The organism is Cutibacterium avidum ATCC 25577, assembly GCF_000227295.1.
Classification (GTDB): domain Bacteria; phylum Actinomycetota; class Actinomycetes; order Propionibacteriales; family Propionibacteriaceae; genus Cutibacterium; species Cutibacterium avidum.
This window is the reverse complement of sequence record NZ_JH165054.1, coordinates 1-56,304: the sequence shown is the minus strand read 5'-3', so window position 1 is coordinate 56,304 and position 56,304 is coordinate 1. Positions and strand designations below refer to the sequence as shown.

General features: G+C 62.4%; 58 protein-coding genes, 1 tRNA gene and 1 pseudogene (1 of these 60 only partly in view). 46 read left to right on the top strand and 14 right to left on the bottom strand.

What is annotated here, in order from left to right; genetic code table 11:
* Positions 1 to 218, top strand: partial view of a 16S rRNA (guanine(966)-N(2))-methyltransferase RsmD gene (gene rsmD, locus HMPREF9153_RS00295; RefSeq protein WP_080564842.1) — the final stretch only. 376 nt of this gene lie to the left of the window's left edge; 218 of the gene's 594 nt are visible here — the last part of the coding sequence; its start codon lies beyond the left edge, outside the window; the stop codon is at positions 216 to 218.
* Positions 215 to 691 (top strand): pantetheine-phosphate adenylyltransferase, encoded by a 477-nt coding sequence (coaD, locus tag HMPREF9153_RS00290; RefSeq protein ID WP_004808624.1) that lies wholly within the window; start codon positions 215 to 217, stop codon positions 689 to 691. The genes rsmD and coaD overlap by 4 nt, the downstream gene beginning before the upstream one ends.
* Before the next feature lie 65 nt (positions 692 to 756).
* Here coaD and HMPREF9153_RS00285 read toward each other — a convergent pair whose 3' ends face one another.
* The 3 genes from HMPREF9153_RS00285 to HMPREF9153_RS00275 form a co-directional block, all read right to left on the bottom strand.
* On the bottom strand, positions 757 to 1,983 hold the full coding sequence (locus HMPREF9153_RS00285; protein ID WP_004808623.1) for a glycoside hydrolase 5 family protein: 1,227 nt from the start codon (positions 1,981 to 1,983) through the stop codon (positions 757 to 759).
* Positions 1,980 to 5,063, bottom strand: a complete 3,084-nt coding sequence (locus tag HMPREF9153_RS00280) for an alpha-mannosidase (protein ID WP_004808622.1) — start codon at positions 5,061 to 5,063, stop codon at positions 1,980 to 1,982. The genes HMPREF9153_RS00285 and HMPREF9153_RS00280 overlap by 4 nt, the downstream gene beginning before the upstream one ends.
* A 79-nt stretch (positions 5,064 to 5,142) precedes the next feature.
* Positions 5,143 to 7,470, bottom strand: a complete 2,328-nt coding sequence (locus tag HMPREF9153_RS00275; RefSeq protein WP_004808621.1) for a TIM-barrel domain-containing protein — start codon at positions 7,468 to 7,470, stop codon at positions 5,143 to 5,145.
* 209 nt (positions 7,471 to 7,679) lie between these two features.
* On the opposite strand from HMPREF9153_RS00275, the gene HMPREF9153_RS00270 reads away from it, so the two are divergent.
* Positions 7,680 to 8,687, top strand: coding sequence for a LacI family DNA-binding transcriptional regulator (locus tag HMPREF9153_RS00270; protein WP_036979866.1), 1,008 nt, complete (start codon positions 7,680 to 7,682; stop codon positions 8,685 to 8,687).
* A gap of 94 nt (positions 8,688 to 8,781) precedes the next feature.
* Here the strand turns inward: HMPREF9153_RS00270 and HMPREF9153_RS00265 are convergent, their stop codons facing one another.
* From HMPREF9153_RS00265 to HMPREF9153_RS00255, 3 genes are all read right to left on the bottom strand, one after another.
* Positions 8,782 to 9,678 carry a carbohydrate ABC transporter permease gene (locus HMPREF9153_RS00265; RefSeq protein ID WP_004808619.1) on the bottom strand — a complete coding sequence of 299 codons (897 nt, stop codon included), beginning with the start codon at positions 9,676 to 9,678 and terminating at the stop codon, positions 8,782 to 8,784.
* Complete coding sequence (locus HMPREF9153_RS00260) at positions 9,675 to 10,631, bottom strand: carbohydrate ABC transporter permease (RefSeq protein WP_004808618.1); 957 nt, start codon at positions 10,629 to 10,631, stop codon at positions 9,675 to 9,677. The genes HMPREF9153_RS00265 and HMPREF9153_RS00260 overlap by 4 nt, the downstream gene beginning before the upstream one ends.
* 82 nt (positions 10,632 to 10,713) lie before the next feature.
* Positions 10,714 to 12,024, bottom strand: coding sequence for an ABC transporter substrate-binding protein (locus tag HMPREF9153_RS00255; protein ID WP_004808617.1), 1,311 nt, complete (start codon positions 12,022 to 12,024; stop codon positions 10,714 to 10,716).
* A 214-nt stretch (positions 12,025 to 12,238) separates the two neighbouring features.
* Here HMPREF9153_RS00255 and HMPREF9153_RS00250 point away from each other — a divergent pair, with 214 nt between their 5' ends.
* The 4 genes from HMPREF9153_RS00250 to mutM all read left to right on the top strand — a co-directional run bounded on the left by HMPREF9153_RS00250 (position 12,239) and on the right by mutM (position 14,639).
* Complete coding sequence (locus HMPREF9153_RS00250) at positions 12,239 to 12,799, top strand: YceD family protein (protein ID WP_004808615.1); 561 nt, start codon at positions 12,239 to 12,241, stop codon at positions 12,797 to 12,799.
* Positions 12,800 to 12,864: 65 nt separating this feature from the next.
* The gene (gene rpmF / locus HMPREF9153_RS00245) at positions 12,865 to 13,056 is read left to right on the top strand and encodes a 50S ribosomal protein L32 (RefSeq protein WP_015582493.1); all 192 of its coding nucleotides are present in this window, start codon (positions 12,865 to 12,867) and stop codon (positions 13,054 to 13,056) included.
* A gap of 10 nt (positions 13,057 to 13,066) precedes the next feature.
* Positions 13,067 to 13,804 carry a ribonuclease III gene (gene rnc, locus HMPREF9153_RS00240; protein WP_015582494.1) on the top strand — a complete coding sequence of 246 codons (738 nt, stop codon included), beginning with the start codon at positions 13,067 to 13,069 and terminating at the stop codon, positions 13,802 to 13,804.
* A complete protein-coding gene (gene mutM / locus HMPREF9153_RS00235) occupies positions 13,797 to 14,639 on the top strand; it encodes a bifunctional DNA-formamidopyrimidine glycosylase/DNA-(apurinic or apyrimidinic site) lyase (protein ID WP_004808612.1) in 843 nt (280 codons plus the stop codon). The genes rnc and mutM overlap by 8 nt, the downstream gene beginning before the upstream one ends.
* 27 nt (positions 14,640 to 14,666) lie before the next feature.
* On the opposite strand, the gene HMPREF9153_RS00230 is transcribed toward mutM, so the two are convergent.
* On the bottom strand, positions 14,667 to 15,554 hold the full coding sequence (locus tag HMPREF9153_RS00230; protein WP_138237450.1) for a phosphotransferase: 888 nt from the start codon (positions 15,552 to 15,554) through the stop codon (positions 14,667 to 14,669).
* Positions 15,555 to 15,655: 101 nt separating this feature from the next.
* Between HMPREF9153_RS00230 and HMPREF9153_RS12975 the strand changes: the two are divergent.
* The 21 genes and pseudogenes from HMPREF9153_RS12975 to dprA form a co-directional block, all read left to right on the top strand.
* Positions 15,656 to 15,799: pseudogene (locus tag HMPREF9153_RS12975) on the top strand (bifunctional DNA-formamidopyrimidine glycosylase/DNA-(apurinic or apyrimidinic site) lyase); the annotation flags it as partial.
* A 301-nt stretch (positions 15,800 to 16,100) separates the two neighbouring features.
* On the top strand, positions 16,101 to 16,775 hold the full coding sequence (locus HMPREF9153_RS00225) for a GtrA family protein (protein WP_004808605.1): 675 nt from the start codon (positions 16,101 to 16,103) through the stop codon (positions 16,773 to 16,775).
* Positions 16,776 to 16,836: 61 nt separating this feature from the next.
* Entirely contained in the window at positions 16,837 to 17,004 is a 168-nt protein-coding gene (locus tag HMPREF9153_RS12280; RefSeq protein WP_004808604.1) for a hypothetical protein, read from the top strand.
* Positions 17,005 to 17,054: 50 nt separating this feature from the next.
* On the top strand, positions 17,055 to 18,242 hold the full coding sequence (gene ftsY, locus HMPREF9153_RS00220) for a signal recognition particle-docking protein FtsY (RefSeq protein WP_004808599.1): 1,188 nt from the start codon (positions 17,055 to 17,057) through the stop codon (positions 18,240 to 18,242).
* A 50-nt stretch (positions 18,243 to 18,292) separates the two neighbouring features.
* Positions 18,293 to 19,435 (top strand): alpha/beta hydrolase, encoded by a 1,143-nt coding sequence (locus HMPREF9153_RS00215; protein ID WP_171023445.1) that lies wholly within the window; start codon positions 18,293 to 18,295, stop codon positions 19,433 to 19,435.
* 75 nt (positions 19,436 to 19,510) lie between these two features.
* Entirely contained in the window at positions 19,511 to 21,097 is a 1,587-nt protein-coding gene (ffh, locus tag HMPREF9153_RS00210; protein ID WP_004808594.1) for a signal recognition particle protein, read from the top strand.
* A gap of 75 nt (positions 21,098 to 21,172) precedes the next feature.
* Positions 21,173 to 22,336, top strand: coding sequence for an amidohydrolase family protein (locus HMPREF9153_RS00205; protein WP_004808592.1), 1,164 nt, complete (start codon positions 21,173 to 21,175; stop codon positions 22,334 to 22,336).
* A gap of 191 nt (positions 22,337 to 22,527) precedes the next feature.
* Positions 22,528 to 22,971 (top strand): 30S ribosomal protein S16, encoded by a 444-nt coding sequence (rpsP, locus tag HMPREF9153_RS00200; protein ID WP_004808590.1) that lies wholly within the window; start codon positions 22,528 to 22,530, stop codon positions 22,969 to 22,971.
* A gap of 2 nt (positions 22,972 to 22,973) precedes the next feature.
* Positions 22,974 to 23,252: an RNA-binding protein gene (locus HMPREF9153_RS00195; RefSeq protein WP_004808588.1), complete on the top strand. Its 279-nt coding sequence runs from the start codon at positions 22,974 to 22,976 to the stop codon at positions 23,250 to 23,252.
* Positions 23,253 to 23,391: 139 nt separating this feature from the next.
* Positions 23,392 to 23,931, top strand: a complete 540-nt coding sequence (gene rimM, locus HMPREF9153_RS00190) for a ribosome maturation factor RimM (protein WP_004808581.1) — start codon at positions 23,392 to 23,394, stop codon at positions 23,929 to 23,931.
* 2 nt (positions 23,932 to 23,933) lie between these two features.
* Positions 23,934 to 24,632 (top strand): tRNA (guanosine(37)-N1)-methyltransferase TrmD, encoded by a 699-nt coding sequence (trmD, locus tag HMPREF9153_RS00185; RefSeq protein ID WP_016665666.1) that lies wholly within the window; start codon positions 23,934 to 23,936, stop codon positions 24,630 to 24,632.
* A 202-nt stretch (positions 24,633 to 24,834) separates the two neighbouring features.
* On the top strand, positions 24,835 to 25,515 hold the full coding sequence (locus tag HMPREF9153_RS00180) for a succinate dehydrogenase cytochrome b subunit (protein WP_015582503.1): 681 nt from the start codon (positions 24,835 to 24,837) through the stop codon (positions 25,513 to 25,515).
* Positions 25,515 to 27,542 (top strand): fumarate reductase/succinate dehydrogenase flavoprotein subunit, encoded by a 2,028-nt coding sequence (locus HMPREF9153_RS00175; protein ID WP_004808575.1) that lies wholly within the window; start codon positions 25,515 to 25,517, stop codon positions 27,540 to 27,542. Before HMPREF9153_RS00180 ends, HMPREF9153_RS00175 begins: the two co-directional genes overlap by 1 nt.
* On the top strand, positions 27,539 to 28,312 hold the full coding sequence (locus HMPREF9153_RS00170; RefSeq protein WP_004808573.1) for a succinate dehydrogenase/fumarate reductase iron-sulfur subunit: 774 nt from the start codon (positions 27,539 to 27,541) through the stop codon (positions 28,310 to 28,312). Before HMPREF9153_RS00175 ends, HMPREF9153_RS00170 begins: the two co-directional genes overlap by 4 nt.
* A 243-nt stretch (positions 28,313 to 28,555) precedes the next feature.
* A complete protein-coding gene (gene rplS / locus HMPREF9153_RS00165) occupies positions 28,556 to 28,909 on the top strand; it encodes a 50S ribosomal protein L19 (RefSeq protein ID WP_004808571.1) in 354 nt (117 codons plus the stop codon).
* A gap of 175 nt (positions 28,910 to 29,084) precedes the next feature.
* Positions 29,085 to 29,915 carry a signal peptidase I gene (gene lepB, locus HMPREF9153_RS00160; RefSeq protein WP_023031629.1) on the top strand — a complete coding sequence of 277 codons (831 nt, stop codon included), beginning with the start codon at positions 29,085 to 29,087 and terminating at the stop codon, positions 29,913 to 29,915.
* Positions 29,916 to 29,922: 7 nt separating this feature from the next.
* Positions 29,923 to 30,570 carry a ribonuclease HII gene (locus tag HMPREF9153_RS00155; RefSeq protein WP_004808567.1) on the top strand — a complete coding sequence of 216 codons (648 nt, stop codon included), beginning with the start codon at positions 29,923 to 29,925 and terminating at the stop codon, positions 30,568 to 30,570.
* Entirely contained in the window at positions 30,567 to 30,878 is a 312-nt protein-coding gene (locus HMPREF9153_RS00150) for a DUF2469 domain-containing protein (protein WP_004808565.1), read from the top strand. Before HMPREF9153_RS00155 ends, HMPREF9153_RS00150 begins: the two co-directional genes overlap by 4 nt.
* A gap of 111 nt (positions 30,879 to 30,989) precedes the next feature.
* Complete coding sequence (locus HMPREF9153_RS00145; RefSeq protein WP_004808563.1) at positions 30,990 to 31,412, top strand: YraN family protein; 423 nt, start codon at positions 30,990 to 30,992, stop codon at positions 31,410 to 31,412.
* A complete protein-coding gene (locus tag HMPREF9153_RS00140; protein WP_015582508.1) occupies positions 31,409 to 32,932 on the top strand; it encodes a YifB family Mg chelatase-like AAA ATPase in 1,524 nt (507 codons plus the stop codon). The genes HMPREF9153_RS00145 and HMPREF9153_RS00140 overlap by 4 nt, the downstream gene beginning before the upstream one ends.
* Positions 32,929 to 34,068 carry a DNA-processing protein DprA gene (gene dprA / locus HMPREF9153_RS00135; protein ID WP_004808559.1) on the top strand — a complete coding sequence of 380 codons (1,140 nt, stop codon included), beginning with the start codon at positions 32,929 to 32,931 and terminating at the stop codon, positions 34,066 to 34,068. Before HMPREF9153_RS00140 ends, dprA begins: the two co-directional genes overlap by 4 nt.
* On the opposite strand, the gene HMPREF9153_RS00130 is transcribed toward dprA, so the two are convergent.
* The 4 genes from HMPREF9153_RS00130 to HMPREF9153_RS00115 form a co-directional block, all read right to left on the bottom strand.
* Positions 34,043 to 34,564, bottom strand: coding sequence for a methylated-DNA--[protein]-cysteine S-methyltransferase (locus tag HMPREF9153_RS00130; RefSeq protein ID WP_021107566.1), 522 nt, complete (start codon positions 34,562 to 34,564; stop codon positions 34,043 to 34,045). The two genes, dprA and HMPREF9153_RS00130, sit on opposite strands and share 26 nt — an antisense overlap.
* Before the next feature lie 49 nt (positions 34,565 to 34,613).
* On the bottom strand, positions 34,614 to 34,829 hold the full coding sequence (locus HMPREF9153_RS00125) for a CsbD family protein (RefSeq protein ID WP_004808547.1): 216 nt from the start codon (positions 34,827 to 34,829) through the stop codon (positions 34,614 to 34,616).
* A gap of 274 nt (positions 34,830 to 35,103) precedes the next feature.
* Positions 35,104 to 36,234, bottom strand: coding sequence for an alpha/beta fold hydrolase (locus HMPREF9153_RS00120; protein WP_004808545.1), 1,131 nt, complete (start codon positions 36,232 to 36,234; stop codon positions 35,104 to 35,106).
* Between the two features lie 320 nt (positions 36,235 to 36,554).
* Positions 36,555 to 36,640, bottom strand: a tRNA-Leu gene (locus HMPREF9153_RS00115).
* 139 nt (positions 36,641 to 36,779) lie between these two features.
* Here HMPREF9153_RS00115 and HMPREF9153_RS00110 point away from each other — a divergent pair.
* Together HMPREF9153_RS00110 and HMPREF9153_RS00105 are read left to right on the top strand one after the other, a co-directional pair.
* On the top strand, positions 36,780 to 38,144 hold the full coding sequence (locus HMPREF9153_RS00110) for a M20/M25/M40 family metallo-hydrolase (RefSeq protein ID WP_004808543.1): 1,365 nt from the start codon (positions 36,780 to 36,782) through the stop codon (positions 38,142 to 38,144).
* 2 nt (positions 38,145 to 38,146) lie between these two features.
* Positions 38,147 to 39,445 (top strand): citrate synthase, encoded by a 1,299-nt coding sequence (locus HMPREF9153_RS00105; RefSeq protein WP_004808542.1) that lies wholly within the window; start codon positions 38,147 to 38,149, stop codon positions 39,443 to 39,445.
* 24 nt (positions 39,446 to 39,469) lie between these two features.
* On the opposite strand, the gene HMPREF9153_RS00100 is transcribed toward HMPREF9153_RS00105, so the two are convergent.
* Complete coding sequence (locus HMPREF9153_RS00100; RefSeq protein ID WP_004808539.1) at positions 39,470 to 40,441, bottom strand: aldo/keto reductase; 972 nt, start codon at positions 40,439 to 40,441, stop codon at positions 39,470 to 39,472.
* 94 nt (positions 40,442 to 40,535) lie between these two features.
* Between HMPREF9153_RS00100 and HMPREF9153_RS00095 the strand changes: the two genes are divergently transcribed.
* From HMPREF9153_RS00095 to hisG, 6 genes are all read left to right on the top strand, one after another.
* Positions 40,536 to 41,189 carry a histidine phosphatase family protein gene (locus HMPREF9153_RS00095; protein ID WP_004808537.1) on the top strand — a complete coding sequence of 218 codons (654 nt, stop codon included), beginning with the start codon at positions 40,536 to 40,538 and terminating at the stop codon, positions 41,187 to 41,189.
* Positions 41,190 to 41,242: 53 nt separating this feature from the next.
* Positions 41,243 to 41,824 carry a DUF3090 family protein gene (locus HMPREF9153_RS00090; RefSeq protein ID WP_004808535.1) on the top strand — a complete coding sequence of 194 codons (582 nt, stop codon included), beginning with the start codon at positions 41,243 to 41,245 and terminating at the stop codon, positions 41,822 to 41,824.
* Positions 41,782 to 42,621: an SCO1664 family protein gene (locus HMPREF9153_RS00085; protein WP_004808534.1), complete on the top strand. Its 840-nt coding sequence runs from the start codon at positions 41,782 to 41,784 to the stop codon at positions 42,619 to 42,621. Before HMPREF9153_RS00090 ends, HMPREF9153_RS00085 begins: the two co-directional genes overlap by 43 nt.
* Before the next feature lie 72 nt (positions 42,622 to 42,693).
* On the top strand, positions 42,694 to 43,359 hold the full coding sequence (gene pnuC, locus HMPREF9153_RS00080) for a nicotinamide riboside transporter PnuC (protein ID WP_004808533.1): 666 nt from the start codon (positions 42,694 to 42,696) through the stop codon (positions 43,357 to 43,359).
* An 84-nt stretch (positions 43,360 to 43,443) separates the two neighbouring features.
* Positions 43,444 to 43,710 carry a phosphoribosyl-ATP diphosphatase gene (locus HMPREF9153_RS00075; RefSeq protein ID WP_004808531.1) on the top strand — a complete coding sequence of 89 codons (267 nt, stop codon included), beginning with the start codon at positions 43,444 to 43,446 and terminating at the stop codon, positions 43,708 to 43,710.
* A 71-nt stretch (positions 43,711 to 43,781) separates the two neighbouring features.
* Positions 43,782 to 44,636: an ATP phosphoribosyltransferase gene (gene hisG, locus HMPREF9153_RS00070; protein ID WP_021107564.1), complete on the top strand. Its 855-nt coding sequence runs from the start codon at positions 43,782 to 43,784 to the stop codon at positions 44,634 to 44,636.
* An 88-nt stretch (positions 44,637 to 44,724) separates the two neighbouring features.
* Here hisG and HMPREF9153_RS00065 read toward each other — a convergent pair whose 3' ends face one another.
* Positions 44,725 to 45,324: a hypothetical protein gene (locus HMPREF9153_RS00065; RefSeq protein ID WP_004808528.1), complete on the bottom strand. Its 600-nt coding sequence runs from the start codon at positions 45,322 to 45,324 to the stop codon at positions 44,725 to 44,727.
* 103 nt (positions 45,325 to 45,427) lie between these two features.
* Here HMPREF9153_RS00065 and HMPREF9153_RS00060 point away from each other — a divergent pair, with 103 nt between their 5' ends.
* From HMPREF9153_RS00060 to pheT, 7 genes are all read left to right on the top strand, one after another.
* Positions 45,428 to 45,901, top strand: a complete 474-nt coding sequence (locus tag HMPREF9153_RS00060; RefSeq protein WP_050796881.1) for an SseB family protein — start codon at positions 45,428 to 45,430, stop codon at positions 45,899 to 45,901.
* Between the two features lie 371 nt (positions 45,902 to 46,272).
* Positions 46,273 to 46,914, top strand: coding sequence for a translation initiation factor IF-3 (gene infC, locus HMPREF9153_RS00055; RefSeq protein ID WP_004808524.1), 642 nt, complete (start codon positions 46,273 to 46,275; stop codon positions 46,912 to 46,914).
* Between the two features lie 100 nt (positions 46,915 to 47,014).
* Positions 47,015 to 47,221: a 50S ribosomal protein L35 gene (gene rpmI / locus HMPREF9153_RS00050; RefSeq protein ID WP_015582520.1), complete on the top strand. Its 207-nt coding sequence runs from the start codon at positions 47,015 to 47,017 to the stop codon at positions 47,219 to 47,221.
* Positions 47,222 to 47,321: 100 nt separating this feature from the next.
* Positions 47,322 to 47,693: a 50S ribosomal protein L20 gene (rplT, locus tag HMPREF9153_RS00045; protein WP_004808521.1), complete on the top strand. Its 372-nt coding sequence runs from the start codon at positions 47,322 to 47,324 to the stop codon at positions 47,691 to 47,693.
* 1 nt (position 47,694) lies between these two features.
* A complete protein-coding gene (locus HMPREF9153_RS00040; RefSeq protein WP_004808520.1) occupies positions 47,695 to 48,516 on the top strand; it encodes a TrmH family RNA methyltransferase in 822 nt (273 codons plus the stop codon).
* Between the two features lie 153 nt (positions 48,517 to 48,669).
* Positions 48,670 to 49,779 carry a phenylalanine--tRNA ligase subunit alpha gene (gene pheS, locus HMPREF9153_RS00035; protein ID WP_004808519.1) on the top strand — a complete coding sequence of 370 codons (1,110 nt, stop codon included), beginning with the start codon at positions 48,670 to 48,672 and terminating at the stop codon, positions 49,777 to 49,779.
* The gene (gene pheT, locus HMPREF9153_RS00030) at positions 49,776 to 52,295 is read left to right on the top strand and encodes a phenylalanine--tRNA ligase subunit beta (protein ID WP_004808516.1); all 2,520 of its coding nucleotides are present in this window, start codon (positions 49,776 to 49,778) and stop codon (positions 52,293 to 52,295) included. The genes pheS and pheT overlap by 4 nt, the downstream gene beginning before the upstream one ends.
* Before the next feature lie 88 nt (positions 52,296 to 52,383).
* Here pheT and bioB read toward each other — a convergent pair whose 3' ends face one another.
* Positions 52,384 to 53,550 (bottom strand): biotin synthase BioB, encoded by a 1,167-nt coding sequence (bioB, locus tag HMPREF9153_RS00025; protein WP_004808515.1) that lies wholly within the window; start codon positions 53,548 to 53,550, stop codon positions 52,384 to 52,386.
* Positions 53,551 to 53,611: 61 nt separating this feature from the next.
* Here bioB and HMPREF9153_RS00020 point away from each other — a divergent pair, with 61 nt between their 5' ends.
* The 3 genes from HMPREF9153_RS00020 (at position 53,612) to tyrS (ending at position 56,150) form a co-directional block, all read left to right on the top strand.
* A complete protein-coding gene (locus HMPREF9153_RS00020; RefSeq protein ID WP_004808513.1) occupies positions 53,612 to 54,178 on the top strand; it encodes a TetR family transcriptional regulator in 567 nt (188 codons plus the stop codon).
* Between the two features lie 96 nt (positions 54,179 to 54,274).
* On the top strand, positions 54,275 to 54,814 hold the full coding sequence (locus HMPREF9153_RS00015; RefSeq protein WP_004808505.1) for an arginine repressor: 540 nt from the start codon (positions 54,275 to 54,277) through the stop codon (positions 54,812 to 54,814).
* Positions 54,815 to 54,893: 79 nt separating this feature from the next.
* Positions 54,894 to 56,150, top strand: coding sequence for a tyrosine--tRNA ligase (tyrS, locus tag HMPREF9153_RS00010; protein ID WP_004808504.1), 1,257 nt, complete (start codon positions 54,894 to 54,896; stop codon positions 56,148 to 56,150).
* The last annotated feature ends 154 nt before the right edge of the window (positions 56,151 to 56,304 follow it).

Genomic DNA, 56,304 nt, shown 5'->3' with positions numbered 1-56,304 from the left:
TCGACCCACCCTACGACTTGGCCGACGACGTCATGGATGGCCTCATCGCCGCCACGATTCAGAACGCCCTGGCCCATGACGGACTGGTCGTGGTGGAGAGGTCGCGCCGCAGCCGAACCCCTCACTTTCCGGAAGGGTTTGAGTCGTGGAACTCTCGTTACGGTGAAACCGTCGTCTACTACGCCCAGCGCAACCGCGAGCCCATGGAGCAGCAGTGAAAGCAGTTTTTTCAGGATCCTTTGACCCCATCACCCTCGGCCACGTCGACATCGTGACGCGAGCCGCCGAGCTTGTTGACGAGGTCGTCGTCGGGGTGGCGGTCAACTCGGCCAAGAACGGCATTTTCTCCATGGAGGAGCGGGTGACCTTTGTCCGGGATGCCGTCGCTGACATCCCGGGTGTCGAGGTCGCCCTCGTCGATGGGTTGCTCGTCGACTTCTGCACCGAGCAAGGAGCTGACGCGATCATTCGTGGCCTGCGCTTTGGTGGGGATTTTGACTACGAGCTCCAGATGGCCCACCTCAACAAGGCCATGAGCGGGATTGAGACGATCCTGCTGCCGGCTGGGCGCGAATTCGGGACGATCAGCTCCTCCATGATTCGCTCGGCGGCATGCAACGGGGGCAACGTCTCAGAGTTCGTGCCAGCCATCGTCGATGCCGCGCTGCGAGAGAGGTTCCCGCACTCATGACTACCGGGTGTTCTTGGGCCATGGCCAGTCCTCTGGGAGTCGACCATGAGGTCGCAGTCAGCAGGTCAGCGGGCTAGAGCACTGGTGAGGGCCTCTCGGTCTGTGAGCCCATGGGTGGGATGAAGGACGAGCTTGGGCGCTCGTCCGGTCTGTATGGCTTCATCAACCCACCGGGCGAAGAGATCGCCCATGGGGAAGGACACCGACCGTCCCGCCCCGGTGTCCCAGTCCGCGCTGAATTCCAGCGGCTCATCGGTCTGTTCCTGAGGCTGGGCGTTGTGCAGATCGGGCAGCATGTCCGACATGGCCAAGGCTTCCGGCTTTGGCTTGCCGTCGTTGGTGAACAGGCCGAGCGAATACTCCAGCTTCGGGAAATCCAACAGCTGGTCTGACACGTCGTGGGAGCACCACCATGTCACCGCCTCAAGACTCGGGGTGGTGGCCACCGAGGCCAAGGACGACGTGACGAAGTCCGCTGCCCGGTCGTCGGGAACGTGGCTGCGAGGCGCACCAATTTCCTGCAGCCAGAGTGGACGGTGGGGATCAGGGCTCCAGGCCCGGGCCAGTTCGAGCAGATAGCGCGGGAACCACGTCAGGGCGGGATGTCCCTCCCCGAAGTGCGGTCCGACCTGAGCGAACACCCAGGAATGGATGGTCGTCGAGGAGCCCAGGGTGACGGCGTGACGCGGGGTGAAGGGATGATCGTCAACGAACCAGAGGTCGTCGTCGAACCCGAACCAGAATCGTCCGTCTGGCCACTGGTCCCGCATGGTCCCGAGCATCGTCTCCAACCACGTCTGGGCCTCATCGATGGTGCACCCGCTGCGCGTCGGATGATGATGCCCCGGGGCCAGAGCCGCATACTGCGGGAACTCATTGCCCACCGTCATGCCGGTGACGTTCGGCTCTTCCCGCAGGCGTGTTGCCAGTTGGCTGATGAGTTCGGTCTGGCCAGCCTTGACGAGCGGATCGGTGAAGAGATTTGACTCGTGCCATGTGACCACCCAGGAGGGCAGGAAATCATAACTCGACAGATGTCCGTTGAGGGCGTCGACGGTGACCTCAAGGTCGAATTCGCCAGCTGCGCGCACGACGGAGACGACGTCATCGAGGGCGCGGGGACGCACCAGACCGCGATTGGGCTGCAACAACGGCCACAGTGGGAAGATCCGTACGTGATCGAGGCCCAGTCGTGCAATTGCTTCGAAGTCGCGTCGTGTCGCATCGATATCGAGGTCAAGCCAGCTGTGGAACCATCCCTGCGACGGTGTGTGATTGACGCCAATCCTCATCGGTTGCGTCCCAACCTCAAGGTCGCAACCTGGAAGGGACGCATGGACAGACCGATCGTGTCGTCAGCAAGGTCAGCGGTGATGACTGACGGACCGGCCTGGGCGTGCGGGTTGCCCTCAAGGGGTTCCTCGAGCAGGTCGGACTCGACGGCGGACGTGGCGCCAAAGCCCACCGTCATAGTGGTGTGAACATGACGCCCGTAGGGCTCGTACAACCGGACGATGACGTCACCAGAGCCATCCTCAGCCAATTTGACGGCCTCGACCGCAATGCCTTCGACGCTGACCAGTGGATCGACCGGCGATCCCTGACGACGACGTACGCACAGGTTGGCGGCATACCCGTCACGCACGGCATCGGTGAGATCGGCTCCGACGTGCAGAGTGTGGAAGAAGTCATGCTCTCCCTCGTCAGCGCGCGGGTCGGGGTAGCGGGCTCCCTTGAGAAGGGAGGCGCGGGCCATCGACCACGTGCCACCGTTGTCCTTGGGATGGCGGGACACATTCCACCCATAGGTACCGGAGTTGGCGATGGCGACGCCGAATCCGGGCTCGGAGATGTACACCCAGCGATGGGCATGAACCTCGAAGCGGAAGGCATCCCACGAGGTGTTGGTGTGGGTGGGGCGGGTGATGTGACCCATCTCGATCTCGTAGTCGGCGTGATCGGTGTGGACGTCCACCGGCCAGGCCAGTTTGAGCAGACTGTCTCGTTCGTGCCAGTCGACATGGGTGCGTACCTTGACGCGCGGATCTCCCGGATTCACGGTCAGCGACTGGGTAGCGCGGGAATCCCCGAACGTCCTTGTGACGCTGATGGTCACCGAATCACCGTTGCGGGACATGGTGGCCTTGCCATCATCCAGGTCGGTGACGTTGTTGGCGTAGAAGGGATCGATGTCCCACGCGTCCCACATGTTCGGGAAGTCAGGGTGAATTTGGAGAAGATTGCCACGCTGACCAGCTGGGATGGCGTCGCGACCGGAAGCAGGGTCGACGAGGTGGGTGATGAGGCCGTGCTCGTCAACGGTAAGACGCAGCAGGCCATTGTCGACGACGAATCCGTCAGCCGCATCCTCAGCCTGAACCCCGTGGGCAATTGCCGGAGCAACTCCGGCACCCATGGCCACGGTGGAAGCCCACGGACGAGTCATAGGAGCAGAATCGAAGACGACCTGCTCGTCACCCTCTCCGGCTAGCAGCTCCTGGGCATGGTGAATGAGCTCGGTGAGTTCGTCAGAGATGCGCCGGTGATCGGCGACGACCTCGCGATACACCCACGCGATCGCCGATCCAGGCAGGATGTCGTGGAACTGGTAGAGACAGATGGTCCGCCAGATCTCGGCCAACCACTCACCGGGGTAGTCCATCAGGCCGCGTACCGCTGCGGTGGCGCACCACAGCTCGGCGTCGCGCAGCAGGTGCTCATTGCGACGGTTGCCCTTCTTGACCTCGTACTGGCTGGTGAACGTGCCGCGATGCAGCTCGAGGTAGAGCTCTCCAACCCAGGCGCCCGGATCCTCGTGCTCGGCCTCGGCGCGGCTGAAGAACGTGGCCGGAGGCTCGATGGTCAGCTTGGGGGATCCGTCAAGATCGGCGACACGACGGGCCTGGGCGAGCATTTCGCGGGTGGGACCACCGCCGCCATCTCCATAGCCGAAGGGCACCAAGGAGGAATTGGCGCGGCCCTTGTCCTGGAAGTTGGACCTGGCGTGTTCGAGGTCGCGGGCCGAGAGGTCAGAACCGTAGGTGTCAGCCGGCGGGAAATGGGTGAAGATGCGGGTGCCGTCGATTCCCTCCCACCAGAAGGAGTGGTGGGGAAACTTGTCGACCTGGTTCCACGAGATCTTCTGGGTCAGGAACCACTGGGCACCGGCCAGCTTGGCCAGCTGCGGTAGGGCTCCCGAGTAGCCGAAGGAATCAGGCAGCCACACCTCGGGGCAGTGGTGGCCGAACTTCTTCATGAAGTACCGCTGCCCGTACAGCAGCTGACGGCACATCGCTTCCCCACCAGGCAGGTTGGCGTCAGACTCCACCCACATGCCTCCAACCGGGATGATCCGGCCGTCGGCGACTGCCTTCTGCAATCTGGCGAAGAGGTCAGGATGGTCCTCCTCCAGCCAGGCCGAGTGCTGAGCAGCAGGGAAGGCGAAGAGATGGGTGGGGTCATTCTCGATGAGATTGAGCTGGTTGGAGATGGTTCGAGCGACCTTGCGTCGGGTCTCGCGCAGCGGCCACAACCAGGCGGAGTCAATGTGGGCATGGCCGATGGCCGTCATCGTCTGGGCAGAGTCGTGGGCAGGACGAGCGAGGACTGGGGCCAACTCGGCCCGAGCAGCTGATGCTGTGGAGGCAACGTCGAAGAGATCGATTCTGTCCATGGAACGATCCAGAGCACGACGGATCTCCCACCGGCGCTCGGAATCCTCCGGTAGCTGGGAAGCCAAACCGGACAGAGTTATGATGTCAGCGATGAGCTCGCGGACCTCGTCGTGGACGACGACGAGATCAGCTCGCTTGAGGGTGTAGTAGGCGTCAGTCGAGGCAGTGAGTTTGTCCCCGTCCTCGGTTGGCTGGAAGGGAGGCTGGGCCAACAGGATCGGGTTGGAGGCAGCCTCGACGTAGATGTCGATGTGACCTTCCGTGTCGATCTCGACGGGAATCCACGTGTTTCGCGGGTTGAGAGCCTTGATGACCGACCCGTCCGGACGCACCACGAGGCCCTCGGACTGGAACCCGGGGGAGTCCCAGATGCCCCCGAGGTCGACGATCATCTCGAGATGGTCGTCGCGATGCTCCGGCGGAACGGTGGCCATGAGATGGAGCCAGGTCGTTCCCCATGGCGGGCCCCACTTGTCTCCCACCCGGAACGGCTCATAGCTCAGCGACAGCCCCTCGCTGATCGAGATGGGCTCTCCCTGTCCGCGGACTCCGGGGCGACTGTTCGGTCCCTCGGTGGTGTCAGTGACGGGAGCCCACTCGACGTCGAGTGGGCACACCGTGGTGGTCTCGGCGGGGCGAATCTTCTCAGCGAGATGACGGCGCACCCGACCGTCAAGAATGGGGGCGTGATCATGCATGGGGAGTCCCTGGCGGTTGCGACATTGACAACGGATAATTTCAGAATTGAAGTGTAGTGACTAATACGGTTTAGTCAACTCACTCGGAAGAAAGTGCCCAGACGATCTCCAACAGAGCGTTGCGAAGAGAGTCGGGCGCATCCTCGTCCAGCAGCATTGCGGTGAGGTCGAGGGGAGGACGGCCGCTTCGCAACAGGTCTGCCAAGCGAGTTTTCGTGGTGAATTCGATCTGAGCAGCATCGATGAGCGTGATGGCTCTCGTCATGAGGTCATCGGCGCAGTCGGACGAGGCCGAGATGGTGGTTTCGACGACCTCGTCCAGACGATGCTGCCCGAGATCAATCGTGACGGGACGCCCTCCTGCGTGGACGCTCACGCGCCATCGCCGCATCACAGCTGTGTGTGGACCTTCGCATGGACCGATTCGCAGCCGTCCATCGGAGTCGAGGTCGAGAGGAGTCGTCCGCAGGCTGTCGTCGTCCTCAAGCAAGTCAAAGTGGCCGGCAGCGCCCGGGACGACGACCAGAGTGAGATCGGTCGTCACGTCTCCTCTGGCCAACGGGTCGGTGGCAGTCGGAATGATGGTTCCAGGTTTGGCAAGGACAGGAACCTCGTCGATGGTGCGAGACATGGTGACGAAACGCTGTGGCGAGTAGGTGAGCCCAGTGAGGAGGTCGACCCACCGAAGACCATCATCGAGAGGGGGTAACCAGGTACGCGTGGTCGCGAGTCCCGTGACGGGGTCGCGTTTGCTGGTGACCGGCCGCACCAAGAGCTGGCTGCCGAACCAGTACTCATTGCGATCGACATAGGACTCCTCCCACTCTGGGTGAGTCCAGTAGGTAGGTCGGAGGAGAGGGCACAGGTCGCGATGGCCTGACAGATTCTCGCTGTGCAGATACGGGATGAGACGGTGACGCATCCGCAGGCACTGAGTCATGACCATCTCGGTTTCAGTGCGGTAATGCCACGGCTCCTTGGACCCGAACTCGTTCTTGGTCGAGTGCAGTCGATTGATGGGAGAGAGCACCCCGAACTGCGCCCATCGAGCCATGAGCTCGTCATCGCGGGACCCGAAGATGTGCCCACCGATGTCGTGGCTCCACCATCCGTAACCGATATTGGAGGCGGTGGCCGTGAACTCGGGCTGGAAGTCCAGAGTTTCCCAGGAGATGACGGAATCGCCCGAGAAACCAATGGGGTAGCGGTGAGACCCGGGTCCCGCGTAACGCGAGAAGGTCAGCGGGCGGCGACGGCCATCCGGGCGGGGGCGTCCCGAGTCGATGTGGTGAACGTGGTTGAGCATCCACAGTGGGTCCAGTCCGGGTACCGAGCAGGTCTGTCCTTGCTGCCAGTCCACCCACCACAGATCGACTCCCTCGTCCTCCATGGGATGAAGGACGTCATCGACGTACACCGTGGCAAAGTGTGGATCGGCAATGTCAAAGGGGATGGGATCGCCTGAGTCTGGGTCGACTCCCATGTCAGTGGCGACCTGTCGGTAACACTCTTCATGACGACGGATGCCATCGGCCGGGTGCAGATTGAGGCAGGTCCGTAATCCCCGCTGGTGAAGGCTGGCAAGGAAGGCGCGAGGGTCGGGGAAGAGTTCTCGATTCCATGTGTATCCAGTCCAGCCATGTCCCAGAACTGGGTCGATGTCGGTGAGGTGCCAGTCCATGTCAATGACGGCCACCGACAGCGGGATTCCGTCCGCCTCGAATCGATCCATGAGGGTCTCGTACTCGTCGGCGCTGTAATTGTGGTAGCGAGACCACCAGTTGCCCAGGGCCCATCGCGGAATAACCGGTTGCGGTCCGGTGATGCGGTAGAAATCTGCGGCTGCGGCAGCATAGTCATGGCCGTGGAGGAAGAGATAGACATCCTTGCCACCGGAATCAGCTGGGTTGTACCGACGTACCGGTTGAGACCATCGGGTGGGTCCGTCATCCTCCAGTGCGAGTGAATGAGAATCATCGAGGACGGCCCATCCCTGCGCACTCGCCACACCTGCGCCCATGTCACAACGGCCGTCGACGCAGTCGAGAGTGCGAGCGGTCCCGCCCAGATTGGTGGGGATTCCGAATGGGTTTTGCGAGAGTGGGTCATCGCCCCAGTGCCACACGGCGTGGTAATTGCCGACGCTCGTTATCGATGCGTGCAGCCCTTCCGGGGAAAACTCCATGCCGTCGTAGCGAAGCTCGTAATACCGGTTTCGAATGATGATATGGCCATTCGCCTCATCAATGGTGTTGGTGACCTCGTGGGGCGTGCGGTCCGCGACCACCTGTGTCGGTCGGTCCTCGAAGGGCTCCGTAGGGTCATCGCGCCACTCACAGCGAATGAGTCGATCAGTGATGAGGGTTATGCGGTAGTGATCTGTGGCAAGACAGGTTGTCTGAGGCATGACGTCTCCCAGCGTTGGGGACTCTCACCCTAATAGCCAATGAACCGTTCTGGAGGGCATCGTGAAGACATCGCTGAAACGTTTTACCCATTCTCCGGTTTGGCCCTAGGATGATGCTGCGCGGGTGAAGGCCATGTGCTCCCGGGCGAGGATGCCTTGTGACCTGCGCCCATCAGGGCATTCATGCTTCCGGAAGGGACCGTGGCTTCATGGGCAGGACGACGATCAAGGACATCGCCAGAGTCGCCGGTGTGTCGCCGGGCGCGGTGTCCTTTGCCCTCAATGACAAGCCTGGAGTTTCTGAGGCTACCCGAGCTCGTATCAAGGCTGTGGCCAAGGACATGGGATGGCGTCCGAACGTCGCCGCGAAGGCGTTGTCGGTCAATCGAGCCGGTGCTGTCGGTCTCGTCATCGCCCGTGACGATCGCAGTTTCGCCGGGGAAGGGTTCTTCCTGCACCTCATCGCGGGGATGGAGGAGGTTCTCACTCCTGCTCGAATCGCCTTGGTGTTGCAGCTGGTGGGCTCTCCTGAGGAGGAGTGTGAGGTCCATCGACAGTGGTGGGCTCAGCATCGTGTCGACGGTGTCGTCCTGGTCGACCCGGCCCGCAATGACCCGCGGTGGTCCCTCATGTCGGAGATCAACATGCCGTGCACCGTCGTCGGAGCCACGGAGGACACCCCGTTGCCCGGCATTCATATCGATGACGCCACTGCTGCGCGGAGCATCGTCAACCACTTGGCCGACCAAGGGCATCGTCGCATTGCCCATATCGGCGGTGACCCGACCCTTGAGCACAGCATGGTCCGACGCCAGGTCTTCGCCCAGGAGGCGGAGAGTCGCGGAGTGGTCGTCATCGAGGCAGCGGCCAGCGACTACTCCGAGCAGTCCGGAATTCAGGAGACCAGCGCTCTTCTTTCCAGGCCTGACCGTCCCACCGCCATCGTCTATGACAATGAAGTATTGACTCTGGGGGGCATCACCTCCCTGACGCAACACCGGTTGCGGATTCCTGCTGACGTCTCGGTCGTGTCCTTCGAGGATTCCCCGACATGTCGAGTGATACCGCCCGGAATTACCGCTCTGCGTCGTGATCCGTCAATTCTGGGTAGGGACGCCGTCGCGATGTTGATGAGCATCATTGATGGCCAGGACGTGGAGGACATCACCGAGCAGCCGCCTGAACTCGTCGTCCGGGGTTCCACAGGGCAGCTCTGAACGTCTGCCTGCCCCGGGACATTGGAATTGGCCAACGACAAGACGGTCGGAACCCTTCTGGTTCCGACCGTCTCCTGATTTGGGTGTGGGTCGCTCAGCCTTTCACGCCGCCGCTCTCCACGCCACGGAAGAAGACCTTCTGCATCGAGGCGAAGACGACGATGATCGGTATGAGGGCGATGATCGTTCCGGCTGCGACCTCACGCGGGTCGGTCGACATCGTTGAACTGAGGTACTGCATGCCGACGGTCAGGGTGTACTTGTCAGGATCGTTGAGGACGACCAATGGCCACAGGAAGTCGTCCCAGGCCCCGATGAAGGAGAACACCGCAACCACCGAGGCCATCCCCTTGATGTTGGGCCAGACCACGTGCCGGATCTTGTCCCATGTGTTGGCTCCGTCAACGGTCGCCGCATCGAGGACCGACGGAGGGACCGCCCGACAGGCGGTGGCCATGAGGAGCACGTTGATGGCACCGACGACACCGGGGATGGCGACGCCGGCCAAGGTGTTCGCCAGGCCCATGCCCTTGATGACGAGGTACTGGCTGGTCAGCGTGACCTCACCGGGAAGTAGGAGGACCGACAGCAGGATGCCCATGACGACCTTCTTGCCGCGGAATTTCATGCAGGTCAGCGCATAACCTGCCAGGGAGGCCAGCACGACGTTGCCGATGACGCAGACCGCGGCGACGATGACCGAATGCCAGGCGTAACTGAAGATCGGGACGACATGGGCAACGCGACGGTAGGCGTCGACGCTGAAGTCTTGGGGGATGAGATGGGGCGGGAAGGAGTAAACGTCCTCGCTGACGCCTTTGAGGGAGGTGGACAGCTGCCACAGGAAGGGGCCGACCGAGATGATGACCACGAAGATCAGCAGGATGTAACGCCCGATGAGTCCGGCAAGGGTAGGGCGGGTTGGGTCGAATGCTCGCCGGCTACGCCACGGCTTCTGCTTGACAGGACGAGTTGGGCTGGAGGTGCTCATGCCATCGTCTCCTTCGTGGTGGCCTGGACGGCTGCTGCCCGGCGGGCACGACGGCCAGCCTGCTTGGGCTTGCGGCCAGACCGCAGGTCCTTGTTGTTCGCCCAACCGATGGTTGCTAGCGGAATGAGGGTGAGGAAGAACAGCACGACTGACAGGGCCGACGCATAGCCGAGCTGTCCGGACAGACCGGTACCGACCTGTTTGATGATCATGACGAGGCTGGAGTCCTCACCGCCTGGGCCACCAGTTCCATTCGTGAGGACGTAGAGCTCGGAGAAGATCCTCATCCCGGACACCGCAATGAGGGCGATGATGAGAACCATGGCCGGCCTGATCCCGGGGATGGTGACGTTGCGGAACCGCTGGAAGCTGCTTGCGCCATCGAGGGCGGCGGCTTCATGGAGGTCATGGTCGACGTTTCCGAGCGCCGCAAGGTAGACGATCATGTAGTACCCGAGGCCCTTCCACACCGTCAGCAGGATTGCGCAGCCCAACAGCTTCCACCGATCGACGAGGAAGGGGATGGAGCTGTTCGCGACACCCATCCACTGCAGGGACTGGTTGATGAGACCACGGGAGTCGAACATCCAGCTCCAGATGAGGGCCACGACGACGACCGAGGCAATCACCGGGAAGTACGCCACGGTACGGAAGAACGAGATCCCGGGGATCTTCTTCTCGACGAGCAAGGCCAACAGCAACGGCAGGATCGTCAACAGTGGGATGCACACGATGACGTAGATGAAGGTTGTCGCCATGGCATTCCAGAACATGTCGTCGTGCCACAGCTCGACGTAGTTGTCGAAGCCGATGAACTCCCCGCCGACGAGGGGCCGGGTGTTCGTGAAGGACAGAATGATCGTGTTGATGAAGGGGTAGAGGGCGAACACGACGGTCCACACGACTGCCGGAGCCACCAACAACCACGGGGTGTACCAGCGGTGGGAGTTCATGGGCGCAGATCCTTGGCGGGGTAGGGGCGTTGTCAGCGGGGAGGTGAGCCGGCCCCGCGCGGGGAGCGGGGCCGGCTGAGGATCACTTCGCGATGTGGTCGTTGCAGTACTTGACGGCGTTATCGAGGGCGTCCTTGGCCTTGATGTCACCACGCATGGCCGAGGAAATCTGCTGGCCGACGTAGGTCTTCATGGCGTCGGTGTAAGCCATCGGCTCGCCGATCTGCGCATCCTTCATCTCCTCCGCGAGGGCCTCGGCAGCCTTCTTCATCTGTGGATCATCGATGACCGAGGTGAAGGACTCCGGGTTCTCGTTGGCCTCCTTGGTGCCGGGCAGGAAGCCCTGGGCCAGCTTGACGAACTCGACTTGGTTCGCGTTGTTGGTGACGTACTTGGCGAAGGCCAGCGCCAGGTTCGGGTTCTTGGAATCGTTCGAGACGCAAATACCCTGGACGAAAAGCGGTGGAACGCCGATGCGCTTCGTCATCGCGACGTGAGGAGCGAGCTTCGGGGCGTCCTTCTTGAGATCGATCGGGAAGGAGGCCGAGCCGGTGGTCCAGGCAACCTTGCCCTGGATGAAGAGCTTGGAGTTGCCCAGGTAGTTGTTCTGCAACACCTCCGGCGGCATGGCCTTCTTGGCATAGAGCTCGACGTACTTCTCGATGATCTTGACAGCCTTGTCGGTGTTGAAGGTGAATTTGCCGTCCTTGAAGACTTCGACGTCCTGGGCTGCGAGATCGCCGAGGGTTGGAGCGGTGGAGATGAGGGGCATCTTGCCGCCGGACTTCTCAGCCATGGTGATGGCCTGCTCGTAGAGCTCGTCAAGGGTGGTCGGCAGCTTCTTGGGGTCGAGACCGTACTCCTCGAAGGCCTGGGTGTTCCACCAGTTGAGGTCGGTGCCGAGGTACCACGGGTAGCCGTAGACCCCGTCGTGACCATCAAAGGTGTAGGCATCGATGCCGCCCTTGGTGTATGTGTCGATGGTCTTGGTATCGGCCTTCTTGAGGTCCATGACCTTGTTGGCCTTGAGGAGTTGCCATGCGAAGTTCGGGGGCATGTTGACGACGTCGGGCAGTTGACCGGCGGTGGCCTGCTGCTGGACCTTCTCCTCGTAGCCCTCACCCGGCTGGTCAATCCACTTGATGGTCGTGCCGGGATGCTCCTTCTCGAAGGACTTGACGAGCTTCTCGAAGTACGGGGTGAATTTCTCGTTCTTGAGCGACCAGGTCTGGAACTGGATGCTGCCCTCGAGCTTGGCGGAGGAGTCGATGGATGCCTGGCCCGACGGCTTGTCTCCCGATCCGCTCATGCCGCATGCGCTGGCAGCCAGGACAGTTGCCAGTGCGGCCGTACCACCGAGAAGTTGACGTCGGCCGATGGTGAGGTTTGCCATGTTCTCTACTTCTTCCTTGAAGGGGGTCCCCAGTGGGATCCGACTCCAGCGTCGGTGTCGAATCCCAGCGAACTAATACGCTTTAGTTCAGAGTGCCTGAAACGGCGTGCACAGTCAAGCTGACACACAGTTTTGGTCTGGCGTCGATCTCCGTTGTACAGTGGCCAGTCGGTCATGACCTCGTCGTGTTCCACTGGTCGAAGGGATCTTTGCGATGAATACCACCCATCGCCACCCCGACGCACACTCGGATCTCGTCATCGAGACCCATTCGCTGCGTCGGCAGGTGGGTCAGATGACCCGGGTTCAACGGACGGTGCCCGCTCCGGCGGATCTCGGTGTCGACATGATCGGCGTTCCCGAGGACTCCCCTCTCGATCTCGACCTTCGGTTGGAATCAGTGGGTGAAGGAGTTCTCGTCACCGGGGCCGTCGAAGCCACCCTGAAGGGGGAGTGCTCTCGCTGTCTGGATCCCATCGAGGAGGATCTCGTCCTCGACATCCAGGAGCTGTACTTCTACCCGGACAAGGAGGCTGAGGAGGACGCTAGTCGGGTCAGTGCCGAGGAAACGATCGACCTTGACCCTGTCGTCCGTGCTGCGGTGGTGCTGAACCTGGCGTTCAGCCCGCTGTGCCGCGACGACTGTGAGGGACTTTGTCCAGACTGCGGCGCCAACCTCAACGAGGACCCGGACCATGACCATCCGGATCGGATCGATCCACGTTGGGCGGCTCTGCAAGGGCTCGTCAGCGAGGATGATTCGGACAAGTCCTGAACGTTCCCCTCAACGGCGTCCGTATCATACGGATGCCACACCTGAAGCACACCAAGGAGAAGATCGTGGCCGTCCCGAAGCGGAAGATGTCCCGCAGCAATACCCGGCACCGTCGTTCGCAATGGAAGACGGTTGCCACCAATCTCGTCACCTGTGCCAATCCGGCGTGCGGTGAGAAGCACCTGCCTCACACCGCATGCCCCGCGTGCGGCGAGTACGGCCCGCGTGGTGATCGCCGCCAGGTTGCCGAGGTCTGAGATCAGCACCGTGAGCGCACGAAAGGACCAGAACGTCAGTTCACCCGAGTACGGGGAGTGGCCTTTCCTGGGTCTTCTCAAGGAGTTGGGGATCAGATGTGACCCCCAACTCCTCGATCTCGCGCTCACGCACCGCTCCTATGCCTTTGAGAACGGTGGGATTCCCACCAACGAGAGGTTGGAGTTCCTCGGTGACGCCGTCCTCGAGGTCGGCGTCACTGATTACCTCTACCGCGCCTTCCCGGACAAACCGGAAGGTCAGCTCGCCAAGCTGAGGTCAGCCGTCGTGAGCACGGTGTCCTTGGGGCGGTTGGCTCGTCGCCTCGGCATCGGGCCGCGTATCAAGCTGGGCAAGGGCGAGGAACGTACCGGCGGCCACGACAAGACGTCGATCCTGGCCGACACCACCGAGGCCCTGCTGGGTGCCGTCGAGCTGTCCTCGGGACTGCCGGACGTTCTGCGCCTCGTCCATCATCTCTTCGATCCCCTCGTTGACGAGGCGGATCGATCCGGAGCCGGTACCGACTGGAAGACAGTTCTCCAGGAGTACTGCGCTGAGCAGGGGTTTGAGGCTCCGCGCTACGACATCGTCGGATCAGGCCCGGACCACAATCGCCGCTACTGCGCCAGGGCAGAAGTGGATGGCAAGCTGCACGCTGCCTACACTGGCCACAACAAGAAGGAGGCCGAGCAGGGAGCGGCCCAGCTTGCGGTTGCCGCACTGATCCCTCCTCGCACTGGTGCCTGAGCTTCCTGAGGTCGAGACGGTGCGAGCCGGACTCGAGATCCTCGTCATCCCCTCCGTCGTCGAGCGTGTCGACGTCGTCGATGTCCGCGGTTTGCGCACAACCGGTGGTTCAGAAGAAGCCAGAACCTTCGAGACGATTCTGACTGGTCGCCAGTTCACCGCCATCAATCGCCGGGGCAAGTACCTGTGGTTCGTCCTCGACGACGGCACGGCGATGCTGGCCCACCTAGGGATGAGCGGACAGTTCCGTGTCGTCGACAGGGAAGCCCCACGGCATCGCCATACCCGTGTTGTCATTGGCCTTGGTGACGACCGTGATCTACGTTTTCTGGATCAGCGCACCTTCGGCGGACTCACTCTCGCCCCGCTGGTTGACGATGTGCCCGGCCCAGTCGCCCACATCGCCCCTGATCCCTTCGAGGATTCCTTTGGCGTCGATGAGGTTGCGCGACGACTGCGCGCACGCAGGTCGACCATCAAGCGCAGCCTGCTCGACCAGACACTGGTATCCGGTATCGGCAACATTTATGCCGACGAAACCCTGTGGCGGGTTCGTCGTCACCCGGAGACCCCGTGCTCGCGCCTCAGCCAGCGCAAGGCTGTGGAGTTGTTGGAGACAGCTCGTGAGGTGATGTCCGAGGCGATTACCCAGGGTGGGACATCCTTTGATGCCCTGTACGTCAATGTCAATGGTGAGTCGGGGTATTTCGACCGCTCGCTGGACGCTTACGGCCGGGAGGGGCTCCCGTGCAAGCGTTGCGGGACGATGATGGTACGTGAGCATTTTATGAATCGCAGCTCGTTCCGCTGCCCGAGGTGTCAGCAGTTGCGTTGACCTCGGTGAGCGCGGGGCGACCGTGTTCTACCCGAGGGTGTGGGCAAGTTGCAGGATGCGTTCAAACTCTGGCTGCGAGGCAACATCAGCGAATTTCGTCGTTCGCCGGATGTATGCAGCGAAGACGAGGGACAACTCGGCGATTTCGCCGAGCGCAATGTCTCGGTCGAAGCGCGCTCGGTCGAGAGTTGTTCCCGCCATAGAGCGGATGATCTCGAAGTATTGGGTGAGAAACTTTTCGCGAGCGTCTGTCGGCTGAACGTAGTAGCCACCTTCGGGCTTGCCAAAAGCAACGAATCGTGCGGGATCGCCGAAGTACGGGCTGATATCAGCATGACCGAAATCGATGATTGTGGCGTCATGCCCATCCCAGAGCACATTCATCGGAAGCAGATCGTTCTCGCACAACGTCGATGGTGCGCTCGCCGCGCGATCAGCCAGTTCAGTGAGGGCTACGGATAGCTCCGGGAAATGTTTTGCGACCAGAGCGAATTTCTCGGCTCTGGTTCCGTTGACGTTCGTGGCGGGGGACTCTGACCAAAACCGTGCATGGAGGCGTGCCAAACTCTTCCCTGCGGCGGTTGCAGTTTCCCTGCGCAGACACTGGAGATCCTCGCCGCCTCGCTCCTCGAACGCATGCCACGTGTGGCCGTCTACAACTGCGGTTCCGAGCAACTGAGGCACAGGCAGATCGGGCTGCCCGTCAAGCCATCGCTCGTAGACGACGCCTTGGCCATCGTCGAGTTTGACCACGAGCCGCGGGTTTCCTGCGGCGAGGTAGACGTTGTACTCTTTCTCAAAACCCAGATCGATGTATTTTCCCAGCAATTGTCGGTCGCTCAGTTCGAGGGCATTCAGTACTGGCTCCAGCTCGCTTCGATCGCAGGATCGTATCGACATCCCTCTTGTCGTCACGATTCAAAGGCTACTGACTTCTGAATCGTGACAACGCTGGATTCCGATGATGTCCGGCACAGATCAGTACGCGTCGATGACCTCAGCGTCACAAGGTCGTGAAGTCGGGTTACTTCGATCGGACCCTTGACGTGTACGGACGCCAGGGCAAGGAATGTCGACGTCGCTGCACCGTCATAGTTCGGGAGTCCTTCGCGAACAGGTCGTCGCACCGGTGCCCCCGGTGTCAGCGCTCGCGTCGGTGACCCGGTCATGTCCGTTCCCAGACCTCGACAGGTCCTGGTACGACGACGAACAGTGGGCGAGGTCGCGGCGCGTCGAGGTGGGGAGGCCACTCCGGTGATCTGGCGGTGACCTTGGCATGAAGGTGCTCCATCTCGTGATCGAGCTGTTCAGAGGTCACAGTGAGTGACCTTCATGGCGCTGGATCGGATGTGATCCTCGTCCGGTCAAAGCGGTAGCCGCGCTCAGTGGCTTCGTCGGTCAAGCCTGTCAGGATCAAGCCTCCACAATCGCACGTGTTGTCTCCGCCCTCGGGTGTTGCTGATGGGCACACCCATTTCTTGGTCCTTCCTCGTCGGGCATATCATGTCGCGGGTGACCACTGAGCCATCTGTATCTGCGAGACGACGCATCAAGAAGCGTCACTTCATCGAGTTCTTGAAGTTCGGAATCGTGGGTGGCTCCGGATTCGTCATCAACATCGTCGTTGCCATCATCATGAACAAGGTGAATGGTGGCACCGAGCATGCCCAGGACATCCTGTTCAACTTGGCGGGGACACGATGGAACTTCCGTTTCACCAGCCTCGTCTGGTTGGTGGGCTTCGTGGTGGCAAACGTCACGAACTTCCAGCTCAACCGCTCCTGGACCTTCAAACGGGAGCATCGCCGCGGCTGGTGGCGCGAGTTCTGGCCCTTCTTCGCCGTGGGGTCCGTGGCAGCGATCATCGGCATGTTCATCAAGATTCTGTTCACCAATCCAACCTCTCCGATCTACCTCCCCGAGCCGTGGTTCCATGAGAGCAAGGGATTTCACTCTCGTGAGTACTGGTCGCAGATCTTCGCCATCATCGTGACCATGCCCATCAACTTCGTCGTCAACAAGTTGTGGACGTTCCGAGCGGTCAAGCACTCTGGTGAGGTTCCCATGGTGGGTCCCGCTGTTTCTCCGGAGAATCTTGACGCGGACGACTCGTCCGAGGCGCGTCAGCACGTCTGAGAGACGCTTCGCATCAGGTACCCTGAATTCGGTACCCCGTTGACGGAAAGGTCGTGCTCGGATGGTCGTTTTCATCATCGCGATGATTCTTATCCTGGCGGTCGCGCTGGGCGTTTGTGCCGTGGTGATGTTTGGTTTGCGCCATCCTGGTGACGACCCCGATGCGAGTTTTTGGCGTCATACTGCCACCCGAGTTGGGGAGGATCTCAGTGGTGTCAGACGCCGTTGAGGCGTTGCGAATCCTTGGTGCCGTGATGTGAGCGGCTAGTATCGGCGGACGTGGACCTGACTTACCTGATTTGGATCATTCTCGGCATCCTCGTCCTCGTGACGGTGGTTGCCGCCATCACCGCTGGCATCTCACGACGTAAGGCGCTTCGTGAGGGTTCCAAGCCTGCGGAGGTTGAGCCGACCCCGACCAAGGAACCCGAGGCCACTGGTGAGGAGAAGCCTGAGGCCGGTGCGACCGCGGCCCCTGCTCCTGCGCTCGAGCCTGAGGCACCGTCCGAACCCAGGGTTGAGACTCCGGAGGCCGCGGGCTCGCGGATGGCACGACTCCGTCGCCGTCTGGCCAACAGCAACAACGCCTTGGCCCGTGGTCTGGCAGAGCTCCTGAGCGCCGACAAGCTCGACGACGACACCTGGGATGACTTCGAAGCCACCCTCATCACCTCTGATCTTGGCGTGGGCCCGACCACGGAACTGGTCGAGAAGCTGCGCTCGGAACTGGCGATTGACGGCGTCTCCGAGCCGGCCCAGGCTCGCGGGATCTTGCACCACGAACTGGTCGAACTTGTCGGACCAGACATGGATCGGTCCATCAACCTCGATCATGCGGAGGGTAAGCCGGCAGTCGTCCTCATGGTCGGAGTCAATGGCACGGGTAAGACGACGACCTGCGGCAAATTGGCCCGCGTCCTGGTCGCCGAGGGCAAGACGGTCCTCCTCGGTGCCGCAGACACTTTCCGCGCCGCAGCTGGGGAACAGCTGGAAACCTGGGGGGAGCGCGTCGGCGTGCGCACCGTTCGCAAGGACGAAGGGGCTGATCCCGCCTCGGTAGCCTACGAAGCTGTTCAGGCCGGTATCGACGAAGGCGTTGACGTCGTGCTCGTCGACACTGCTGGCCGTCTTCACACCAAGGCCGGTCTCATGGACGAGCTGGGCAAAGTCAAGCGCGTCATCGAGAAACTGGCCCCGGTCAGTGAGGTCCTGCTCGTTCTCGATGCGACCACCGGCCAGAACGGTCTCACCCAGGCTCGTATCTTCTCCGAGGTCGTCGACGTCTCCGGCATCGTGCTGTCCAAGCTCGATGGCTCTGCCAAGGGCGGCATCGTCGTACAGGTGCAGCGCGAGCTGGGCGTTCCGGTCAAGCTCATCGGTCTGGGTGAAGGTGCCGACGACCTAGCCCCCTTTGACGCCGACGACTTCGTTGCCGGTCTCATGGGCGATGACCCCTCCGAACGCTGAGGACCAAATAGATGACAGGCATCGCGTCGTCTGCCTCGATACGCGGGGCCATGATGGTGAGTATTCTCAGCCGAAAGCTGTGTGTAGCGGTATTAATTGCTGCGTTCGTTCTGCCGCTGGCATTTGTTACATGGCGAGCCATCGTGGGGACCGGTAGTTGGTGGCTGAAGGCCCTGCGTGGCCTCGGACATTTCGTCGTAATTGTGCTCGCACAGGCGTTACTGATTACAGGGGTCTTTCTCTACGTCAACCATGACTATGGATTTTTCACCTCCTGGGATGACCTCCTGGGCGAGGCTGAGCCCCAGGCACCTGTTCATGATCTGGTTCCAATTCGGCGTACGAAGGTGGAGAACATCCCGATCAGTAAGTCCAACCCACACCCCAATGGGCAGATGGTTGGCATGACGATGCCCGGTGCGGATTCTCAATATGCGCGCATTCCCGTGTGGTTGCCACCACAGTACTTCGAGAAGTCGGAGCAGGGCACCCGCTTTCCGGTGTTGTACTACATCGGAGGTGTTAATGACACCGGCGAGCGCGACAATGTATCGATTGACATCCTTGATCCTGCCGTCGAGCTCATTAAGAGCAAGAAGGTCAATCCCTTCGTCATTGCGTTCTTGCCAGGCAGGATTCGCAACGGCGTCGACAGCGAATGCGTTGATGTTGGTCCGTACAAGCACGAGACGTGGATCATGAAGACTGTTATTCCGCAGATCGAGTCGCATTACCGGGTTGGCCATGAGCGTGGGTCACGCTTCATCGGTGGGTGGAGCACTGGCGGCTACTGCGCTGCCAATCTCTCGACGAAGTACCACAGAATGTTTAATTCCGGATTTTCGTTGGGTGGGTATTACCATCCGATGTTTGAGAGAACGCCCATCGCGGACATGGCTCGGTCCTCGATGGCTGAAAATTCCGTAGTCCGTCGGGCGCAGGAACGCAAGGTTAACCGCAGCGTGCGCTTTTTGTCTGTGCTCAATCGCAGTGATCTGCAGAGTTGGGGACCCGGTCGTCACCCCATAGTTGCCAACGGTCAGATAGGCCCGGACGGAGGCCAGTTTCACCATGTGGCTAAAGGCATGAAGCAGTTCACCTTCATCGTGCTGCACGGAGGTGGGCATCGCAACACCGTGTACATGCCTTACGTCCAGCAGTGTCTGGAATGGCTGGGCCAGTTTGGTCTGTGACCTCGCTCTGAATCATCATGTCAGACCGGGACGGTAGGCTGTCCCGGTAAGGAACTAGTGCGCTGAAGGACAACCGTGTTCGACACTCTCCAGGACCGCCTCGCATCCACCTTCAAGGGACTGCGTGGCAAGGGACGTCTCACCGATGCCGACATCGACGCCACGACTCGCCAGATCCGCATCGCCCTCCTCGAGGCCGACGTCAACCTGACGGTCGTCAAGGAATTCGTTGCGGCGGTCAAGGAACGCTGTCACGGCGAGGAATTGTCGAAGGCGCTCAACCCTACTCAGCAGATCGTCAAGATCGTCAACGAGGAGCTCGTCGAGATCCTTGGCGGTCAGACCCGCACCGTCCGGTTCGCGAAGACCCCGCCCACCGTCGTCATGCTCGCTGGACTTCAGGGTGCCGGTAAGACGACCCTGGCGGGCAAGCTCGCTCGGTGGTTCAAGGAGGAGGGGCACTCGCCGCTGCTGGCCGCCTGTGACCTGCAGCGTCCCAACGCGGTCACCCAGTTGCAGGTCGTCGGTGAGCGAGCCGGTGTGCATGTCTTCGCTCCTGAGCCCGGCAACGGTGTTGGCGATCCCATCCAGGTGGCTCGTGACGCCGTCGTCGAGGCCCAACGCAAGCTCTATGACGTCGTCATCATCGACACCGCCGGACGCTTGGGTGTCGATGCCGAGATGATGGCCCAAGCTGCCGACATCAAGGCGGCCACCAACCCTGACGAGACGCTGTTCGTCGTCGACGCCATGATCGGTCAGGACGCGGTCAACACCGCAGTGGCCTTCCAGGAGGGAGTCGGCTTCGACGGGGTCGTCCTCACCAAGCTCGACGGCGACGCCCGTGGCGGTGCCGCCCTATCCATCGCCCGGGTCGTCGGCAAGCCGATCATGTTCGCCTCCTCCGGTGAGGGGCTCAAGGACTTCGACGTCTTCCATCCCGATCGGATGGCCTCACGCATCCTCGACATGGGTGACATGCTCACCCTCATCGAGCAGGCTGAGAAGGCTTTCGACCAGGAACAGTCTCAAGCCGCTGCGGTCAAACTCATGGCCGGCAAGGGGGAGTTCGGTCTCGACGACTTCCTCGGGCTCATGCGCCAGATGCGCCGCATGGGTCCGATGTCCAAGATCATGGGCATGTTGCCTGGCGTCGGTCAGATGAAGGATCAGATCGAGAACATTGACGAGCGGGAGATCGACCGTATCGAAGCCATCATTTGTGCCATGACCCCGGCAGAGCGTGCCGACGTCTCGATCCTCAACGGTTCGCGTCGCGCCCGTATCGCGAAGGGCTCCGGCGTCGAGGTCCGCGACGTCAACAACCTCGTCAACCGCTTCGTCGATGCCCGCAAGATGATGAGCCAGATGGGCCAGATGATGGGTCCGGGCGCTGGTCGCATGATGGGGTCGATGGCCAAACGCGGCTCCAAGCAGTCCAAGAAGAAGCAGAAGAACCGCAAGGGTTCTGGTAACCCAGCGAAGCGCGCGGCCCAGGCCCGTCAAGTGGCTGAGAAGCCGCAGCACAACAGCGGCGAGGCATTCGGTGTTCCCGGTCAGCAGCAGCCGAGCCAGGAAGATCTGCAGAAGGCGATGAGCGAGTTCAAGATGCCGCCGTCGATGCAGCAGATGTTCAACCAGACCAACAAGGGCCCGCGCTGATCTGACGTTGGCAATGCCTCACGAGGTCGCGGGTTTGACGTTTCGTCTTCTGCAGCCTCGTGCCACGATGAGGACATGGATAAGGACACCCAGCCGCTGTTCCACACTCATACCCATGACGGGTGGACACACACTCACGTAGCTCCCGAGGCCCAGACTGCTCCTGCCGAGGATCTTCGCATCCGGGGAGTTGTCCTGCCCGACGTGGAGGAGCGTGAGCTATGGGTTCACGACGGCGTTCTTGTCGAGGGGCCACTGCCAGGCGCTCGCACCCTCGCCGACGGTTGTTGGATCATCCCGGGCCTGGTTGACGCTCACAACCACATCGGGCTGGACGGCCATGGTGCCGTCGACAAGGAGACGGCTGAGGACCAGGCTCGCACCGAGACGAGGACCGGCACCCTCCTCATCCGCGACGCTGGGTCCCCGAGTGACACCCATTGGATTGACGATCGCGACGACTTGCCTCGAGTCATCCGCGCCGGACGTCACATCGCTCGTCCCAAGCGCTACATCCGCAACTACGCAGCCGAGGTCGACCTGGAAGACCTCGTCGCCGAGGTGGATCGTCAGGCTCGAGCAGGTGACGGCTGGGTCAAGCTCGTCGGTGACTGGATCGACCGTGCTGAGGGGGACCTGGCACCGCTGTGGCCGGCTGACATCGCGAAGGAAGCAATCGATCGTGCTCATGAACTCGGCGCCCGTGTCACGGCCCACTGCTTCTCCGAGGAGGCTCCGGCCCAGCTCGTCGACGCAGGCATCGACTGCATCGAGCACGGCACCGGACTGACTGACGAGACCATCGCCACCATGGCCGAGCGTGGGGTCGGACTCGTCCCGACCCTGGTCAACATTGAGACCTTCCCGTCCATCGCAGCCCAGGCCGACGCCAAGTTCCCCACCTACGCAGCCCACATGCGTCATCTGCATGCTCACCGGATGGAAACCATCGGCAAGGCTGTCGATGCCGGGGTTCCGATCTACGCAGGTACTGACGCCGGCGGCACCATCGAACACGGTCTGATTGCCTCGGAGGTGCGGTTGCTGGCCGCAGTCGGAGGAGCGGAGATGGCATTGGGGGCAGCATCCTGGCGAGCTCGAACCTGGTTGGGCGGGGAACAACTGGGGATTGGGGACTCCGCCGACCTTCTCGTCCTCGATCGCGACCCGAGGGTGGACATCGGAGTCCTGGAGTCTCCCACGCACATCCTGCTGAGGGGTCGAGTCGTCATTCGGTGACGGGTCGCCGGACTCGCGTCGACGCTCTGGATGTGGCACAATGTCGAGAGCTTCTGTCCGTTCGGTGCCCTCTCTAGCCGGCGGACGGTTCCACCCGAGTGCGGTCGCGGTGTCCCCACATCGCAATCCGCGCTCACCCGTAACTTCCCGGGTTTCATCCCGGGCGTGTCACTACAGGAGATACCACACACGTGGCTACCAAGATTCGTCTGAAGCGTCTCGGCAAGATCCGCACCCCGCACTACCGTGTCGTCGTCATGGACTCGCGCACCAAGCGCGACGGTCGTGCCATCGAGGAGATCGGCCAGTACCACCCGAAGAACGACCCCTCGGTCATCGAGATCGACTCCGAGCGCGTCCAGTACTGGCTCGGCGTCGGCGCCCAGCCGACCGAGGCCGTCGTCGCCCTGCTCAAGCGCACCGGTGACTGGCAGAAGTTCACCGGCGACACCTCGGCCTCGGGCGTGACCCCGCAGGCTGAGCGCTCCAACAAGGACGACCTGTTCAACGCCGCTCTGGCCGAGGCTGACGACGCCCCGCGCGAGGCCATCACCAAGAAGGCTGAGGAGCCCGCTGCCGAGGAGGCTGCTGAGCCGGCCGCCGAGGAGAAGTCCGACGAGAAGGCTGAGGCCTGATCGTGCTTGCCGACGCCCTGGAACATCTCGTCTCCGGCATCGTCGCCAATCCCGACGACGTCCGGGTTCGGGAGAAGGACCTGCGACGCGGCCGGATGCTCGAGGTGCGTGTCAACCCCTCCGACATCGGCAAGGTCATCGGTCGTCAGGGCCGTACGGCCTCCTCGCTGCGCACGGTCATCGATGCCCTGGCCGGTGATGAGCAGATCAGGATCGACTTCGTCGACGTCGACCGCCGTGGTTCGGGACGCCGTTCCGAGCACCGTGGCCGTCGTCACTGAGCCGCTAATCCTCTGATACGCCAATCAATTGGCAATATGGGCCGTGGTCCCGCTTAGGTGGGGCTACGGCCCATTTGTCGTGTTCGACATTCTTGTCCAGCCGCTGACGCGGCAATACCCATGAGCTTCAGGAGTCACAGTGGAACAGCAGGCAACAGTGGAGGTTGTCGTCGGCCGGGTGGGGCGTGCCCATGGTCTGCGGGGAGACGTCGTCGTCGAGGTTCGTACCGACGAGCCCGACGAGAGGTTCGACGTTGGCGCGACAGTCTGCATCGAAGGCACGCGGCGGGAGTTGACAGTTACCAGATCGCGATGGGCCAGGGGTAGCCTGATTGTCGCCTTCAAGGAGGTCGCCGATCGAAATGGCGCCGAGGAGCTGCGAGGTTCGGTGTTGGTGGTTGACGTCGAGGCCGATGAGGAGCCAGCTGATCCAGAAGAGTTCTGGGACCGTCAGTTGCGGGGGCTGGCAGTGGTTGACGAGTCCGGTCAGGCCCGGGGAACCGTCAAGGACATTCTCCACATGCCGGCCCAGGACGTGCTCGTCATCGATGTCGACGGCGACGAACATCTGGTGCCGTTCGTTCGCCAGCTCGTTCCCACCGTTGACGTCGCTGCCGGTCAGATCGTTGTCGCCAGTATCCCTGGACTTCTTGACGACGATGCCGAGGAGGCAAGGTGACGATGAGGCTGGACTACCTGTCGATCTTCCCCGGATACTTCGACGTTCTCGACATCTCCCTGTTGGGAAAGGCCGTCGACAACGGTTTGGTCGAGGTCCACGCCCATGACCTGCGCGACTGGACCCACGATCGTCATCGCACTGTCGACGACACCCCGTGCGGCGGTGGCGCCGGCATGGTCATGAAGCCTGATCCCTGGGGCGAGGCCTTCGACGGGATCATTGGTATTGAACCCGATCCGTCGGTCCACGTGATCTTCCCGACTCCCTCCGGAATTCCGTTCACACAGTCCGCTGCCCAGGAGCTGTCGACGGTTGAGCGGGTCGTCTTCTGTTGCGGACGCTACGAGGGCATCGATCACCGGGTCATCGACTACGCGCGAACCATGTGGACCGTCCATGAACTGAGTCTGGGCGACTACGTCCTCAACGGGGGAGAAGTCGCTGCCCTGGCCATCACCGAAGCCGTCGTCCGTCTGATCCCGGGATTCATGGGCAATCCGGAGTCCCTCGCGGAGGAGTCGTTCTCGCCGGGGCAGGAACGACTGCTGGAGTACCCGCTGTTCACCCGACCGGTGTCATGGCGAGGGATGGATGTCCCTGAGGTCCTCATGAGTGGGCACCACGGCCGCATCGCCGAATGGAGACGAGAGGAGTCGTTGTTGCTCACTCGTGATCGTCGCCCGGACTTGACTGATTAGGACTCAGGGAGACAACGTATTCGAAGTCGCTAATACCCTAAATTCGAACCAAAAATGTTGCGTTAATATGAACTAAAACAGGTAGTCAGAGTGCAGTTGTAAGGAGATTTTGAAAACACTGGGGGTCGTGAGGCAAAGGGACTGTTGATTGGATAGTCTTTGCCCCGTGGCGACTACAACACTTACTACTCATCAGAGAGCAGTGCGATCAACTGTCGCGGCGAAGGCCCTCATGGCCGTCACCGGCATCATCTTGGTCCTCTTCCTGCTCATGCACATGTTCGGCAACTTGAAGTTGCTCGGTAGCAACGAGGAGTTCAACGACTACGCCAGCTACCTCCGTACGATTCTCAACCCGATCCTTCCGGGTGAGTCGTTCCTGTGGATCTTCCGAATCTTCATGCTGCTGGCGATTGTGCTGCACATTTGGTCGGCGATCCGCGTCACCAAGCAGCGTCGCATCGGCACTGGTGGCGCTGGTCGTTACTCCGTGAAGAAGAACCTCTCCCCGGAGAACACCTACGCGGCCCGCACGATGTACTGGGGCGGTTGGATCATCTTCGCGTTCCTCATCCTTCACCTGCTGCAGTTCACCATCAGCCCTGATCTGCTCAACAACCCGCCGACTGACGCGGCTGGGCGTGCAGGCATGGTGCTCACAGCCTTCAGTCATTGGTGGTTCGTGCTCATCTACCTCATCGCCATCATCGCGGTGTGCATGCACGTTTCCCATGGTTTCTGGAGCGCCTTCGCGACCCTCGGTGTCAACGTCTCTGGTACCGCTCGCGCTGTGCTGCGCGTGTGCTCCTGGATCGTCGCCATCGTGATCCTCGTGGGCTTCATGGTTCCTCCCTTCCTGATCCTGTTCGGGGTGATCTCCTGATGACTGCAACAGCTACGTCGAATAACAACGCCGCTCTGGCCGACCAGTACTGGACAACCGGCGATGAGATTCATGACACGAAGGCCAACCACGACCTTCCGATCGAGAAGATCTGGACTGATCGTCAGTTCACCTCTCGTCTGGTCAACCCGGCCAACCGCCGCAAGATGACCGTCATCATCGTCGGCACTGGTCTGGCCGGTGGCTCCGCTGCTGCCACCCTTGGTGAGGCTGGTTACCGCGTCGAGAACTTCTGTTACCAGGACTCTCCGCGTCGTGCCCATTCCATCGCCGCCCAGGGCGGCATCAACGCTGCGAAGAACTACAAGAACGACGGTGACTCCATCTACCGCCTGTTCTACGACACCGTGAAGGGCGGCGACTACCGCTCCCGCGAGACGAACGTCTACCGTCTGGCCGCGGTCAGCGCGAACATCATCGACCAGTGCGTCGCCCAGGGTGTTCCGTTCGCCCGTGAGTACGGTGGCCTGCTCGACAACCGTTCCTTCGGTGGCGTCCAGGTGCAGCGCACCTTCTACGCTCGTGGACAGACGGGTCAGCAGTTGCTGATCGGCGCCTATCAGGCCCTCGAGCGTCAGGTCCATGCCGGAACCGTCCACATGCACACCCGTCACGAGATGGTCGAGCTCATCGTTGCCGATGGTCGTGCCCGCGGCATCGTGACCCGTGACATGGTCACCGGCAAGATCGAGGAGTGGTTCGGCGACGCCGTCGTCCTGGCTACCGGTGGTTACGGCAACGTCTTCTTCCTGTCGACGAACGCCATGGGCTGCAACGTCACCGCTTCGTGGCGTGCCCATCGCAAGGGTGCCTACTTCGGCAACCCGTGCTACACGCAGATCCACCCGACCTGCATCCCGGTGCACGGCGAGAACCAGTCGAAGCTGACCCTGATGTCGGAGTCGCTGCGCAACGACGGTCGTATCTGGGTGCCGAAGCGCGCCGAGGACTGCGAGAAGGATCCGCGTGACATCCCCGAGGAGGATCGCGACTACTACCTGGAGCGCATCTATCCGTCCTTCGGCAACCTGGTTCCTCGTGACATCGCCTCTCGTCAGGCCAAGTACCGCTGTGACGAGGGTCGCGGCGTTGGCCCGAAGGTCCGTGAGGTCGATGCCGACGGCACCGAGCACATGCGCTCCCGTGGTGTCTACCTCGACTTCTCCGAGGCCATCGAGCGTATGGGCAAGGATGCTGTCGAGAAGAAGTACGGCAACCTCTTCGACATGTATCAGCGGATCACCGATGAGAACCCGTACGAGGTTCCGATGCGGATCTACCCCGCTGTGCATTACACCATGGGTGGCCTGTGGGTCGATTATGACCTGCAGTCGACCATCCCGGGCCTGTTCGTCTGTGGCGAGGCTAACTTCTCCGATCACGGTGCCAACCGACTCGGTGCCTCGGCCCTGATGCAGGGTCTGGCTGATGGTTACTGGGTGCTGCCCAACACCATCACCGACTACCTGGCCGACTCCCCGAAGTTCGGCAAGGTGGACGAGAAGCACCCGGCCGCCGTCGAGGCCCGTCAGGCCGTCGAGAGCCGCATCAACAAGCTCCTGACGATCAACGGAACCCGCACCGTCGACTCGATCCACAAGGAACTCGGCCACATCATGTGGGAGTACTGCGGCATGGAGCGCAACGAGGCCGGCCTCGTCAAGGCCATCGGTCTCATCCGCAACCTGCGCAACGAGTTCTGGACCAACGTCAAGGTCACCGGCGTCAACGAGGAGCTCAACCAGACCCTCGAGCGTGCCGGACGTCTCGTTGACTTCCTGGAGCTCGGTGAGCTGATGTGCATTGATGCTCTGCATCGTCGCGAGTCCTGTGGCGGTCACTTCCGCGCCGAGTCTCAGACCGAGGAGGGCGAGGCCCTGCGTCACGACGATCAGTACCAGTACGTCGCTGCCTGGGAGTGGACCGGTGAGGGCCACAAGCCGACCCTGCACAAGGAGCCGCTGGTCTACAAGTCCATCCAGGTCAAGCAGAGGAGCTACAAGTGAAGATCAACCTGCGAATCTGGCGCCAACGCAACACCCAGGATCAGGGCCGTCTCGTCGAGTACACCCTGGACGGTGTCTCCGGTGACATGTCCTTCCTCGAGATGCTGGACATGCTCAACGAGAACCTCACCGCTCAAGGTGAGGAGCCCGTGGCCTTCGACTCGGACTGCCGCGAGGGCATCTGTGGCCAGTGTGGCGTCGTCATCAACGGCGTGCCGCACGGTGGCATGGGCGTCGCCCAGCCGGTGCGTACCACCACCTGTCAGCTGCACATGCGCTCCTTCGCTGATGGCTCGACCATCACGATTGAGCCCTGGAAGTCCGGTGCCTTCCCGATCCTGCGGGACCTCATCGTGGACCGCTCGGCCCTCGACCGCGTCATCCAGGCTGGCGGCTACATCTCCGTGAACACCGGTGCTGCCCCGGATGCCCATGCTGTCCAGGTCAACAAGAAGCGCTCTGACCGCTCCTTCGATGCCGCTACCTGCATCGGCTGTGGTGCTTGTGTGGCTGCCTGCCCGAACGGCTCCTCGATGCTGTTCACCTCGGCGAAGATCACCCACCTTGCCATGCTTCCGCAGGGGCAGCCGGAGCGGATGCGTCGTGTCAAGGCCATGGCTGCCCAGAACGACGCCGAGGGATTCGGCGGCTGCACCAACATTGGTGAGTGCGCCTCGGTGTGCCCGAAGGGCATCCCGCTGGAGTCCATCAGCCAGCTCAACCGCGACCTCATCGCCTCGCTGTTCAAGCATGACGGCAAGGATGACTGAGTTCTGACCCATGTGGTCGACCACACGGGCCCCGGCACCATCTGGTGCCGGGGCCTCGTCGGTTCCATGGGGCTGACGGATCCAGCCTCGTGGTATGCAATTTGGTGTCAGGCCTTCGAGTGTGGAAAATATCCAGCTGTTGTCCGTGTCCGGCTCCTGCCACAGGGGGATCGTCCGGAGCGCGGGGACCACATCTTTTGAACACGAGCACCAGGTGACCTGTGGCACCGGCGAGGAAACACCATGAGCAACATCATCGACGAGATCGACAAGGCCTCGATGCGCGACGACATTCCCGAGTTCCGTCCTGGCGACTCGGTGAAGGTCCACGTCAAGGTCGTCGAGGGCAGCCGCACCCGTGTGCAGGTCTTCGCTGGAACCGTCATCTCGCGTACCGGTGGTGGCGTCCAGGAGTCCTTCACCGTCCGCAAGCTGAGCTTCGGAACGGGTGTCGAGCGTACCTTCCCACTGCACTCCCCGATCATTGAGAAGATCGAGGTTGATCGCCACGGTGCCGTCCGTCGCGCCAAGCTGTACTACCTGCGCGGTCTGCGCGGCAAGGCTGCCAAGATCAAGGAGAAGGGCGCGGCTCGCTGACGTCGTCCTCACAGTAACGGGGTTTCGCTTGCGCGGGGCCCCGTTTTCGTGTGTCTGATGAGGTCCGGGTCGATCGACGCTCGACGAGGCGACCAGAGTGTGTTCTGGACGTTGGTTACACTGCAGGTTGGCACTTGCCGGGACGTTCCCGGGGGTAAGAGGGAGAGGTATCGCCGTGGCGTATGACTACGAGGCGCGAAGGACTGCTGATGGCGACACCGCTGGCCCGCATGCTGCAGGCGCCACGACTGGGTCGCAACGACCGAGCGGATGGCAGCGGTTCCGATCCGGGATGATGGAAATCGTCCTCATCATCGTCGGAGCTCTCGTCATCTCGGCCATCCTGCGAGCCTTCGTGGGACAGATGTTCGTCATTCCCTCCAGATCCATGCAGAACACCCTGCAGGTCGGTGATCGCGTGGTGGCCGTCAAGGCAGCGGACTTCCATCGTGGTGACGTCGTCGTGTTCAGGGACACCGAGCACTGGCTTCCCGCTGCTCAAGATCGTCGCTCTGTCCCGGGCAAGGTGCTGGAGTTCGTGGGTCTGCTGCCCAACACGAGCTCCAACTACCTCATCAAACGCGTCATCGGAATGCCCGGCGACACCGTTGCCTGCTGCAACGTCAAGGGTCAGATGACCGTCAACGGGAAAGCCCTTGACGAGCGTTCCTACCTGTACTCGGAGAACGGTCAGATGGTCGAGCCGTCGACGATGAAGTTCCGGGTCACCGTCCCCAAGGACCGGATGTTCGTGATGGGGGATCACCGCAATGCGTCGGGAGATTCCCGCTACCACATCCAGGACCTCGATCCTGACGGGTACACGGGTGCTCCCGGGTTCGTTCCTCTCGACAACGTCGTCGGGCCGGCAAAGGCCATTCTCATGCCTCTCAACCGTATTGACGGGCTGGGGACCCCTGACACCTTCAAGGGCATTCCCGACCGGTCTGGCTCAGCCCCTGACAAGGCGCGCATCTGCGTCGGCGACGAGTGCTCGCCCCGGTGACGACGCCATGGCCGTGACGGTGCGCGTCGGGCCTGGCCTGATGGGCCATGAAAGGGCCCTGACGAGAGCAGGTCTGGGGCCGGTCGCCGGGTGTGACGAGGCCGGCAGGGGAGCCTGCGCCGGGCCTTTGGTGGCCGCTTCCGTGATCCTCGATGATCGCAGGTCATCACGGATCGAAGGGCTCGCCGATTCCAAGACCTTGTCTGTCGTCAAACGAGAGCGACTGTTCGACATCATCATGGACAAAGCGTTGGCCGTGTCATGGGTTCGCGTGGAGGCCGACGAGTGCGACCGGTTGGGCATGCAAGAAGCCGACATCAGCGGGCTGAGACGCGCCGTCGCACGGTTGGATGTCGAGCCAGGGTACGTGCTGTCAGACGGGTTCCCCGTGGATGGACTGACCGTTCCGGACCTGGGAATGTGGAAGGCCGACGCAGTGTGCGCCTGCGTGGCAGCGGCGTCGATCGTGGCGAAAGTGGCCAGGGACCGCATCATGATTGCCATGGACGAGGAGATTCCTGGTTATGACTTCGCGGTGCACAAGGGATATTCGACGGCCTTGCACCAACGACGTCTGGAGGAGCTGGGGCCGTCACCCCAACATCGGATGAGCTACGGCAATGTGCAACGAGCGGCTAGGCTGCATTCATCATGAGTGCCGAGGATCTGGAACAGTACGAGAACCGCATGGAGCTTGAGCTCTACCGCGAGTACAAGGACGTCGTCGGCATCTTCAAGTATGCCGTGGAGACCGAGAGACGGTTCTACCTGTGCAACGTCGTTGACCTCAAGGTACGTACCGAGGGCGGTGACGTCTACTACGAGGTGTCCATGGCGGACGCTTGGGTGTGGGACATGTATCGGCCGTCCAGGTTCGTCAAGAGCGCCAAGATCCTCACCTTCCGCGATGTGTCGATCGAGGAGATCGTGCATCCCGACTTCGATGAGGTTCCCTCCACGTAAATGGCTGCATCGTCTGGGGACAACTCATGGTGTTCATGGCAGACCAGATTTGTCTGTGGATAACTGAATGATCAGCATTCCTGCGACGACAACTGTTGTCGGAGGTGGTGCATGATGACACCCAAGCCGTTGTCGGCAGAACTGACGACCCCTCGCGGAGCAGCCTTGCGTGGGCGTCGTGGCGGCAGACTCGCGTTCGGTGCGTGGGGTGAGGACATTGCCGCCCAGTACGTGGATTCCCTCGGGTGGACGATCGTCGCCCGAAACTGGGCGTGCCAAGTGGGGGAGATCGACCTCATCGCGCAAGATGACCGGACGATCGTCTTCATCGAGGTCAAGACGCGGTCCGGCACTGGATTCGGTGATCCCCTGGAATCCATCACGACGACGAAGATCCGTAAGCTTCACGAGCTCGCGTTGGTCTGGTTGGTCGACCAGGAGAAAGGAATGCACTCGGTACGGATCGACGCCATCGGGGTCATGGTGCGCCCCGGCGAACAGCCGACGATTACGCATGTGCGGGGCATCCAGTGACCGGGGCAAGCGCATGGTCGGTTGCCCTGATGGGGTTGGAAGGCTGCTTGGTCGAGGTGGAGACGGCCATATCGTCGGGCCTGCCGCGTACGGTACTCGTCGGCCTTCCGGACATGGCCCTGCACGAGGCTCGGGATCGGTGTCGGGCTGCGGTTGGTGCCACCGGCATGTCCTGGCCGAGCAACGTCCTGACGATCAACCTCACCCCCGCTGGCCTGCCGAAGGCCGGAACTCACTTCGATCTCGCCATTGCCGCTGCGACCCTGGCTGCGGATGGAAAGATCCCGCAGACCCTGCTCGGGTCGACGGTTCTCATGGGGGAACTGGGGCTTGACGGGCGGGTACGACCAGTGCGTGGGGTACTCCCGGCATTGTTGGCGGCTCGCGAGGCAGGGTTCGAATGTGCCGTGGTGCCGTCCGGCCAGTATGCCGAGGCCCGGTTGGTGCAGGGGGTGACGATCTGGCCGGTCGGCCATCTCCGTGATGTCGTCGAGGTCCTGCACGGCCGTCCGGTACTGGCGACTGAGGAACCCGTGACTGACGCCGCCGATGCTGATCCAGGTCTGGTAGATCTGGCAGAGGTGATCGGCCAACACGAAGCACGCCGCGCCCTTGAAGTGGCGGCAGCCGGACGCCACCACATCCTCCTTCGCGGCGCACCTGGATGCGGGAAGTCGATGCTGGCACGACGGCTGCCCGGGATCCTTCCCCGCCTGGATCACCGGGACGCCCTCGAGGTGACGGCTCTGCACTCCTTGGCAGGCCGGGGGAGTGGGCGTCTCATGACCAGGCCACCGTTGGCACAACCACACCATTCCGTGTCGATGGCTGCCATGGTCGGCGGAGGAGCACGGATTGCCCAGCCAGGTGCCATCTCCTTGGCGCACCGCGGCGTCCTCTTTCTCGACGAGGCCCCGGAATTTGCCCCCAAGGTCCTCGATTCGCTGCGTGGGCCCTTGGAGACGGGGGAGATCATCATTGGCCGTTCTCAGGCCCACACGACGTTCCCAGCTCGGTTTCAGCTCGTCATGGCACTCAACCCGTGCCCGTGCGGGATGGCTGACGACCCATCCGGTCGGTGTACCTGCACTCCACAACAGGTCCAACGGTATTCGGGTCGGCTCTCCGGCCCGATCCTCGACCGAGTCGACGTGACGGTACGGATGCGCCCGCTGACCTCGGCGCACCTGCTTGACGCCTCAACGTTGCCCGCAGGGGAGTCCAGCGCCGTCGTGCACGACCGGGTGGCAGAAGCCCGGCTGAGGGCTGCGCGTCGCTGGGAGGGGAGGCCATGGAAATGCAATGCCGAGGTGCCGGGGAAGGTGCTTCGCCAGAAGCTCCCGGCCAATGATGCCACTCGCATCATCGAAGACGCCCTGACGACCGGTCGGCTGACAGCCCGCGGCGTGGACAAGGTGCTGCGAATCGCATGGACCGTGGCCGATTTGGAGGGCAAGGACGAGGTGGACAAGGCATGTGTTGCTGAGGCCATGGGGATGAGACGAGGACGATTGTTATGACATGGGACAACGAGAGGGTGGCGCGAGCTGCCCTGACAACAGTCGTCCAGCCTGGGGACAGCGTCACGGCGCGGCGATTGCTGGACATGACGGCCGAAGAGATGTGGCACCGCCTGCTGACCGATGTGGACGAGAGATGGTACGAGCGAGCCAGAGGGACGGATGTCGACCAGGTGGTGGCCCGGTCGGAGAAAGCCATGATGAGGTTCCTCATCCCCGGAGACGAGGAGTGGCCCGTTGGGCTCGATGACCTCTCGTGGGTGGGGAAGTCAGGAATGGGTGGGGTTCCCATCGGGTTGTGGGTTCTTGGCCCGACACGCGTCAATGAGGCGTCTGAGCGGTCGGTCGCCATCGTCGGCTGCCGAGCTGCGACGAGCTATGGCCAGGATGTCGCGATGGAGATGGCCCACCATCTTGCTCAGGGACACAGCGACGGGACCGGTCGTCAGGTCATCGTCTCCGGTGGCGCATTCGGGATCGACGTCGCTGCGCATCGAGGCACCTTGTGCGTCAACGAGAAGACGATCGGAGTCCTGGCATGTGGGCTTGACGTCTTGTACCCGAGGGGAAATGCCGCGGTGCTGGAACGCATTGCCGAAACGGGCGCCTTGGTCTCGGAAATGCCACCAGGCCGGCATCCAACGCGTCCGGGATTCTTGGCCAGGAATCGTCTCATTGCTGCGCTGACGACAGGAACCGTCATTGTCGAGGCAGGGTGGCGATCGGGGGCGATCAACACCGTCTCATGGGCGAATGCTCTGGGCCGGGCAGTCATGGCTGTCCCCGGTCCCGTGACCTCGAGCAGGTCGACCGGTACGAACAAGCTCATCCGTGACGGTGAGGCGATCTTGGTGCGCGATGCCGAGGATGTCCGCGGGATCGTCGGAGAACTTGCTCCTGAACCCGAAAGACCGGAAGGTCGCAGTCTTCCCACGGATGTCCTGGATGCCACGGAGCTGGCCGTGCACGAGGCGCTCCCGGCTCATGGATCTTGTGGGATGGACGAGTTGTCTGCGTCGGTGGGAGTGTCTGTGGCTCAGTGCTCAGCCGCGTTGACGGTCCTCGAGCAGCTGGGCATGGCGGCATGTTGCCTGGATGGTACGTGGTCGGTCACATTGGTCGGCAATCGGAGGTGATGGCACCATGACGGATTTCCATGTCCAACAGGAAACGCTTGATGGTTCGGCCGCCAAGGTAACCCCCGAGCTTGCCATCACTACGTAGGATCCGGTGACAAGGGATGACGATCGGCAATGGATTCGTGGCACAGGCGTTGCCGACCGCTCGGGAGGCCTGTGGACGCCCGATGAGGGTGGCCAGGTCGCGATAGCTGATGGTCTGGGCGTAGGGAATCGTGAGTAGCCCGTTGATGACGGCTCGTTGGAAGGCTGTCGCTCCCGACAGGTCGAGGGGGAGACTGAAAGCAGTTCGGGAGCCGGAGAGGTACTCGCTGAACTGGTGGGCGGCGTCGTCGAGGATTCCCTCGCAGATGTGGTGTTGCTCGGACGGTTCATGGACGGTCAATGGTGCTGGTGCCTCGCCGAACGTGACCTGGGCCAGCCCTTGCGGGGTCGCGGTGAGCGTCAACACCCCGATGGAGTTGTCGAGGTAACGCCGTGCCGTGATCGTCATGAGGACATGGTAAAGGGCCGGGCACCTCATGTGCCCGGCCCGTCAGTTGTCAGTCCTTCAGCTTGTCGGTAGCAGCCTGGACGTCGTGCTTGAGGTCAGTCGCCTTGTCCTTGGCGTCATCCACCTTCTGGTCCACCTTGCCGCTGGCCTTCTGATCGGCGCCCTCGCCCTGGAGATCGGCGTTGTCGGTCACATCTCCGATCTTCTCCTTGGCAGCACCGACGAGCTCGTCGCTCTTGCTCTTGATCTTGTCGCTGAGGCCCACGAGTGGCTCCTTTCGTCAGTCCCAGGACCGCTGATCAGCCCGGGGCGTATTTATATTTTACTGGGTAACCCAAGTCTGACCAGTGGTTCGTGTTGTACGGGTGATCTGGGCCCACGAACACGGTTGTTCATGATCTAGAACAGGACTGAGAAGGGCCTGAGAACTGAAGCATGCGAACTGGTGTGAGTTCGTGTCGCATGCCGACACAACAAAGGCTGCGTTCCCGCGAGGTGTGGGAGACGCAGCCCTCGTCAGAGAATAGGCCGGATCAAGTTCACTTGTTGTGGGCGTCAATCCAGTCGACAGCAGTCTTGATGACCTGGTCCTTGGTGGGCTCGTTGAAGATCTCGTGCATGAGGCCGTGCCACTGGATGATCTTCTTGTCCTTCGAATTGATGGCGTTGTACCAGTTCACGTCGAAGTAGCTTGGCACGAGGCCATCGTTCTCACCGTGCATGATGAGGGTCGGGGCGTCGAACTCATGCGCATTCATGATGTTGTAGGCCTCGCCGACACCGAGCTGCTCGACCAGACCGAGACGCATGTAATGGTTGTACAGCGGGTCACGTTGCCAGTGGTCGATGCGGACATCGGGATCGGAGCACAGACCGTAAGCCGGGTAGCCAGGGAGGATGACGCCGGCAGAGAGCGGACCAGATGGCATCCGGATGCTCTTGGGATCCTTGACGGCAGCCTTGGCGAGCTGGCCGTTGAACGCCGTCAGGTGAGACATCGGGAGAATCTGGCTGATCTGTGGGAGGGCATGGCGGGCGAAGAAGTTGAGGTTGTCAGGGGTCACGGTGGTGACTCCCTCGGTGTTCGGCCCGTCAACGCTGGCGAACGTACCGCCACCGGAGGAGACGATGCCGTCGACAGTGCCCGGGTACATTATTCCATAGGACTGAACGGCGATGCCGCCCATCGAGTGGCCGAGGAGGAAGACCTTCTTGTCGGCGTTCTCCTCGTGCGCGGTCTGGACGACTTGGTGAATGTCGGACTCGATGTTCCACCAGTCATCGAACTGGCCACGCGGAATGGCGTTGTTGACGTACGGGGCAGCGCTACGGCCGTGACCACGGTTGTCGAAACGGTAGACGCTGTAGCCGGCCTTGGTGAGGCTCTTGGTCAGGTACTCGTAGTTGGAGGAATTCTCCATGAGACCGTGGACCAGGACGACGGCCCCCTTGGCGTTGGGGACGATGTCCTTGCGGTAGAAGAGCTTGGTCCCGAGCTTGTCAGTGGTCTTGAAGTAGCCGGTCTCCTTCTTCACCTGGTCGGTCGCCGGGGCAGCGGCAGGCTGAGAACCACCTTCAGGAGCAGCCATGGCTGGGGTCGCAATGGTCACGCCAGTCACTGCCATGGTGCCGGCAATCGTCAGTGCGCTGAGTTTGCGTGGGAATGACATCAAGATGCTCCTTCGCGTCGTGCGTGCCCGTCTCATCCTTGAGTGACGGCCACCGCGGATGCCCAGGACAATATGAGCCGAGGGGTTCGTGATGGTGGGCTGAACGGCAGAGTTGGTCTTTCGTGCACAGACGGAAACTCAACTGAAGGAATCTGTCCACATCCACGAAGGGTGGACCGAAGTGAGCCTTTCATGTGTATTCACGGTGATAAATATCACAGATGGTGACGCGAGGGGCCGGTTACTCCTCAAGGGGTGAACACGCGAATGGGGTGAAAAGTGAACCCCGTCTGACTTGTTCAGTCAGACGGGGTTTGTTGTGTCCGAGAGAGGACTTGAACCTCCACAGCCTTAATCGGCCACTAGCACCTCAAGCTAGCGCGTCTACCAATTCCGCCACCCGGACTCGGGTTTCCGGTTCTTCGCTCATGCGTCGAACCGGACAGTCACGGGACTTTAGTAGAAGTTCGCGCCACGATGCAAATCGGCGTCCATCGAGTGTCCCTGATGACAGTGGAAACCCCGGTCGGTGACACAATCGCGGCATGTCAGATCTCTTCAGCATGCCTCTCGAAGACCTTGTCGACGGGCCGAACAGTCCGCAGGCCGAGGTGGTCGACATCTGCTCGCGCATGATTCAGATCGACTCGCAGAACTTTGGTCCACAAGACGCTCGTGGCGAGGTCGACATGTGTCGCTACGTCTCCGAGCTCCTGGACGAGATCGGGGTGGACGTCTCGATCTACGAGTCCGAGCCCGGCCGAGCCACCCTGGTCGCCGAGTGGGCACCCGAAGGTACTGACATGAGTCGTCCTGCCCTGTTGCTTCACGGCCACAGCGACACCGTGCCGTTCGAAGCCGAGGACTGGACCCATCACCCGTTGTCCGGCGAGGTCCACGACAACTGCATGTGGGGCAGGGGAGCCATCGACATGAAAGGTTTTCTCGCGATGGTGCTCTCAGCCATCCGAGCCCGTCATCGTCGCGGTGAGGTGCCGTCGCGTCCGATTCGCTTCATCATGTTCGCTGACGAGGAGGCATCCGGCACGCTCGGATCCACCTGGATGGGTGCCAACCATCCGGAGATCTTCGACGGCGTCACCGAGGCTATCAGCGAGGTGGGTGGGTTCTCCCTGACGACCCCTGGGGGCAAGCGGGTCTACGTCGTCCAGTCGGCCGAGAAGGGCCTGTGGTGGTTCCGAATGAGTGCCACCGGCAGCGCCGGTCACGGCTCCATGCGCAACCCGGACAACGCGGTCGGCCACTTGCTGAAAGCCCTGTCGCGCATTGATTCCCATCAATGGCCCGACCTGGGCCACCCCGTGCAGGAGGAGTTCCTCGCCGAGGTTTCCGAGATGTGGGGTCTGACGATCGACCGGGACGACCTTGAGTCGAGCCTCGCACCGATTGGGCCGCTGTCCCGCATGGTTGCCGCGTGCTGCTCCCACAACGTCACCACGACGGTGCTGTCAGCCGGGTACAAGGTCAACGTTGTGCCGACTCGGGCCAGCGCCGAGATTGACGCCCGCTTCATTCCCGGGGCTGAAGAGGAGATGATCTCGACGATCAAGTCCTTGGCTGGTCCCGGGATCGATTTCGAGACGATCTCCCTCAAACCTGCCGCGGCAGCGCCCTTCGAAGGGTCAGCTGTCGACGCCATCCATCGCGCCATTGACGCCGAGGATCCGGGAGCTGTCGTGCTGCCCTACCTCAACTCGGCAGGAACCGACGCCAAGGGGTTCGCCGTCCTCCCGGACGGCCGTCGCATCAACTGCTACGGCTGCACCCCACTGCAGCTTCCTGCCGACTTCGACTTCATCAGTCTGTTCCACGGCGTCGACGAGAGAGTCCCGGTGGGCTCCCTCGTCTTCGGCGCCAAAGTCGTCGATCACATCCTGCAGGAGGCCTGACGATGAGTCAGAAACCAAGCCAGCGCGGCACCGCAACCCTCATTCTCGACGGCCAGGAGTACTCCCTCCCCGTCATCATCGGCACCACCGGCGACAGGGTCATCGACATCTCGGATCTTCGTCAGATGACCGGCGGAGTGACGGCTTTCGACCCTGCATTCGCCAACACCGCCTCGTGTCGGTCAGCCATCTCCTGGATTGACGGTGAGGAGGGAGTGCTCACCTATAGAGGTCTGCCAATCGAGACCTTTGCCGAGGAGAAGGTCTCCTTCGTGGAGACGGCATGGTTGCTCATTTTCGGCGAGCTGCCGACTGAGGCGCAGCGTGACGATTTCCGGAAACGGCTGACCGAGTACTCTGCTTTGCACCGGTCGATGGATCTGCACTTCAATGCCTTCCCTCCCAACGGCCACCCCATGGCGATCATGTCGTCGATGATTAATGCGATGAGTACCCATGACCGCCCGCGCATCACTGATGAGGAATCCTTCACCGATGCCGCCGCCAAGCTGATGTCCAAGGTGAGGACGATCGCGGCAGCCTCGTACAAGGCGTCGATCGGGGAGCCGGCGATCTACCCGCGCTACGACCTCAAGTACGTCGAGAACTTCATGCACATGATGTTCTCCCTGCCGTACCGCGACTACGAGCCTGACCCGATTGCCGCGAGGGCCCTCAACCTCTTCTTCGTCCTCCACGCCGAACATGGCCAGAACTGTTCGACATCGACGGTGCGGATGGTGGGGTCATCCGGTGCCAACCTCTTCACCTCGTGTTCGGCAGGGGTGTGTGCACTGTGGGGGGACCGTCACGGTGGTGCCAACGTCAACGCGGTACGGGCTCTGCAGCGTATCCATGACTCGGGACTCTCCCCGCGCCAGTATTTGGCAAAGGCCAAGGATTCGGGGGAGAGGATTTCTGGCTTCGGGCACCGCGTTTACCGCAACTGGGATCCCAGGGCGAGGATTCTCCGCGGTGTTGTCGGTCCGTTGCTGGAGACCATGCACAAGCCGGACCCACTGCTCGACGTCGCCATGGAACTCGAGGAGGCCGTCCTGGCTGACGACTACTTCGTCGAGCGCAGGCTCTACCCGAACGTGGACTTCTACTCAGGAATCGTGTTGAGGGCCCTGGGGATTCCGCTCAACATGTTCACCGTCATGTTCGCCATTGGCCGTATGGCCGGCTGGATTGCGCACTGGAAGGAGGTCGCCGAGGACCCGATGACGAGGATCTCCCGGCCGCGTGAGCTTTACGACGGTCCGGTCTCCACGCCGTGGGTTCCTCGTAGTGAGCGCTGAGATCAGGCGCGGTGCGACGACCCCTCAGGACTCCTCGGAACGGGCCAGGTTCGGCCCGCCCGTGATGTCGTCGAGGGCCGAGGTGATCTCCGGGGGCAGCACGACGTCGTCGACGCCGAGCAGTTCCTCGAGCTGTGTCGTCGTTCGTGGTCCGACGAGGGCTGATGACACCACGGGGGCGTCACGCACCCATGCCAGAGCCATCTGTGCAGCTGTCGCTCCTAGTCCGTCGGCCGCCTTCGAGATGGCATTGACGACAGCTTGGGACTTGGGCGTCAGATAGGGCTGCACGAACCAGGAGAGACGGTCAGAACCGCCACGAGAATCCTTGGGCGTACCGTTGCGGTAACGGCCAGCCAGCACGCCACGTCCCAAGGACGACCACGCCAACAGTCCCATGCCGTGATATTGGGCAGAGGGAACGACCTCGATTTCGGCGCGACGAGCCAACAGGGAGTACTCGACCTGATTGCTCACCAGCGGAGTTCGCGTTCCGGTCGTCCGCTGCCACGTGGCCGCCGTTGCCGCCTGCCAACCGACGAAGTTGGACACGCCGACATAGCGGGCCATACCTGAATGCACAGCATGGTCGAGGGCAGCGCAGGTCTCCTCGACGGGGGCATCTCCCCAGGCATGCACCTGCCACAGGTCGACGTGGTCGGTGTGGAGGCGACGCAGAGATCCCTCCAGGTCGCGCAACAGAGCGGTTCGCGAGGTGTCGACAACCCGTTTCTTCCCCTCGACGACGAACCCAGCCTTCGTGGCGATGACGAGATCATCTCGGCTGATGTCAGTGTGAATGAGCTTCCCGATGAGCTGTTCGGCGAAGCCACCACCGTATGCGGGGGCGGTATCGACCAGATTTCCACCGGCATCGACGAAACGGCGCACCATGGAGCGAGCCTCACGAGCGTCGGTCTGGCCGCCCCAGGTCAGGGAACCCAGACCAATGGCAGACACCTTGAGGCCGCTAGCCCCGACGGTTCTCAAGCGCATGTGTGCGTCCTCCTCGTTCAGATCACCCTAACGGAGCACCCTCAAGCCGGCCTTGAGGCAAGGTGCCAGGACTGGGGCGCAATACAGTGACGCCATGGCGCGACTTCTGCTCATTCGACACGGGCGTACTGAGGCCAATGCGAAGGGAATCCTCGCTGGTCGCTCGAACCATCCCCTCGACGAGGTCGGTACTCGTGACGCAAAGGCCCTGGCATCTCAACTGACAGATGTGGAACCTGACCTCGTCGTCACTTCCCCCGTTACCCGAGCACGGCAAACAGCCGCAATCATCACCGAAGGCGCGGGGTGGACCTGCCCGATACGCGTGAACGACGCCATCGCCGAGTGCGATTATGGAGCGTGGGCGGGACGATCCTTGTCGAGTCTCAGCAGCGAGCCGGAATGGCACACGGTGGTCGACAATCCGCCCGCGGCTGCCTTCCCCGGCGGCGAAACCATGACTGACATGTTCCTGCGCACGGCTAAGGCAGCCCGCAGAATCGCTGACGAGGTGCGGGATGGCGAGGCAGTTGTGGTCAGTCACGGCGATCCGTTGCGCGCCATCGTCGCCGACCTGGTGGGCCTGCCACATCGGCTCTTCCAATCCCTGGTCATCAGCCCGGCCAGCATGACGGTACTCGTCCGGGACGGTACGACGTGGCGTCTCCAAACCCTCAATTGGCGCCCTGACAAACCTCTGGGCGCAGGATCGAGCGCGGGCCGCCATCTCGGCGGTGACACCCAGTGAGACGGGGCCCAGCCTGTGCGTGTCGGAGGGGGCCGAGTGGCTAGGGTGGAGACATGACTCGTCGCACCTTCCGATTCGAACGGCCTGATCGGGTCGTGGTCGGCACCCTTGGTCGCCCGGGTGCACGGGTCTTCCACCTTCAGGTTCGGGAAGGCTCTCGCTTGGTGACGGTGCAATGCGAGAAGGCTCAGATCAGCCAGCTTGCGCTTCAGATGGACAGGATTCTGGACGGCTTGGCCGCCCATGCCGCCGACGTCCTTGTCCCACCGGCCATCGAGGCCCCTGATGACCTCGCCCCGCTGGACGCACCCCTTGATGGGGAATTCACGGTTGGCACCATGGCGATGGCCTTCGACGACCCGAGCAAGCGCATCGAGATCGAGATGTATGCCGTCAGCGATGACGAGTTGATGATCAACGACCCCGCGATGCTGTTGACCACACTTCCGGAGGCGGCACCAGATTCCCTCGAAATCCTCATGACGACCTCCCAGGCTCGCCAATTCGTCGCTCGGTGCAATGTCATTGTGGCGTCGGGACGCCAATACTGTCCGTACTGTTCCCAGCAAATCCTTTCGGCAGGGGGCCACCTGTGTCCCCGGTCAAATGGCTATCGCAGGCCGCTGGTGTGGTGAGTTCGACGAACCCCTGGGACCTGCCACACGCACCTCGGCCCCGATCTCCATGGCGGATCGATGGTGCCCTGCCCGATTCCAGTAATGGCGCTCTCCTGGTGCGCGATGCGGACGACCGGTTGTGGGTGTACAAACCGGTTGCTCGCGAGCGACGTCTCCATGATTTCCCTGCCGGGACCCTTGCCAGACGTGAGGTTGCGTCCTACCTGCTGTCCCAGCTCATGGGTATTGCGCTGGTGCCGTTGACCGTCTTCATCGAGGACGGCCCACGGGGGGCCGGTTCGATGCAGCGATGGATTGACGACGATCTGGAGAATCCGTTGGTGGTGGCAGACACCACCGAACGTCTCCCGGGACACTGGCGCGGATTCCTGCTGGGGATCGACGAGGACGACCACGAGATCGGGCTCGCCCACTCTCCGCATCCTGCTCTGCGTGCTCTGGCCCTCTTCGACACCGTCGCCAACAACGCCGACCGCAAGGGCGGTCACATCCTGCTCGGCCCCGATCCGGACCTGGACGGGACGGCCCATGTCTGGGCGGTGGACAATGGCCTGGCCTTTCACACTGCGCCCAAGTTGCGCACGGTGTTGTGGGGATGGGCAGGTCAACCCCTGGAACCGGTCGAGGAGATGATGCTCGACCAGGTTGTCGCTGTGCCTGATGACATCTTCGATGAGTTCATCAACGTGGCCGAGGTCGAGGCGTTACGGCAACGAGCCGCAGACCTCCTCGAGTTTGGTGCATTCCCGGGGCCGAGCGGACTGCGTCCGGCCCTGCCGTGGCCACCCATGTGATGGGGTGAAGGCTACCTGGGATCATCTGCGAGAATGAGCCGACCACCCTCCGGTGGTCGGAAAGGTGTAACTGTGTCCAATGTCCTCACGTCTCTGCTCAATGCTCAACTCGATGTGGGCCTGGGCAAGCCGATTCTGTGGCGCGAGGTCATCGGGAACCTGTTTGGACTGGCATCAGCACTCGGCGGTGCCCGTCGTCGGGTCTGGGCCTGGCCGGTCGGCATCGTCGGGAACGTCATCCTGTTCACCGTCTTCCTGGGCGGGGTGTTCCACACTCCTCAGGACCTCAACCTGTGGGGTCAGGCTGGCCGCCAGATCTTCTTCCTCGCGACCAGCGCCTATGGCTGGGTGGTGTGGGCTGCCACCCGACGCAACAATGGCGCCTCTCAGGTGGCCGTCCATCCCAGGTGGGCCACTCGTCGGGAACGCATCCTCAGCCTGACAGCCGCTCTCGTCATGCTCATCGTCTTCTACTTCGTTCTCAAGGCCCTCGGTTCTTGGGGCCCATTGTCGGATTCCTGGATCCTCACCGGATCGATCCTTGCCACGTGGGGGATGGCACGCGGCTGGAATGAGTTCTGGTTCGTGTGGATCGCCGTGGACATCGTTGGCGTTCCGTTGCTGGCGACCGCACAGTACTACCCGAGTGCCCTGATGTATGTCTTTTACGGAGCCTTCTGCCTCTACGGCTTCCTGACGTGGTGGCGAGCTCAGCACGCAGGAGAGACTGCGACCTGATCGGATGCCCGGCCCGGTACCCTGCATGGTCCGTCACGTGGTCCCAGGCTTGGTCATGCCACCGCGGTCGGTAGCCTGGCCACTGTGAACAAGACATTCGAGGAACTCTTCGCCGAGCTGTCCACCAAGGCACAGACCCGCCCTGTAGGGTCGGGAACCGTCGAGGAGCTTGACCGCGGAGTGCATGCCATCGGCAAGAAGATCGTGGAGGAAGCCTCCGAGGTCTGGATGGCCGCCGAGTACGAGGGCAACGAGAGGCTGGCCGAGGAAATCAGCCAGGAGATTTATCACCTGCAGGTCATGATGATCAAGCAGGGCCTGACCCTCGACGACGTCTACGAGCATCTGTGAATTCCCCCGGTCGGGTTGTGCCTGGCCAGTATCGTCATTTCCCCGATTTCTCAATCTCCCGAGGAGAGTTCATGTCAGACCTGCTGCGCGTAGCAGTACCGAACAAGGGTGCCCTGTCGGAAGCCACGTCCTCCCTGTTGACTGAGGCCGGTTACCGTCAACGTTCCGATCGTAAGGACCTCACCTTGGTCGACGAGGCCAACGGGGTGGAGTTCTTCTACCTGCGGCCGCGTGACATCGCGGTGTACGTCGGTGAGGGGACCCTTGACATCGGTATCACCGGCCGCGACCTGCTGCTGGATTCCGGTGCTGATGCTGCTGAGATCAAGGGTCTCGGTTTTGGTCGCTCCCGGTTCCGTTTCGCGGCGCCCAAAGGTCCTGAGAACACCGTGGAGGGTCTGGCCGGTAAGCGCATCGCGACGTCATACCCGGGCCTGCTCGGATCCTTCCTGACCACGCGCGGTATCGACGCTCACCTCATCCACTTGGACGGTGCCGTCGAGTCCTCGATCCGACTCGGGGTGGCTGACGCCATCGCTGATGTCGTCGAGACCGGAACCACCCTGCGCAAGGCTGGTCTTGAGGTCTTCGGAGACGTCATCCTGGAGTCCGAAGCCGTGCTCATCCAGCGGCGGGACTTCACCGGTGGCACGACCTTCGACCACTTCATGCGACGCATTGATGGTGTCCAGGTGGCCCGTGGCTACGTCATGGTTGACTACGACGTGCCGGCCGAGGCTCTCGGCGCCGTCACCGAGCTGACCCCTGGCCTGGAAGCCCCCACCGTCTCGCCGCTGGCGAAGAATGGCTGGTATGCCGTGCGCGCCATGGTTCCCCGTGAGGCCGTGCAAGGGCTCATGGACGAACTGTGGGACGCTGGCGCTCGTGCCATCCTGTCGACGGAGTTGTCCGCCTGCCGACTGTGATCGCCACGGTGACTTTCCACCGTCACTGAAAAATGCCGTGGGCCCAAATGATGGATTCCACGGCATTGCTGTGTGTCTCGGGGAATGATCACTCGATCCCGCGCTTGCGCAGGATGGCCTCAAGCTCGGCGTCCTCGTCCTTCTCGGCGGCCGAGATATTGGGGGCCGCCTTGTTGGAGCTGGAAGCTGGCCTGGAGGAGCTGGAAGGCGAGCTCCGAACCGGGGCAGTGGCCGGCGTCTTCGGGGCATCGACGGTTCGAGAACTCGTCACCGGGGTCGTTCTCCGGGAAGCATTCTGAGGGGATGCGGATTCCGGGGATGCATTCTTGGTTCGGGCCTGCTTGCGCGCGGCGTGGCCTTGACGACGCTGACGTCCGGTTTCGCGGTCAACCGGGGACATGAAACCGGCGACGAACCAGGTCACCAGGCCAATGGCGATGACGATGACGCCGATCCAGATAGCTGTCGTCATGGCAGTACCGGCGAACCAGTCCACGATGAGGCGGATCGCTCGGACCAGCAGACGCATCAGTCCGGTCAGGACCAGGCCGGTCGGGATGAGGGCCAGACCCAATCCGCGCAACAGGGCCCGGGAGGAGCGGCGCGAGAGCCACCCGGACAGGGCCCACAACAGCGGAAGGACAACCAGGAGAATGGTGACGACGGCAACGACGGTCGTTTCGCTCATGCCTCAACTGTTCCACACGGTGGTGACATTTGTGCGTCGTGGCCATGGCCACGGGCATGGTCGGCAGGCAAGCGTGTCATGGCGGTCAGCTAGTGTTCGGCAGGTGTCTGCTCCACTATCTCCCACCGGTGGCGACAGGGGGGACGCCGATCCCCGGGTGCGCGCTGCCCTCGCCGCCTGCTTGACCGACGATCCCGACACGTATCGCAACGCCTACCTCGAGGCGATCTCCACCTTGTGCGCGGGAGTTCGTCTCTTCATGCCAGTCATGACGGACGAGGTCGGTGAGATCGGCGCGGTCAAACTCACCAATGGGCAGGGGAGTACTGCCCTGCTGGCCTTCACCGGTATCGACTCCCTGACGGCATGGGACTCCCGAGCTCGACCGGTTCCCGGCCCATTACCGGATCTGGCCGCCACGGTCACCGAGGTCCAGGCTGATGCCCTTCTCATCGACGTCGCGGGTCCGGCTCCACTCGTCCTGGGGCCAGATGTCCTCGGCCCGATTGAACACGGCGGAAAACTCGTGAAGTTCGCGGACGGCTGGGGTTGGGTGCGCAGGGAGGACCCCTCCTGACGCAGGGGTCTTGGTGTCTGGAGTTGCTTTGGAAGATGGTTCCTTCCCTCCCGATTTGTGGTGTCTACGCCTGATGCCGTAGCATCTTCAGAGCGATCAGTGCAGAACTGGTCACGTGGAAGAGGGGGCCTGACCTCCCCACCTGGGCGGATTCCGTTCGCCGGGTTGTCAACAACGAGCCTCAGGGTTCCATCCCAGGGGTTCGTTGAGGTGTTCATGCACCAGTACGAGTCAGGCCTTCGCATGTCCGCGAGGGCCTTTTCTTGTACCCGGATCGCGGAGGCGTAGACACGTCCCCATAGTGAACAGACATCCGGGAGGACCCCATCAGTACTGAACCCCGCATCAACGAGCGGATCCGCGTTCCCGAGGTGCGCCTGGTCGGCCCCAATGGCGAACAGGTCGGAATCGTCAGGGTCGAGCAGGCCCTGCAACTCGCCCGCGAGCAGGACCTCGACCTGGTCGAGGTGGCTCCGCAAGCCCGGCCCCCTGTCGTCAAGCTCATGGACTACGGCAAGTTCAAGTACGAGGCGGCCCAGAAGGCCCGGGAGTCGCGACGCAACCAGGCAAACTCCATCATCAAGGAGATGAAGCTTCGTCCCAAGATTGACGACCATGACTACGAGACCAAGAAGGGCCATGTCCTGCGGTTCCTCAAGGCCGGTGACAAGGTCAAGATCACGATCATGTTCCGTGGCCGTGAGCAGTCCCGTCCGGAGCTCGGCGTCAACCTGCTGCGTCGTCTTGCTGACGATCTGACTGAGTACGCGACCGTCGAATCCCCTCCCAAGCAGGAGGGCCGCAACATGCTCATGATCCTCGCCCCGACTCGTAAGAAGAACGAGGCTAAGGCGGATCAGAAGGCTGAGCGTGACCGTCGAGCCGCTGAGCGCGCCGAGGCCGCTGAGGCCGACAAGGCTTACGAGGCTGCTCAGCGAGCTGCTGCCGGCACCGCCAAGAAAAAGAAGAAGAAGGGTCCCGCCGACAACATGGACCCCGACATCGACCTCTGAGCACTGCTCAGAACCAGGTGATCCGGTCTTCGCCGGTGAGCCAGCCCGGGACCTTCCCTCCGGTTCGCGGGACGACACACATGAACGAATGGAGCCATCCATGCCCAAGATGAAGAGCCACTCCGGGACGAAAAAGCGTTTCAAGGTGACCGGCTCGGGCAAGGTCACCGCTCGCAAGGCCGGCAAGCGCCACCTGAACGAGCACAAGTCTTCGCGCGTCACTCGCCGTCTGACCGGCGAGACCGTGCTGCCCAAGGGCGAGGCCGCCAAGGTCAAGAAGCTGCTCGCTGGCCACCCCGGTCGCTGACGACAGCCGACGCCGCCACTGACGACGTCCCCAAGTCCACTGGGCGGCATACGCCCCGAACCAATCCGGGACTGACCCGGGAGATCCAAGGAGAATCACCATGGCACGCGTGAAGCGTTCTGTGAATGCCAAGAAGAAGCGTCGTGAGGTCCTCGACCAGGCCTCCGGTTACCGCGGACAGCGTTCCCGCCTGTACCGCAAGGCCAAGGAGCAGACCCTCCACTCGGCCACCTACTCGTTCCGCGATCGTCGCGCCAAGAAGGGCGACTTCCGCTCGCTGTGGATCCAGCGCATCAATGCTGCCTCCCGCGCCCAGGGCATGACCTACAACCGTTTCATCAACGGTCTGAAGAACGCTGGCATCGAGGTCGACCGCAAGATGCTCGCCGAGCTGGCCGTTTCCGACATCGACGCCTTCAACAGCCTCGTCGAGGTCGCCAAGGCCAGCCAGCAGCAGAACGCTGCTGCCTGACGTGGGTATGAATGACGGGCCGAACGACGACCTTTCGAGGTGGGATCGCATCTCGAAGGGGTCGCTGCGTTCGGCCCGTCGTCTTTCGTCGCGGCGCGGACGTGAGGAGTCCGGGCTCTTCCTCGTCGAGGGTGCTCAGGCGGTGCGCGAGGCACTGGCGTGGCCTGGCAAGGTGAATCTGCTGGCCACTTCGGATCCGGTGCGTGATGCCGAGCACGTCGGAGCCGCAGAACGTCGTGGGATCAGGGTGGTGCTACTGACTGACGAGGACGTCAGTGCCTTGTCCGACACTGTCACCAGTCAGGGAGTCTTCGCCGTCTGCCGACAGGTCACCCGCCACGAGTTGCCTGACAAGGACGTACGCCTGGCCGTCATCTGCGCCCAAGTCCGTGACCCTGGTAACGCCGGAACGGTCATTCGCTGCGCCGATGCCTTTGGTGCCGATTGCGTGATCCTGACCCGCGGGTCGGTGGACCCGCACAACCCCAAGACGGTTCGGTCCTCGGTGGGATCAATCTTCCACCTGCCCGTCCTCGTCGGAGTCGACCTCGCCGATGCGGTGGAGTGGGCTCACAGGCACCACATGACGGTGCTTGCCGCGGACGGGGGAGGTCACGGCCTCGACGCCGTCGCCCGGTCCGGACGTCTCAAGGCGCCCATCGCGTGGCTGATGGGTAACGAGGCGTGGGGACTTCCGGAGACAGACCGAGCCTTGGCTGACGAGGTTGTCGGGGTTCCGATGTGGGGATCTGCTGAGTCCCTCAATCTCTCCACCGCCGCCGCCGTGGTGTTGTATGCCACGGCCAGCGAGCAGCGCGCCTGATTACCGCGAAGCGGCCATGATTCAGTATTGCCGGGCGACCACCAACCATTGACGGCGTCGACACCACTAGACTTGTGGTGATCGACGCCAGTCGCACACTCGCGCCCCGGAGACGGGCGCTTTTCCAACGTCAACCCATCAGGGGGAAGGCCCATGAGTGGCCCCAACACGAATTATGACCCGGTCCAGGTGAGCACCCTGGACGCCAACCAGGTCGACGCCCGGGTAGCCGAGGCCCTGGACGCGATCGCCGAGGCGTCCACCACTGCCGAGCTCAAGCAGGTGCGCATCGCCCACACCGGTGACAAGTCTCCGCTGGCCCTGGCCAACCGCGAGATTGGAGCTCTGCCTCCGGCTGCCCGCAAGGACGCCGGAAAGCGGATCGGTCAGGCGCGTGGCCGCGTCAACCAGGCTCTCAAGGCTCGTCAGGAAGAGCTTGCCGAGGCAGAGCTGGAGGCTCGGCTCGCCGCCGAGACGACCGACGTCACCTTGCCGGTCGTCACCTCACCTCAAGGCGCTCCGCACCCGATCACAGCCCTCATCGACGACGTCTGCGACGTCTTCACCGCCATGGGCTGGGAGATCGCGGAGGGCCCGGAGGCCGAGTCCGAGTGGTTCAACTTCGACGCATTGAACCTGGGCACCGACCATCCCGCCCGCGCCCTGCAGGACACCCTGTGGCTCGATCCGGTCAGCGATGGCAAGTGCATGCGCACCGCCACCAGCCCGGTGCAGATTCACACCCTGCTCAAACAGCAGCCGCCGGTGCGCATTATCAGCCCTGGCAAGGTGTTCCGTGCCGATGAGTACGACGCCACCCACCTGCCGGTCTTCCATCAGGTCGAGGGGCTGTGCGTGGACAAGGGCATCACGATGGGTCATCTCAAGGGCACCGTCGACGCCTTCGCCCGCGCGATGTTCGGTGACGTGCGTACCAGGTTCCGTCCGCACTACTTCCCGTTCACCGAGCCCAGCGCCGAGGTCGACCTGGAGTGCTTCGTCTGTCACGGGGCCTCGGTCGGCAATCCCGACCGTCCGTGCCGTACGTGCCGCTCCGAGGGATGGATCGAGTGGGGCGGCTGCGGCATCGTCAACCCGCGCGTGCTCATCGCCTGCGGAATCGACACCCGTGTCTACTCCGGGTTCGCCTTCGGAATGGGCATTGACCGCACGGTGATGTTCCGCAACAACGCCCCTGACCTGCGTGACTTCGTCGAGGGTGATGTCCGATTCAGCCGCTCACTCAAGGGAGGAGCACGATGAAGGTCCCCATGTCATGGCTGCAGGCCATGGTCAACCTGCCTGACGGCACCACCACCGAGCAGGTGGCTCAGGTCCTCACCGACCACACCGCGACCGTTGAGAAGGTCGAGGTCGTCGGTGGCGAGTTGACCGGCCCGATCGTCATCGGTCACATCCTGTCCTCGATCCCCGAGCCGCAGAAGAACGGCAAGACCATCAACTGGTGCCGGGTTGACGTCGGTCCCCGGTACAACGCCGAGGGACACCCCAAGAACGTTGAGGATGGCGTCGAGGGACGCGGCATCATCTGTGGTGCTCCCAACGCCGTCGAAGGCGCCTGGGTGGTCGTCTCCCTGCCCGGAGCGGTGCTTCCCGGCGGATTCGCCATCAGCGCCCGCAGGACCTACGGCCACATGTCTGACGGCATGCTCTGCGCCGCCGATGAGCTGGGCATCGGTGTCGACCACTCCGGTATTATCACTCTGCCGCCATCTGTCGAGGGACACCAGCTGGTTCCTGGCGAGGATGCCCTGCCGATTCTCGGTGTGCCTGAAGAGGTCCTCGACGTCGACGTCACTCCGGACATCGGCTACTGCATGTCGGTTCGCGGTATTGCCCGCGAGGTGGCCCATGCCATGTCCGTGCACTTCCCGGATCCCTACGGCGAGGAGCCGATCAGCCCGGTTGACGGTCCGATTGGCGTGGACATCCAGTCCGATGCCTGCAGCCAGTTCGTCGCCCTGCCGGTGACCGGTCTGGATCCGCACGCACCAACCCCACGCTTCATCGCCGATCGCATCACCCGGGCGGGAATGCGTCCGATCAGCCTGGCCGTCGATGTCACCAACTACGTCATGCTGGAGTCCGGCCAGCCCCTCCACGCCTACGACGCCGACAAGGTGAGCGGGACGATCGTCGTTCGTAAGGCTCACGAAGGTGAGCACCTGGTCACCCTCGACGACACCGAGCGCACCCTCGATCCCGACGACCTGGTCATCGCGGACGACTCGGGTGCCATTGGCCTGGCGGGTGTCATGGGTGGTGCCGCCACCGAGATGAGTTCGGAATCGACCTCAATCATCCTCGAGGGGGCTCACTTCGATCCCATGACGGTGGCTCGGGCGTATCGACGCCACAAACTGGGTTCGGAGGCCTCTCGCCGCTTCGAGCGTGGAGTCGATCCGGTGTGTGCCCACACTGCTACGGTTCGTGCCGGCGAGTTGCTGGCTCAATACGGTGGTGCCACCGTCGGTGAGCTGACTGTCGTCGGTGAGCTCTCCGAGATGCCCCGCCAGACCATCAGCGCCGAGCTGCCGGGCCGTATCCTCGGCACCAAGGTGTCCACCGAGGAGGTCATCGAGATCCTGACCCGTTCGGGTGTCAAGGTGACTGCTCTGGGCGATTCCCTCAGCCTCGTCCCGCCGACATGGCGCCCGGACCTGGTTGATGCGTATGACTACGTCGAGGAGATCGCCCGCAAGATCGGCTTCGACCGTATCGAGCCGGTTCTTCCGCCCGCCCAGGGAGCCGCAGGTCTGACGAAGGCCCAGCAGAGTCGTCGTCGTGTGTTGCGTTCGGTTGTCGATGCCGGATTCGTCGAGCTCGTCACCTTGCCCTTCATCGGTGACAAGGATCTCCAGACCCTCGGGGTCGGCGTCGATGACCCGCGTCACGCCACGGTCAAGCTCGCCAATCCTCTTGACGACACCCACCCCTACTTGCGCACCAGCCTGTTGCCGGGACTCTTCCACGCCGTGGCGACGAACATGTCGCGGTCCCAGGAAGATCTCGCGGTCTTCGAGAGCGGTGCGGTCTTCCGCGCCGTGACCCCGGCTAGGGCGCCCCGTCCTGGTGTCGATGAGCGTCCCTCCGACGAGGTCCTTGCTGAGATCGACGCAGCCCTGCCGGCTCAGCCGCGTATGTTGGCCGCGGTGATCTGTGGCAACTGGTTGCCGGATCGCTGGGACGGCGAGCCTGTCAAGGCGGATTGGCGTCATGCGGTGCTGGTGGCTCAGGAGGCCGCTGACGCCGTCGGCGTCCCCCTGGAGCGCAAGGCTGACCGTCAGGCCCCCTGGCATCCGGGCCGTTGCGCTGCCCTCATCGTGAACGGCAAGGTCATTGGTCACGCCGGTGAGTTGCACCCGACCGTGGTGTCGAATGCCGGCCTACCGCAGCGGTCCTGCGCTGTTGAGTTCAACCTTGACGCCTTGGTCGCTGCTGCTCCCCATGGTGGCCAGGTCAAGGCCATCTCGAGTTTCCCGGTGGCCAAGGAGGACGTTGCTCTCGTTGTCGACGAGTCCGTCGCCAGCGAGGATGTCCGTCAGGCTCTCATCGAGGGGGCTGGATCACTGCTGGAGTCCGTCGAGCTGTTCGACGTCTACGAGGGGGAGCAGGTTGGTGAAGGGCACAAGTCGCTCGCCTTCAACCTTCGTCTGCGCGCTGGTGACCGGACTCTCACCGACGCCGAGGCCGCCGAGGCTCGCGACGCTGCGGTATCCCGCGCCGAGGAGGCGTGTGGAGCTCGGCTGAGGTCCTGATACCACTGGTACATGCCATGAGGGGCCGACATCATGTCGGCCCCTCATGCTGTGTTCAGGCGGGTGCTGAGATCTGGATGGGTGTGGCTCAGGCGTTTGCCGGAACCTCACTGCCAACGCCGCGGTGACGGATCGGAACCGCGTTGATGGGCAGGTCAGCCGACTGGTACGAATCGACGGTGGTGTGGACCATGGGCTGTCCGTCGGCCCCCTCAGGGACGAAGCCGCCATCCTGAATCATCTGCAGGTCGGCAGCGCCGGCAGCGCCCTCACTGGTGAGGTAGTCGCCCAGGAAGATGGAGTTGACGACCTCGAGGGCCAGTGGCTGCATGGTACGGATGTGCTGCTCGCGTCCGGCGGCAGCTCGCACCTCGGCATCCGGATGGACGAAGCGGACCATGGCGAGACGCTTGAGGCACCACTGCGGGGTGATGTGCTGAGCGCCGCCGGCCAGTGGTGTCCCCTCGAAGGGGAGCAAGAAGTTCACGGGCACCGAGTCGACTCCGTGTTCACGCAGGTCGAAGATGACGTCGACGAATTCATCGTCGGTCTCGCCCATGCCAGCGATGACGCCAGAGCAGGGGGAGAGACCATTGCGCTTGAGGACCTCGACGGTGTCCATGCGGTCCTCGTAGGAGTGGGTAGTGCAGATCTCGTCGTAGTGGGAGCGAGCGGTGTTTGCGTTGTGGTTGTAGGCGTCGGCACCGGCCTCCTTGATGGAGGCGGCCTTCTCGTCGTCCACGAAGCCCAGACAGACGCAGACCTCGACGTCGGGATGGTCTGCCTTGAGGGAGCGCACCATGCCGTTGACGCGCTCAACGTCTCGCGTGGAGGGGCCATGTCCGGAGGCCACCATGCAGACGCGACGGGCCCCGCCGGCGATACCAGCTTCGACGGCCTCGTGCACCTTCTCGGGGTCGGCCCAGGAGTACTTCATGATCTCGGCACGAGACCCCAGGCGCTGCGAGCAGTATGAGCAGTCCTCGGGGCACAGGCCCGACTTGAGGTTGACCAGGTAATTGAGGCGCACCCGGTTGTCGAAGAAGTGGCGACGAATCTTTCCGGCAGCGGCGATGATCGACATGAGTTCTTCATCACTGCTGCGAAGGATCTCGAGAGCCTCCTCGCGGGTGATCGACTCCCCTCTCAGGCCGCGCTCGGTCATGTCGGCTAGATTCAGCAATGCTCTGGTCCTTCCGAGACTGGAGACGTCCTGAACACCGTTCAGGATTGAACGGGGTTCAATGTAGTCCATGAGGTTCGGTCGACGTGGGCCACCCCCCGACAAAAAGTGTCATCGAGTTCGAGGAGTCACCGTGAGCCTGACCAAGGCGGACGTTGTCCGGGCAGGGGTTGAGATCCTCGACACCTATGGGCTTGGCGACCTCTCCATGCGTCGCCTCGCTGAACACCTCGGCGTCAAGGCTGGCGCTCTGTACTGGCATGTTGCCAACAAGCAGAGTCTGTTGGCGGCAGTGAGCGACGAGATCTTGGCAGTGGACGGAGGACCGACGTCCGTACCGGTTGCAGAGGCTGACCTCGCTGCAGGTATTGACGAGTGGGCCCGGTGTTTCCGAAGGACTCTGCTCGCCCACCGTGACGGAGCGGAACTGGTTGCCTCGACGATCTCGGTGGGGCTGGGAGAAGTTGATCCCATCGTGACGGTGCGGGAATTCCTGGCAGTTCATGGCGTTGATGCCGATAGAGCCGGGGGAGTTTCGCGTGCCATCGCCCATCTCGTCCTTGGCCACACCATGGAGGAGCAGACGCGTACCCAGTTGCATGATCTGGGCGTCATGGGGGAGGTCGATCTCGCCCGACAAGAGGCGGATTTCGACCTTGCGTTGGGAATCTTCATTGCGGGTATGGAGAGCGTCTTCTGAGTCGTGGTTGGACTCGGGCCACTGTATTGATGCATAATTATGTGGTCTTTCGAAAATTTAGCAGACGGTTCAATGGTGCGTGATCAAGGAGGTTCCATGAGCGAGGGGCACTTGGCACCGACCTCACGCGCAGCGCGGCATGCCCGCATCCGCGCCCTGATTCAGGAGGGAAGGATTTCATCCCAAGCTGAGTTGGGCGAGATCCTGGCCTCGGAAGGTTTCGTCGCCTCTCAAGGTACCCTCTCCCGTGACCTCGTCGAGATCGGAGCCATCCGGGGGCGTGATCATGTCGGAAACCCGTGTTATTCAATTCCCGAGGGAGAGCACCCCTCGGATGTGACCACGGGCTCGCCGGCGTGGATCAAGCTGGCACGGATGACCAAGGAGCTGTGCACCGGGGTACGAAACAACGAGTACCTCGTGGTGCTCAAGACCCCACCAGGTGCTGCTCAGTACTACGGATCTGCCATCGACAAGGCGGGCCTGGACATCATCCTGGGGACGATCGCGGGGGACGACACCATTGCCTTGATGTGCGCCATGGGAGTTGACGCCGGAGAGTTGGCGGACGCCTTCTCCCAGATGGCCGTCACGGGTGTGCCTGCTGAGATCCTCTCGCGCCCGGTGCGTGCCTGAGCGAACTGTGGAGGATGGCTCTGTCGGTAGACTGACGCTGAATCGACCCCACGTGGGGTCTTGACGAGAGGAAGTTGACGTGTCGGATCTGTTGGACGACCTGGAGTGGAGAGGGCTTGTTGCCGATTCCACCGACCGTGAGGCATTGGAGGCTCACCTCGCCCAAGGGCCCGTCACCTTCTATGTGGGCTTCGACCCGACCGCGAAGAGTCTTCACATTGGTCACCTCGTCCAGTTGATGCTGGTACGAGCGCTGCAGGAACGCGGACACAAGCCGTTGCTCCTCGTCGGTGGGGCGACCGGCCTCATCGGCGATCCGAAGATGACCGGCGAGCGGCAGATGAATGATCGCGCGGTGGTCGCTGAGTGGGTTGAATCCATCAAGGCGCAGGTGAGCAAGTACGTCGACACCGAGGGGCCTAATGCTGCTCGGATCGTCAACAACTACGACTGGATGGTCGAGTACTCGGCTCTGGATCTCCTGCGTGACGTCGGTAAGTACTTTTCTGTCAACCGGATGCTTGCCCGCGACGTCGTGGCCCGACGTCTCGAGAGCGGCATCTCGTACACCGAGTTCAGCTATGTCCTGCTGCAGGCGCTCGACTTCTACGAGCTGCACAGGCGCTACGGCTGCACCTTGCAGACCGGTGCTCAGGATCAATGGGGGAACATCACAGCGGGTGCAGAATTCATCCGCAGGACGACCGGTGACGTCGTGCACGGTCTGGTGACCCCGCTGTTGACCAAGGCTGATGGCACCAAGTACGGCAAGACCGAGTCCGGAGCGGTCTGGGTAGACCCAGAGTTGACGAGCGCCTATGCCTTCCATCAGTTCTTCCTCAATGCAGAGGATGCGAAGGTCATCGAGTACCTCAAGATCTTCAGTCCGCGTTCGCGTGAGGAGATCGAGGAGTTGGCTCGCAAGACCGAGGAGGAGCCGTGGCGTCGTGTTGCTCAGCACTGCCTGGCCGACGACCTCACTGATCTTGTCCATGGTGTGGAGCAGCGTAAGGCTGCGCAGGCTGCTGCTCAGGCCATTTTCGGACGCGGTGAGTTGCGGGACCTCGACGAGAAGACGGTGGTCTCTCTGGCCGAGGAGGTCGGCGCAGCTCATCATGAGGGCGGGGAGTACCCGACGATCGTTGACGCCATGGTTGCAGCTGGAATCGTCGACACGAAGTCGGCTGGCAAACGAGCTGTCGCGGAGGGCGGCGCCTACCTCAACAACGTCAAGGTGACTGACCCTGATCAGCGTCTGACTGACGACGATTTCCTGTGTGGTCAGGTTGCCTTGGTGCGTCGTGGGAAGAAGACGGTGGGTGCGCTGACCCGCTGAATCTGTCGATGACCTGACCCGTCCGGGGGCTGCCGTTCCAGCGGTGGTTCCCGGACGGCTGTATTTACCCACCAGGCACAGTATTGGCCCATCGTGTGGGCTGAGCGAGTGTCCCTCCGTCTCGATTTGCGTGGTGGGTGTGGTTGTGGCAGGG

Coding starts and splice junctions, on each gene's coding strand:
- HMPREF9153_RS00120 (WP_004808545.1), bottom strand. CDS start 36,234: ATGTCATTCCCACGCAAACTCAGCGCACTGACGATTGCCGGCACCATG.
- bioB (WP_004808515.1), bottom strand. CDS start 53,550: ATGGACTACATTGAACCCCGTTCAATCCTGAACGGTGTTCAGGACGTC.
- HMPREF9153_RS12280 (WP_004808604.1), top strand. CDS start 16,837: ATGGTCGTTTTCATCATCGCGATGATTCTTATCCTGGCGGTCGCGCTG.
- HMPREF9153_RS00270 (WP_036979866.1), top strand. CDS start 7,680: ATGGGCAGGACGACGATCAAGGACATCGCCAGAGTCGCCGGTGTGTCG.
- HMPREF9153_RS00110 (WP_004808543.1), top strand. CDS start 36,780: ATGTCAGATCTCTTCAGCATGCCTCTCGAAGACCTTGTCGACGGGCCG.
- hisG (WP_021107564.1), top strand. CDS start 43,782: ATGTCAGACCTGCTGCGCGTAGCAGTACCGAACAAGGGTGCCCTGTCG.
- HMPREF9153_RS00105 (WP_004808542.1), top strand. CDS start 38,147: ATGAGTCAGAAACCAAGCCAGCGCGGCACCGCAACCCTCATTCTCGAC.
- HMPREF9153_RS00215 (WP_171023445.1), top strand. CDS start 18,293: ATGATGGTGAGTATTCTCAGCCGAAAGCTGTGTGTAGCGGTATTAATT.
- HMPREF9153_RS00280 (WP_004808622.1), bottom strand. CDS start 5,063: ATGCATGATCACGCCCCCATTCTTGACGGTCGGGTGCGCCGTCATCTC.
- pheT (WP_004808516.1), top strand. CDS start 49,776: ATGAAGGTCCCCATGTCATGGCTGCAGGCCATGGTCAACCTGCCTGAC.
- rplT (WP_004808521.1), top strand. CDS start 47,322: ATGGCACGCGTGAAGCGTTCTGTGAATGCCAAGAAGAAGCGTCGTGAG.
- HMPREF9153_RS00090 (WP_004808535.1), top strand. CDS start 41,243: ATGACTCGTCGCACCTTCCGATTCGAACGGCCTGATCGGGTCGTGGTC.
- dprA (WP_004808559.1), top strand. CDS start 32,929: ATGACATGGGACAACGAGAGGGTGGCGCGAGCTGCCCTGACAACAGTC.
- HMPREF9153_RS00155 (WP_004808567.1), top strand. CDS start 29,923: ATGGCCGTGACGGTGCGCGTCGGGCCTGGCCTGATGGGCCATGAAAGG.
- HMPREF9153_RS00150 (WP_004808565.1), top strand. CDS start 30,567: ATGAGTGCCGAGGATCTGGAACAGTACGAGAACCGCATGGAGCTTGAG.
- HMPREF9153_RS00255 (WP_004808617.1), bottom strand. CDS start 12,024: ATGGCAAACCTCACCATCGGCCGACGTCAACTTCTCGGTGGTACGGCC.
- HMPREF9153_RS00260 (WP_004808618.1), bottom strand. CDS start 10,631: ATGAACTCCCACCGCTGGTACACCCCGTGGTTGTTGGTGGCTCCGGCA.
- HMPREF9153_RS00265 (WP_004808619.1), bottom strand. CDS start 9,678: ATGAGCACCTCCAGCCCAACTCGTCCTGTCAAGCAGAAGCCGTGGCGT.
- HMPREF9153_RS00015 (WP_004808505.1), top strand. CDS start 54,275: ATGAGCGAGGGGCACTTGGCACCGACCTCACGCGCAGCGCGGCATGCC.
- pheS (WP_004808519.1), top strand. CDS start 48,670: ATGAGTGGCCCCAACACGAATTATGACCCGGTCCAGGTGAGCACCCTG.
- rpmI (WP_015582520.1), top strand. CDS start 47,015: ATGCCCAAGATGAAGAGCCACTCCGGGACGAAAAAGCGTTTCAAGGTG.
- HMPREF9153_RS00065 (WP_004808528.1), bottom strand. CDS start 45,324: ATGAGCGAAACGACCGTCGTTGCCGTCGTCACCATTCTCCTGGTTGTC.
- HMPREF9153_RS00250 (WP_004808615.1), top strand. CDS start 12,239: ATGAATACCACCCATCGCCACCCCGACGCACACTCGGATCTCGTCATC.
- HMPREF9153_RS00095 (WP_004808537.1), top strand. CDS start 40,536: ATGGCGCGACTTCTGCTCATTCGACACGGGCGTACTGAGGCCAATGCG.
- HMPREF9153_RS00225 (WP_004808605.1), top strand. CDS start 16,101: ATGGGCACACCCATTTCTTGGTCCTTCCTCGTCGGGCATATCATGTCG.
- HMPREF9153_RS00145 (WP_004808563.1), top strand. CDS start 30,990: ATGATGACACCCAAGCCGTTGTCGGCAGAACTGACGACCCCTCGCGGA.
- rplS (WP_004808571.1), top strand. CDS start 28,556: ATGAGCAACATCATCGACGAGATCGACAAGGCCTCGATGCGCGACGAC.
- HMPREF9153_RS00275 (WP_004808621.1), bottom strand. CDS start 7,470: ATGCCTCAGACAACCTGTCTTGCCACAGATCACTACCGCATAACCCTC.
- HMPREF9153_RS00285 (WP_004808623.1), bottom strand. CDS start 1,983: ATGAGGATTGGCGTCAATCACACACCGTCGCAGGGATGGTTCCACAGC.
- HMPREF9153_RS00130 (WP_021107566.1), bottom strand. CDS start 34,564: ATGACGATCACGGCACGGCGTTACCTCGACAACTCCATCGGGGTGTTG.
- HMPREF9153_RS00175 (WP_004808575.1), top strand. CDS start 25,515: ATGACTGCAACAGCTACGTCGAATAACAACGCCGCTCTGGCCGACCAG.
- HMPREF9153_RS00100 (WP_004808539.1), bottom strand. CDS start 40,441: ATGCGCTTGAGAACCGTCGGGGCTAGCGGCCTCAAGGTGTCTGCCATT.
- trmD (WP_016665666.1), top strand. CDS start 23,934: ATGAGGCTGGACTACCTGTCGATCTTCCCCGGATACTTCGACGTTCTC.
- HMPREF9153_RS00205 (WP_004808592.1), top strand. CDS start 21,173: ATGGATAAGGACACCCAGCCGCTGTTCCACACTCATACCCATGACGGG.